This window comes from Paenibacillus sp. P5_B5 (assembly GCF_056400365.1).
Window position 1 is genome coordinate 1 of sequence record NZ_JBFULK010000023.1, and the last position, 57,671, is coordinate 57,671.

At 40.8% G+C, this 57,671-nt stretch carries 58 protein-coding genes, 1 rRNA gene and 1 riboswitch (1 of these 60 running past the window's edge); of the genes, 53 read left to right on the forward strand and 6 right to left on the reverse strand.

Annotation, left to right across the window (positions count from 1 at the left end):
- Positions 1-142, forward strand: a 23S ribosomal RNA gene (locus tag AC1DOK_RS22205); the annotation flags it as partial.
- Between the two features lie 435 nt (positions 143-577).
- Here the strand turns inward: AC1DOK_RS22205 and AC1DOK_RS22210 are convergent.
- Entirely contained in the window at positions 578-1,102 is a 525-nt protein-coding gene (locus AC1DOK_RS22210) for a hypothetical protein (RefSeq protein ID WP_477556489.1), read from the reverse strand.
- Between the two features lie 142 nt (positions 1,103-1,244).
- Between AC1DOK_RS22210 and AC1DOK_RS22215 the strand changes: the two genes are divergently transcribed.
- The 10 genes from AC1DOK_RS22215 to rsmI all read left to right on the forward strand — a co-directional run bounded on the left by AC1DOK_RS22215 (position 1,245) and on the right by rsmI (position 8,546).
- Complete coding sequence (locus AC1DOK_RS22215; protein ID WP_477556490.1) at positions 1,245-1,430, forward strand: sigma factor G inhibitor Gin; 186 nt, start codon at positions 1,245-1,247, stop codon at positions 1,428-1,430.
- A gap of 226 nt (positions 1,431-1,656) precedes the next feature.
- A complete protein-coding gene (locus AC1DOK_RS22220; protein ID WP_477556491.1) occupies positions 1,657-3,162 on the forward strand; it encodes an aminotransferase class I/II-fold pyridoxal phosphate-dependent enzyme in 1,506 nt (501 codons plus the stop codon).
- Positions 3,159-3,809, forward strand: coding sequence for a dTMP kinase (gene tmk / locus AC1DOK_RS22225; protein ID WP_477556492.1), 651 nt, complete (start codon positions 3,159-3,161; stop codon positions 3,807-3,809). Before AC1DOK_RS22220 ends, tmk begins: the two co-directional genes overlap by 4 nt.
- A gap of 26 nt (positions 3,810-3,835) precedes the next feature.
- A complete protein-coding gene (locus AC1DOK_RS22230) occupies positions 3,836-4,165 on the forward strand; it encodes a cyclic-di-AMP receptor (RefSeq protein ID WP_477556493.1) in 330 nt (109 codons plus the stop codon).
- 29 nt (positions 4,166-4,194) lie between these two features.
- Positions 4,195-4,641 (forward strand): YaaR family protein, encoded by a 447-nt coding sequence (locus AC1DOK_RS22235; RefSeq protein ID WP_477556494.1) that lies wholly within the window; start codon positions 4,195-4,197, stop codon positions 4,639-4,641.
- A 24-nt stretch (positions 4,642-4,665) separates the two neighbouring features.
- Positions 4,666-5,649 (forward strand): DNA polymerase III subunit delta', encoded by a 984-nt coding sequence (holB, locus tag AC1DOK_RS22240; RefSeq protein ID WP_477556495.1) that lies wholly within the window; start codon positions 4,666-4,668, stop codon positions 5,647-5,649.
- A gap of 1 nt (position 5,650) precedes the next feature.
- Positions 5,651-6,454 carry a PSP1 domain-containing protein gene (locus AC1DOK_RS22245; RefSeq protein ID WP_477556496.1) on the forward strand — a complete coding sequence of 268 codons (804 nt, stop codon included), beginning with the start codon at positions 5,651-5,653 and terminating at the stop codon, positions 6,452-6,454.
- Between the two features lie 28 nt (positions 6,455-6,482).
- Positions 6,483-6,821 (forward strand): DNA replication initiation control protein YabA, encoded by a 339-nt coding sequence (gene yabA / locus AC1DOK_RS22250; protein WP_477556497.1) that lies wholly within the window; start codon positions 6,483-6,485, stop codon positions 6,819-6,821.
- Positions 6,822-6,909: 88 nt separating this feature from the next.
- Positions 6,910-7,653 (forward strand): tRNA1(Val) (adenine(37)-N6)-methyltransferase, encoded by a 744-nt coding sequence (locus AC1DOK_RS22255; protein WP_477556498.1) that lies wholly within the window; start codon positions 6,910-6,912, stop codon positions 7,651-7,653.
- A complete protein-coding gene (rsmI, locus tag AC1DOK_RS22260) occupies positions 7,650-8,546 on the forward strand; it encodes a 16S rRNA (cytidine(1402)-2'-O)-methyltransferase (RefSeq protein WP_477556499.1) in 897 nt (298 codons plus the stop codon). The genes AC1DOK_RS22255 and rsmI overlap by 4 nt, the downstream gene beginning before the upstream one ends.
- Positions 8,547-8,656: 110 nt before the next feature.
- On the opposite strand, the gene AC1DOK_RS22265 is transcribed toward rsmI, so the two are convergent.
- Entirely contained in the window at positions 8,657-8,911 is a 255-nt protein-coding gene (locus AC1DOK_RS22265; protein WP_477556500.1) for an AbrB/MazE/SpoVT family DNA-binding domain-containing protein, read from the reverse strand.
- Between the two features lie 253 nt (positions 8,912-9,164).
- Here AC1DOK_RS22265 and AC1DOK_RS22270 point away from each other — a divergent pair, with 253 nt between their 5' ends.
- Complete coding sequence (locus AC1DOK_RS22270; protein ID WP_477556501.1) at positions 9,165-10,406, forward strand: HD domain-containing protein; 1,242 nt, start codon at positions 9,165-9,167, stop codon at positions 10,404-10,406.
- Between the two features lie 70 nt (positions 10,407-10,476).
- Entirely contained in the window at positions 10,477-11,244 is a 768-nt protein-coding gene (locus AC1DOK_RS22275) for a TatD family hydrolase (RefSeq protein ID WP_477556502.1), read from the forward strand.
- A gap of 63 nt (positions 11,245-11,307) precedes the next feature.
- On the opposite strand, the gene AC1DOK_RS22280 is transcribed toward AC1DOK_RS22275, so the two are convergent.
- Together AC1DOK_RS22280 and AC1DOK_RS22285 are read right to left on the reverse strand one after the other, a co-directional pair.
- A complete protein-coding gene (locus AC1DOK_RS22280; protein ID WP_477556503.1) occupies positions 11,308-12,564 on the reverse strand; it encodes an ABC transporter permease in 1,257 nt (418 codons plus the stop codon).
- A 17-nt stretch (positions 12,565-12,581) separates the two neighbouring features.
- Positions 12,582-13,343, reverse strand: a complete 762-nt coding sequence (locus AC1DOK_RS22285; RefSeq protein WP_477556504.1) for an ABC transporter ATP-binding protein — start codon at positions 13,341-13,343, stop codon at positions 12,582-12,584.
- Between the two features lie 280 nt (positions 13,344-13,623).
- Positions 13,624-13,849: riboswitch (cyclic di-AMP (ydaO/yuaA leader) on the forward strand.
- Positions 13,850-14,043: 194 nt separating this feature from the next.
- Between AC1DOK_RS22285 and AC1DOK_RS22290 the strand changes: the two genes are divergently transcribed.
- From AC1DOK_RS22290 to AC1DOK_RS22400, 23 genes are all read left to right on the forward strand, one after another.
- Entirely contained in the window at positions 14,044-15,177 is a 1,134-nt protein-coding gene (locus AC1DOK_RS22290) for a G5 domain-containing protein (protein ID WP_477556505.1), read from the forward strand.
- A 152-nt stretch (positions 15,178-15,329) separates the two neighbouring features.
- A complete protein-coding gene (rnmV, locus tag AC1DOK_RS22295; RefSeq protein ID WP_477556506.1) occupies positions 15,330-15,872 on the forward strand; it encodes a ribonuclease M5 in 543 nt (180 codons plus the stop codon).
- Between the two features lie 3 nt (positions 15,873-15,875).
- Positions 15,876-16,796 carry a 16S rRNA (adenine(1518)-N(6)/adenine(1519)-N(6))-dimethyltransferase RsmA gene (rsmA, locus tag AC1DOK_RS22300; RefSeq protein ID WP_477556507.1) on the forward strand — a complete coding sequence of 307 codons (921 nt, stop codon included), beginning with the start codon at positions 15,876-15,878 and terminating at the stop codon, positions 16,794-16,796.
- Between the two features lie 49 nt (positions 16,797-16,845).
- Positions 16,846-17,736 (forward strand): sporulation peptidase YabG, encoded by an 891-nt coding sequence (gene yabG, locus AC1DOK_RS22305; protein WP_477556508.1) that lies wholly within the window; start codon positions 16,846-16,848, stop codon positions 17,734-17,736.
- 287 nt (positions 17,737-18,023) lie between these two features.
- Positions 18,024-18,299, forward strand: coding sequence for a biofilm formation stimulator Veg (gene veg / locus AC1DOK_RS22310; protein ID WP_477556509.1), 276 nt, complete (start codon positions 18,024-18,026; stop codon positions 18,297-18,299).
- Positions 18,300-18,418: 119 nt separating this feature from the next.
- Positions 18,419-18,595, forward strand: coding sequence for a small, acid-soluble spore protein, alpha/beta type (locus AC1DOK_RS22315; protein WP_477556510.1), 177 nt, complete (start codon positions 18,419-18,421; stop codon positions 18,593-18,595).
- 108 nt (positions 18,596-18,703) lie between these two features.
- Positions 18,704-19,558, forward strand: coding sequence for a 4-(cytidine 5'-diphospho)-2-C-methyl-D-erythritol kinase (gene ispE, locus AC1DOK_RS22320; RefSeq protein ID WP_477556511.1), 855 nt, complete (start codon positions 18,704-18,706; stop codon positions 19,556-19,558).
- A gap of 143 nt (positions 19,559-19,701) precedes the next feature.
- On the forward strand, positions 19,702-20,523 hold the full coding sequence (gene purR / locus AC1DOK_RS22325) for a pur operon repressor (RefSeq protein ID WP_477556512.1): 822 nt from the start codon (positions 19,702-19,704) through the stop codon (positions 20,521-20,523).
- 272 nt (positions 20,524-20,795) lie between these two features.
- Positions 20,796-21,080: a septation regulator SpoVG gene (gene spoVG / locus AC1DOK_RS22330; RefSeq protein WP_036655543.1), complete on the forward strand. Its 285-nt coding sequence runs from the start codon at positions 20,796-20,798 to the stop codon at positions 21,078-21,080.
- A gap of 193 nt (positions 21,081-21,273) precedes the next feature.
- Positions 21,274-22,689: a bifunctional UDP-N-acetylglucosamine diphosphorylase/glucosamine-1-phosphate N-acetyltransferase GlmU gene (gene glmU / locus AC1DOK_RS22335; protein ID WP_477556550.1), complete on the forward strand. Its 1,416-nt coding sequence runs from the start codon at positions 21,274-21,276 to the stop codon at positions 22,687-22,689.
- A gap of 43 nt (positions 22,690-22,732) precedes the next feature.
- Positions 22,733-23,290, forward strand: coding sequence for an aminoacyl-tRNA hydrolase (gene pth, locus AC1DOK_RS22340; protein WP_477556513.1), 558 nt, complete (start codon positions 22,733-22,735; stop codon positions 23,288-23,290).
- A 101-nt stretch (positions 23,291-23,391) separates the two neighbouring features.
- Entirely contained in the window at positions 23,392-23,622 is a 231-nt protein-coding gene (locus tag AC1DOK_RS22345) for an anti-sigma-F factor Fin (protein WP_477556514.1), read from the forward strand.
- Positions 23,623-23,643: 21 nt separating this feature from the next.
- Positions 23,644-27,165, forward strand: a complete 3,522-nt coding sequence (gene mfd / locus AC1DOK_RS22350) for a transcription-repair coupling factor (RefSeq protein ID WP_477556515.1) — start codon at positions 23,644-23,646, stop codon at positions 27,163-27,165.
- Positions 27,152-28,222, forward strand: a complete 1,071-nt coding sequence (locus AC1DOK_RS22355; RefSeq protein WP_477556516.1) for a peptidylprolyl isomerase — start codon at positions 27,152-27,154, stop codon at positions 28,220-28,222. The genes mfd and AC1DOK_RS22355 overlap by 14 nt, the downstream gene beginning before the upstream one ends.
- Positions 28,223-28,578: 356 nt before the next feature.
- Positions 28,579-29,121: a stage V sporulation protein T gene (spoVT, locus tag AC1DOK_RS22360; RefSeq protein WP_477556517.1), complete on the forward strand. Its 543-nt coding sequence runs from the start codon at positions 28,579-28,581 to the stop codon at positions 29,119-29,121.
- A 158-nt stretch (positions 29,122-29,279) separates the two neighbouring features.
- Positions 29,280-30,986: a putative polysaccharide biosynthesis protein gene (locus AC1DOK_RS22365; protein ID WP_477556518.1), complete on the forward strand. Its 1,707-nt coding sequence runs from the start codon at positions 29,280-29,282 to the stop codon at positions 30,984-30,986.
- Positions 30,987-31,035: 49 nt separating this feature from the next.
- Positions 31,036-32,523 (forward strand): bifunctional methyltransferase/pyrophosphohydrolase YabN, encoded by a 1,488-nt coding sequence (yabN, locus tag AC1DOK_RS22370; protein WP_477556519.1) that lies wholly within the window; start codon positions 31,036-31,038, stop codon positions 32,521-32,523.
- Positions 32,524-32,632: 109 nt separating this feature from the next.
- Complete coding sequence (locus AC1DOK_RS22375) at positions 32,633-32,911, forward strand: HU family DNA-binding protein (RefSeq protein ID WP_477556520.1); 279 nt, start codon at positions 32,633-32,635, stop codon at positions 32,909-32,911.
- Complete coding sequence (locus tag AC1DOK_RS22380) at positions 32,911-33,186, forward strand: RNA-binding S4 domain-containing protein (protein ID WP_477556521.1); 276 nt, start codon at positions 32,911-32,913, stop codon at positions 33,184-33,186. Before AC1DOK_RS22375 ends, AC1DOK_RS22380 begins: the two co-directional genes overlap by 1 nt.
- Positions 33,187-33,449: 263 nt before the next feature.
- Entirely contained in the window at positions 33,450-33,731 is a 282-nt protein-coding gene (gene yabP, locus AC1DOK_RS22385) for a sporulation protein YabP (RefSeq protein ID WP_477556522.1), read from the forward strand.
- Complete coding sequence (gene yabQ, locus AC1DOK_RS22390) at positions 33,728-34,231, forward strand: spore cortex biosynthesis protein YabQ (protein ID WP_477556523.1); 504 nt, start codon at positions 33,728-33,730, stop codon at positions 34,229-34,231. The genes yabP and yabQ overlap by 4 nt, the downstream gene beginning before the upstream one ends.
- Before the next feature lie 56 nt (positions 34,232-34,287).
- The gene (locus AC1DOK_RS22395) at positions 34,288-34,608 is read left to right on the forward strand and encodes an FtsB family cell division protein (RefSeq protein ID WP_477556524.1); all 321 of its coding nucleotides are present in this window, start codon (positions 34,288-34,290) and stop codon (positions 34,606-34,608) included.
- Between the two features lie 116 nt (positions 34,609-34,724).
- Positions 34,725-35,285, forward strand: a complete 561-nt coding sequence (locus AC1DOK_RS22400; protein ID WP_477556525.1) for a S1 domain-containing RNA-binding protein — start codon at positions 34,725-34,727, stop codon at positions 35,283-35,285.
- A 100-nt stretch (positions 35,286-35,385) separates the two neighbouring features.
- Here AC1DOK_RS22400 and map read toward each other — a convergent pair whose 3' ends face one another.
- On the reverse strand, positions 35,386-36,138 hold the full coding sequence (gene map, locus AC1DOK_RS22405; protein WP_477556526.1) for a type I methionyl aminopeptidase: 753 nt from the start codon (positions 36,136-36,138) through the stop codon (positions 35,386-35,388).
- Between the two features lie 316 nt (positions 36,139-36,454).
- Here map and spoIIE point away from each other — a divergent pair, with 316 nt between their 5' ends.
- From spoIIE to cysK, 14 genes are all read left to right on the forward strand, one after another.
- Entirely contained in the window at positions 36,455-38,929 is a 2,475-nt protein-coding gene (spoIIE, locus tag AC1DOK_RS22410) for a stage II sporulation protein E (RefSeq protein WP_477556527.1), read from the forward strand.
- 118 nt (positions 38,930-39,047) lie between these two features.
- Positions 39,048-40,226, forward strand: a complete 1,179-nt coding sequence (locus AC1DOK_RS22415; RefSeq protein ID WP_477556528.1) for a DUF418 domain-containing protein — start codon at positions 39,048-39,050, stop codon at positions 40,224-40,226.
- A gap of 213 nt (positions 40,227-40,439) precedes the next feature.
- Positions 40,440-41,195: a vWA domain-containing protein gene (locus AC1DOK_RS22420; protein WP_477556551.1), complete on the forward strand. Its 756-nt coding sequence runs from the start codon at positions 40,440-40,442 to the stop codon at positions 41,193-41,195.
- A complete protein-coding gene (locus AC1DOK_RS22425) occupies positions 41,179-42,093 on the forward strand; it encodes a protein kinase domain-containing protein (RefSeq protein ID WP_477556529.1) in 915 nt (304 codons plus the stop codon). The genes AC1DOK_RS22420 and AC1DOK_RS22425 overlap by 17 nt, the downstream gene beginning before the upstream one ends.
- Before the next feature lie 25 nt (positions 42,094-42,118).
- A complete protein-coding gene (gene tilS / locus AC1DOK_RS22430; RefSeq protein ID WP_477556530.1) occupies positions 42,119-43,555 on the forward strand; it encodes a tRNA lysidine(34) synthetase TilS in 1,437 nt (478 codons plus the stop codon).
- A 56-nt stretch (positions 43,556-43,611) separates the two neighbouring features.
- Entirely contained in the window at positions 43,612-44,151 is a 540-nt protein-coding gene (gene hpt / locus AC1DOK_RS22435; RefSeq protein WP_477556531.1) for a hypoxanthine phosphoribosyltransferase, read from the forward strand.
- 189 nt (positions 44,152-44,340) lie between these two features.
- Positions 44,341-46,344: an ATP-dependent zinc metalloprotease FtsH gene (gene ftsH, locus AC1DOK_RS22440; protein WP_477556532.1), complete on the forward strand. Its 2,004-nt coding sequence runs from the start codon at positions 44,341-44,343 to the stop codon at positions 46,342-46,344.
- Between the two features lie 367 nt (positions 46,345-46,711).
- Positions 46,712-47,650 (forward strand): quinolinate synthase NadA, encoded by a 939-nt coding sequence (gene nadA, locus AC1DOK_RS22445; RefSeq protein ID WP_477556552.1) that lies wholly within the window; start codon positions 46,712-46,714, stop codon positions 47,648-47,650.
- A 57-nt stretch (positions 47,651-47,707) separates the two neighbouring features.
- A complete protein-coding gene (gene nadB / locus AC1DOK_RS22450; protein ID WP_477556533.1) occupies positions 47,708-49,345 on the forward strand; it encodes an L-aspartate oxidase in 1,638 nt (545 codons plus the stop codon).
- A complete protein-coding gene (gene nadC, locus AC1DOK_RS22455; RefSeq protein WP_477556534.1) occupies positions 49,332-50,204 on the forward strand; it encodes a carboxylating nicotinate-nucleotide diphosphorylase in 873 nt (290 codons plus the stop codon). The genes nadB and nadC overlap by 14 nt, the downstream gene beginning before the upstream one ends.
- Entirely contained in the window at positions 50,201-50,965 is a 765-nt protein-coding gene (locus tag AC1DOK_RS22460; protein WP_477556535.1) for a type III pantothenate kinase, read from the forward strand. Before nadC ends, AC1DOK_RS22460 begins: the two co-directional genes overlap by 4 nt.
- 36 nt (positions 50,966-51,001) lie before the next feature.
- The gene (gene hslO, locus AC1DOK_RS22465) at positions 51,002-51,874 is read left to right on the forward strand and encodes an Hsp33 family molecular chaperone HslO (protein ID WP_477556536.1); all 873 of its coding nucleotides are present in this window, start codon (positions 51,002-51,004) and stop codon (positions 51,872-51,874) included.
- A gap of 24 nt (positions 51,875-51,898) precedes the next feature.
- Positions 51,899-52,855, forward strand: coding sequence for a peptidylprolyl isomerase (locus tag AC1DOK_RS22470; RefSeq protein ID WP_477556537.1), 957 nt, complete (start codon positions 51,899-51,901; stop codon positions 52,853-52,855).
- Between the two features lie 125 nt (positions 52,856-52,980).
- Positions 52,981-53,919: a cysteine synthase A gene (gene cysK / locus AC1DOK_RS22475; RefSeq protein ID WP_477556538.1), complete on the forward strand. Its 939-nt coding sequence runs from the start codon at positions 52,981-52,983 to the stop codon at positions 53,917-53,919.
- Positions 53,920-54,011: 92 nt separating this feature from the next.
- Here cysK and AC1DOK_RS22480 read toward each other — a convergent pair whose 3' ends face one another.
- Complete coding sequence (locus tag AC1DOK_RS22480; protein ID WP_477556539.1) at positions 54,012-54,722, reverse strand: hypothetical protein; 711 nt, start codon at positions 54,720-54,722, stop codon at positions 54,012-54,014.
- A 166-nt stretch (positions 54,723-54,888) separates the two neighbouring features.
- Here AC1DOK_RS22480 and AC1DOK_RS22485 point away from each other — a divergent pair, with 166 nt between their 5' ends.
- The 3 genes in view from AC1DOK_RS22485 to pabC are tightly spaced (at most 18 nt apart) and all read left to right on the forward strand, a layout consistent with a single transcriptional unit that may run on beyond the window.
- The gene (locus AC1DOK_RS22485) at positions 54,889-56,535 is read left to right on the forward strand and encodes an anthranilate synthase component I family protein (protein WP_477556540.1); all 1,647 of its coding nucleotides are present in this window, start codon (positions 54,889-54,891) and stop codon (positions 56,533-56,535) included.
- 18 nt (positions 56,536-56,553) lie between these two features.
- Positions 56,554-57,114: an aminodeoxychorismate/anthranilate synthase component II gene (pabA, locus tag AC1DOK_RS22490; protein ID WP_477556541.1), complete on the forward strand. Its 561-nt coding sequence runs from the start codon at positions 56,554-56,556 to the stop codon at positions 57,112-57,114.
- Positions 57,115-57,127: 13 nt separating this feature from the next.
- Positions 57,128-57,671, forward strand: the 5' portion of a protein-coding gene (gene pabC / locus AC1DOK_RS22495; RefSeq protein ID WP_477556542.1) for an aminodeoxychorismate lyase. 347 nt of this gene lie beyond the right edge of the window; 544 of the gene's 891 nt are visible here — the first part of the coding sequence; its start codon is at positions 57,128-57,130; its stop codon lies off the right edge, out of view.

The window sequence follows — 57,671 nt, forward strand, 5'->3', positions numbered from 1 at the left end:
AGCATCTAAGCGCGAAGCCCCCCTCAAGATGAGATTTCCCAATTAGTAAGACCCCTTGTAGACGACGAGGTTGATAGGCTTGAGGTGGAAGCGCAGCAATGTGTGTAGCTGACAAGTACTAATAGGTCGAGGGCTTAACCTACAAGTTTATCTGGCAGTACTTTTCGTAAGAAAAGTGCGAGAGGATAAACTGCTTCGAAAGCATTCTTACATCTTTCAATTCGCATCTAGTTTTCAAGTAACAAAATAGATGGCTGATCCATGAGTAGAACAATCTACTTATGGATCAGCCATTTTGCATTTCATTTTGCATTTCGTTTTGCATGTTGTTTTGTATTCTGCATTAGGTTTTGTGCTTTGTCTTTATTCTATTAATGAGTGTTATTTGGAGCCTGGTTGTTCATCATCACAATTAATGATATTGGGACTTCTAATTGGCTACTAATTGTGATGATTGAACGATATGAATGAACTTTAGCTTAACGGTATCTATATCTTGAAATGAAGATCTTGATTTGAAGATCTTGAAATGAAGAGTTTGTTTTTCAATCTAAGATAGTATGAAGAACTTTTTCAATTAAGGCAAGTAGCAGGATGTATCTTGATTATTGATTTTGATAAGTCCATTCTGTTGATATTTACGTAGTGAATAGAGCACCCATAAGCGCGGGATCATTAACAATAGATGAGTAAACAATAAATTAAATAAATTTTCTGTGCTGGTCCATGGATATAAAACTGCTATTACTAGTATTCCTCCAATAAAAACATGGTTCTGAACCTTCTGTACAAGCTGTAATGAAGTATGGTTAATTGGTACAAGTCCAATCCATAAGAGATGGTAATGGAATTTCCACTGATTTCGATGCCCGTATCTAACTGTTTGAAGATATAGCTTGGTTATTAGGAAATGAAGCACCAGAATGCAAGGATAGCATAGCATATAGAATAATGCCCGATTCTCCAAAAGATTTATAACAAGTGCAAGCATAAATAGTAAGACAAAAAACAGGACATATAAGTAACTGTGGTGTATTCGTTTAACGAGCTTATAGTTGTATATGGTTGAATCGCTTGCCAATGTATTATCATTACCGTTCATTTCTATTCTCCCATAATGTCGAATTCTCTGTTACAGAGGTTACTATTAAGTTATATCGGTTTTAGACGTAGTAAATGTAAGTTTAGAAGATTTCTAAAAGGGCATACTAATATTTACTATAAGAATAGAGGTGAATACTCATATGGAAGATCAACAAATGCCAATTTGCATTATATGTAACGATGAGAAACCTGATGGCATATTTATCTTATCTGAATTTATATGCGAAACCTGTGAAGAGGAAATGGTACACACAGATGTGATGGATGAGAAATATTCATTTTTTATTCATCAGCTTAAAACAAATCTTATCCTCAAAAATGCTTAATCTAAATTTTATACTAGTATATTAACTTTATGTCCACACAAGTAAATGTAATCATGACATTGATCCAAAGGCTCATTAGAGCTAAGTTTCTTTGATATTCAAGAAGCTTAGTACGACTATGATCCTTTTTTGTTTGCTCATTTTCTCATATAATAGAAGAGTATGATATATACACGCTAACCTGATTTCACGAGGGTTTGTTCTTGATCATATAGGAGGTTACGTTGTGAGGGATAGAGCTCCACTATTTGAAAAACTAACTGCACATCATCACAACCAAGCTACGAGTTTTCATGTACCTGGTCATAAGTTTGGCAGGGGGTTGAAACAAGGAGAAGACGTCCATACTTATTATCATAATATTATGGCGATAGATGGAACTGAAATAGCGGGGTTTGATGATTTGCATCAACCTGAAGGGGTAATTCATGAAGCACAGATGCTTGCAGCTGAGTGCTTTGGTGCTGAGGAAACATTCTTTCTAATTGGTGGTAGTACAGTTGGTAACTTAGCGATGATTGCCTCGGTTTGTGGCCGAGGTGAAATACTTATTGTTCAGCGCAATGTTCATAAGTCGGTTATCCATGGTCTTATGATGGTAGGTGCACGGGCTGTATTCTTATCGCCCTTAGTGGATGAAGAGAGTGGTATTGCTGCTGGTGTTCGAGCTGAAGATGTAGAGGATGCACTCCGACAGTACCCCGAAGCCAAAGGTGTTCTGTTAACGAATCCTAATTATTACGGAATGGGTATTGATTTGCAACAAATTGCGAAGATCACACATTACTATAACAAGCCCTTGCTAGTTGATGAAGCTCATGGAGCTCATTATGGATTCCATGCTAGTTTACCGCCTTCAGCATTGTCATGTGGAGCCGATGTTGTCGTTCAATCGACACATAAGATGTTATCTGCTATGACAATGAGTGCTATGCTTCATGTACAAGGAACACGAATAGAGCGTTCAATTTTCAAAAAATGGTTAAGTATTTTACAAAGCTCAAGTCCATCTTATCCACTTATGGCTTCGCTTGATCTAGCTAGACGTGAGATTGATGTTGATGGAAAGAGACTCATCGGACATGGTCTTGATGCAGTGCAACATTTTCATGAGTTAATGGAACATCTTCCGGAATATCGCATACTGATACACCAAGAGCATCAAAACGCCTATACGAGTCTAGATCCATTTAAGATTACAATTTGTGATCGCACAGACATTTTGTCTGGACCAAGGCTAGCTCAAGAATTGGAATGTAGAGGATGCTATCCTGAAATGACTGATGCAAAGCATGTCTTGCTTCTATTTACGCTTCACTCAACTAGAAAGGATGCTGAGCAAGTTTTCCAAGCATTGATGGAGATATCGAGTTATTATGAACTAAAAAAGCAGGAAACAAGCTATGCAATCTCGAATATGAATGAAATACCTCCATTTTTGCCTTTGTCGTTCCCAGTTTTATTTTCCATGAATATGTCACTTTTTCACTCTGAATCACTCGCGCGGGACCCATTAGTTCGTTCATTAACGATTTTAGATGCGGTTGGACAACAATCTGCAGAAATGGTAATTCCATATCCTCCGGGTGTACCCATTCTGTATCCAGGGGAAGAAATAACGATATATACAGCTAATCTGATTACACAATTGATCGAAACTGGGGTTAAATTTCAAGGTACAGACATCGGGGCTCGTGGCACAATTTATGTTTATACAGGAGGAAACAAGTGACAGGTTTATTTATTACTTTCGAAGGACCAGATGGAGCAGGTAAAACAACGCAGATTAATCGTTTGGCTAATGAAATTTCCAAGCTTAATAAGAAAATTGTTTTTACCCGTGAACCTGGTGGCACACGCATTGGCGATAAAATCCGGAGTATCATTTTGGATCCAGAGCATGCTGAAATGGTTAATCAAGCAGAGGTTCTGTTATATGCAGCTTCCAGAGCACAGCATGTTCACGAGAAGATTATCCCGGCATTAAATGAAGGATGTATTGTTCTATGCGATCGATTCATTGATGCAAGTGTTGCTTATCAAGGCTATGGTCTTGGTGTTACCGTCGATATGGTACTTAAGATCAATCATTTTGCTAGTTCTGGATTGATGCCAACTCGCACTTATATGCTGGACATTCCGGCAGAAGAGTCATTGAAACGATTGCACAAGCGAGCAAGTGGTGATGAGGATGCAGGTCTCGATCGAATCGAGCAACGTAAGCTTGACTATCATCAAACTGTGCGTGAAGCATTCAGGAGAATTGCACAAGAACAGAATGAGCGAGTTTTACTTGTTCAAGCTGACCGCACAGAACAGGAAATTGCTACTGATATTGCTGCTGATTTCTATCTTCTTTTGGATCACCATAATAAATGATTTTTATGAAAGGAAGGGATGTACCCGTGAAACTCATTATGGCTGTAGTGCAAGACAAGGACAGTAACCGTTTATCAAGTGCTTTAATTAATGCAGGTGTACGAGCAACTAAACTTGCTTCAACTGGAGGTTTCTTGCGTGCGGGGAACACTACATTTATGGTTGGTATTGAGAATGAGCGTGTACAAGAGGTACTTAGCATTATTCAAACAAACTGTAAGGTACGCGATCAGTTAGTAACACCAGTTTCTCCAATGGGAGGAACAGCAGATTCTTATGTACCATTCCCAGTAGAAGTGCCAGTAGGTGGAGCGGCTGTATTCGTTATGCCAGTTGAACGCTTCGAGCATTTTTAGACATATAGCAATAGAAGGGGGAAACCTTCTTGAAAATTAATCCTGGTAGAAACCCCATCGGTAACAATGTTAGGGTTCCGGATAATTCCTTACATCCACAAGCGCCTGCACGTAATTTTGCAGATGTGATGCAGCATCAGGATCAGGTAACAACCAAAGATCAATTAAGTCAATTAGCAGGACAGATTAGTCAACAAGGTGATCTACTATCTAAGTCGATGACTGTACGTGAGTTACGTCGATATAAATTGCTTGTTAAGAAGTTTTTAGAAGAAACAGCACGTAGAGGTATTGTTATTAAAGATACAAGAGGCTGGGATCGTAGAGGTCGAAGTAAAAGGTACAAAATTCTAGACGAGATCAATGAGGAACTTATTGCACTCGCTGAGGGTTTGCTTGAATCCGAGCAAGGTCGGATTGATATTTTACATCGTATTGGTGAAATTCGAGGAATGCTTATTAATTATTTGTATTAATGATTCGTGGAAGTGGAGAACATTATGTCTTTTGCTAGTATAAGAGGCCAAGAGGTAGCGAAGCGTCTATTGCAGAGCAGCCTTAAGGCCGATAAACTTTCTCATGCCTATATATTCCATGGCCCTGTAGGGACAAGCCGCAAACAAATGGCTCTAGAGCTTGCTAAAGCGATATATTGCCTGAACGGTGTTGATGATGCTTGTGGAGAATGTATAGAATGTCGTAAGGTTGAACATGGAAATCATCCTGATTTGTATATTGTGCAACCGGATGGTGCAACTATTAAGATTGATCAAATTCGAGAATTACAGAAAGAGTTTGCTTATCGTGCGTCTGCATCCGTTGACGGAACTAAAATTTATATTATCGAGCAAGCGGATAAAATGACGATTCAAGCAGCTAATTCTTTACTTAAATTTCTAGAAGAACCGATATCCAAGGTTGTGGCTATTCTAATTACTGAGAATGGACATGCCTTATTATCTACAATTCAATCACGTTCACAATGGATCACATTCGTACCGATGCCAAGGGAAATGATGATAGAACAGCTTCTATTAGAAGGACATCCAACTCATTTGATATACCCCGCAGTGCATTTAACTGCAGGTCCTGAAGCAGCTCGTGAGTTGATTACTACAAATTGGTTTGCAGAAATAAGAAACGTAGTGATACAATTAACAAAGGAAACACTGACGAGGTTTCCATCTTCCTTTGTAACAATAGGACAAAAGTGGTCAAAATCGGATCTGTCCGATCATCCGGATACGGTTTTTGATTTGCTAATTCTATGGCTCAAAGATATCGTGCAGCTTAGTACAGGACACAAAGAGAAGCTTGTTTATATAGATCAAACAGATTGGATGACTTCAATCTCTTATAGCCGCGATTCAGCAACATGGGTTCGGATATTAGAGCAGGCAGTAGAACTTAGGAAAAGGCTTCGTTCGAATGCCAATCCACAGCTATTGCTCGAAAAAATGCTCGTCGTCATTCAGGGGGGGTAAAATGTATTCGGTTGTGGGTGTCCGCTTTAAAAAAGCGGGTAAAGTTTATTATTTCGATCCACTAGATTTTGATATACAGCAGGACAATGCTGTGATTGTTGAAACAGCACGCGGTATTGAGTATGGTAAGATCGTCATCGGTAAGAAGGTAGTTCAGGAGAATGATGTGGTATTACCACTTAAGAAAGTGATTCGAATTGCTGACGAAACTGATGCAAAGCTTGTAGAAGATAACAAAAAAGCGGCTAAAGACGCGTTCTCTACATGTATGGATAAAATTAGAGAACATGAACTACGCATGAAGCTAGTTGATGTGGAGTATACTTTTGACCGTAATAAAGTCATATTTTACTTTACAGCTGAGGGTAGGGTTGATTTCCGGGAACTAGTGAAAGATCTAGCATCTATTTTTAGAACACGGATTGAACTCAGACAAATTGGCGTTCGCGATGAAGCTAAAATACTCGGAGGAATCGGTCCTTGTGGACGTATTCTTTGCTGCTCTACATTTCTAGGCGATTTTGAACCTGTATCCATTAAAATGGCGAAGGATCAGAACTTATCGCTTAATCCCACTAAAATATCAGGTTTATGTGGAAGACTTATGTGTTGTCTCAAATATGAGCATGACAATTATGAGAGTGCCAAGGATAGTATGCCAACAGTTGGTAAGCTGGTTATTACCTCATATGGTAGTGGTAAGGTATTAGCTTTGAATATGGGCAACCGTACAGCTAAGGTTCAATTATTTGATCTTGGTAAAGTGCAGGACTTGCCTTTTGATGATGTAGTGGAGCAAGAATAGCGATTTCGAGATACGTTGAGGTGATATAGTGGAGAAACAAGATGTTTTTGCGCAGATCCATCAACTTGAAGAGCAGATGGGTACAGCATATGCAGATTTGGGTGCTTTGAAGCAGCGAATCGTCCTGTTGCTTGAAGAAAATCAGCGACTCATGATAGAAAATCGCCAATTGCGTAAGCTTCTCAAGAAGGGTGAAAACGTTCCAATCGAGGATGAAACCAAAGAGTCGGTTAACACGGTGATCGGTGAAGGACATGATAATTTGGCCAGGTTGTATCAAGAAGGTTTTCATATCTGCAATGTTTATTACGGACACCTTCGAACTGAAGGGGATTGCTTATTTTGTTTATCATTTTTGAAAAAGTAAACCGTAGACTATGCTCTACGGTTTTTCTTCCGTATGAAAGGATTTATTTCAAATTAGAAAATGCAGGATGTTGGGATGTGACATAAAGATGTTAGTGCATGAAACTGAGCGAGTGGATGATTTACTTACACATGGTCTATCCATCATACAAAGCGATGAGGTATTCTCCTTCTCCCTTGATGCTGTGTTACTTGGCAGATTTGCGCCAGCACCACCTAAGGGAGAAATTATTGATCTGTGTTCAGGTAATGGCGTTATTCCACTCTTGCTTTCGACGAGATCGAAAGCTCATATCGACGGGATCGAGATTCAAGAGCGTCTTTACGATATGGCAAATCGAAGTGTTCGAATGAACGGGTTAGAGAATCAAATTCGGATGATTCATGGAGATTTACGTGATATCCATCTGACACTAGGTCATGGACAGTATGATGTGGTTACAGTGAATCCACCGTATATGCCGGTACCAGATGGCGTGCAGAATATAAATCCGCATTTTGCAGCAGCGAGACATGAAATTCATAGCACACTAGAGGATGTCCTCATCTCATCTTCACGTTTGCTTCGCAATCGGGGTAAGCTTGCTATGGTGCACCGAGCGGCTAGATTTATAGAGATATGTTACCTCATGCGTCAACATCGACTAGAGCCCAAACGTGTTCGATTTGTTCATACTCGTAAGCACTTTGATGCTACTATGGTACTCATCGAAGCCATGAAAGATGGTAAACCTGGTGTTCGCATTGAAGAACCACTCATTGTTTATAATAAAACGGGTGAATACTGTACTGAATTAAGGGATGTGTTTTATGGGAAGAAGGAGTCTATATGATCTCACAAAAAAGTTATGAAACGCGAAGTCACACAGGTACGTTATATTTAGTAGGAACTCCAATCGGTAATTTAGAGGATATGACCTATCGTGCAGTGAGATTACTGCAAGAAGCGGACATCATTGCAGCCGAGGATACTAGGCAAACAAGAAAGCTGCTCACACACTTTCAGATTTCAACAAGACTTGTGTCTTATCATGAGCATAACAAAACCAATTCAGGTCCTGAGCTTATCCGGTTGATGCGTGATGAAGGGCTTGTTATAGCTCTTGTTAGTGATGCGGGGCTGCCAGCTATTTCGGACCCAGGCTATGACCTTGTATGTCTAGCTGCTGAAGAAGGCATTCCTGTTATACCTGTTCCAGGAGCTAATGCTGCGTTAAGTGCGTTAATCGTTTCTGGTTTGCCAACACAGCAGTTTACCTTTATCGGGTTTCTACCGCGTGAACGCAAATCAATTGTTAATGAGCTAGAGAAGCTCAAAACTAAACGTGAGACTTTAATATTCTATGAATCACCACACCGGATCATCAAGACATTAACGTATATGCAAGAAGTGTGGGGAGAACGAAATATATGTTTAGCTCGTGAGATAACCAAGAAGCATGAAGAGATTACACGTGGATCTATTGAAGAGTGTCTGCTATATGTGCAAGAGAATCCACCTTTAGGTGAATATTGCCTTGTGGTTAAAGCAGCTGATGAAGTGACGATTAATCAGGATGGACAAGCGAGCGATGGATCGCAGATATGGTGGGGATCTTTATCACTCGAGGAACATGTTGCTCACTATGTAGATCAGTCAATGAATAAGAAGGAAGCAATTAAGCAGGTTGCAACAGATCGTTCTCTTCCCAAAAGAGAAGTATATAACACGTTAATTAAACAATAGAAAAAAAGATCCCATGTACCTTGGAAATCCAAGGTCATGGGATAAAGGAGTATGAAAAAGGTTAGAATTACCTAATGGAATATTGCTAATTTCATTATAACCTATTTTTCTTAATTTGTCACAGGTGTTGGCATCTCAGATAAACAAATATGACAAACAATTTTTCCTTTGAAATAGCTAACATTCTCTGCATTACCACAGAAAATACAAGCAGGCTCATATTTCTTCAACATAATGCGTTCACCATCAACATAAATCTCTAAAGCATCTTTCTCGCCAATACCAAGTGTCCGGCGTAATTCAATCGGAATAACAACACGACCAAGTTCATCTACTTTTCTAACGATACCAGTAGATTTCATCATATGTAGGACTCCCTCCAAGTTTGAATATGTAATCGTCAACTTTCGACATTCTTTTCATAAATATGATACCAACGATTCCCAAAATAGTCAACCATTTTTTAATAGAAAAGGGACCAAATACTAGAAATACAAAATAAGAATCAGCACTTTTTTTACCAGTGAAAATGGGAAGTTTTCAGATAATTTGTCGACAACTTTCTATGTTTGATTTATCATTTTGTCGAATGATATTGATGTAGGAGAGATAATAAAAATGGAAGAAGAGAAGGTTTTTAAAGACCCTGTGCATCAATATATTTATGTTCAGGATAAGGTGATTTGGGAGTTAATTAACTCGAAGGAATTTCAAAGATTACGTCGAATTAGACAGCTTGGAACTTCCTTTTTAACCTTTCATGGCGCTGAACACAGCCGTTTCTCTCATTCTTTAGGAGTATACGAAATCACACGTAATATTATATCTCAATTTAATCGGAATAAGCATGTGGATTTTCCGCAGGAAGAAAGATTGCTCTGTTTATGTGCAGCTTTGCTCCATGATATTGGACACGGACCCTTCTCTCATTCTATAGAACAAGTATTTGGTCTAAGTCACGAGGACTGGACATGTCGAATGCTGGTTGGAAATACAGAGGTGAATGCAATACTCTCCAAAGTAAATCCTAATTTTCCAAATGATGTAGCGAGTGTAATTTCCAAAACATATCCCAAAGAAATCGTCATTTCACTTGTATCTAGTCAACTAGATGCTGATCGGATGGACTATTTATTACGAGATGCTTATTTTACGGGTGTTAATTATGGTAAGTTTGATTTGGAGCGAATTCTAAGGGTGCTCAGACCATATAAAGGTCACATGGTTGTAAAAGAAAGTGGGATGCATGCAGTCGAAGATTATTTGATGTCTCGGTATCAGATGTACTGGCAGGTGTATTTTCATCCAGTTACTCGAAGTGCAGAGCTTCTGCTCAGTAAAATTCTAAGTCGTGCTCGGCTGTTATATACGGAGCAATATAATTTTGGTTTTATGCTAGAGCCATTAGAGAAGTTATTCTCACATAACTTGACGATTGAAGATTATTTTCAATTAGATGAATCGCTTATGCAGACAGTTATGATGTGCTGGACGAAGGAGAAGGATGCGATTCTTGCAGACTTATGTAATCGATTCCTGAATCGCCGTTTGTTCAAATTTGTGACACTCCATTCCGAGTCTTCACAGCTTGAAACTTATCATGCCATAGAGCAGAGTGCTTTAGCATATGGATTTGATCCACAGTATTATTTAGGTATGGATTTCCCTTCGAATCTTTCTTACGATATATACCGTCCCGGAGAAACGAATAACTTGCCTATATTACTTCTAAATGGAAACGACGAGCTTAGTGAAATCTCTGAGCAGTCTGATATTGTTAGATCGATTGCAACTATGCGCCAAGGGAAGCATCGTATTTATTTTCCTGAAGAAATGAAATCTGTTAGGGGTGATACATAGTAAGTTTCGGTTTGGTAAAGAATTTGGTATGCTACTAATAAATTTATTGATATAGATGAAGGAGAACATCATGTTAACAGATACCCATACACATTTAAACGCAGAGCAGTTTGATGAGGATCGAGACCAGGTAATTGAACGTGCATTAGAAGCGGGTGTAACTCGAATGGTCAATATCGGTTTTAATCGAGAAACGATTCCGTCATCTATTGCCCTTGCAGAACAGTATGATTTTATTTATTCAGCAGTTGGCTGGCACCCAGTCGATGCGATTGATATGCAACCAGAGGATCTGGAGTGGATTGAATCCCTATGCAAGCATGATAAGGTTGTAGCTATTGGAGAAATCGGACTTGATTATCATTGGGATAAGTCCCCTAAAGATGTACAAAATCGTGTTTTCAGGGAACAAATTCGCTTAGCGCGAAAGCTAGGTATGCCCATCATTATTCATAATCGTGATGCGCATCATGACATTCTTCAAGTATTACGCGAAGAGAAAGCGTCAGAGGTGGGCGGAATTATGCACTGTTTCTCAGGCTCTTGGGAAACCGCTAAGCAATGTCTAGATATGAATTTTCATATTTCCTTCGGTGGTCCTGTGACATTCAAGAATGCTAAGCAGCCCAAAGAGGTGCTTGCACAGGTACCGTTAGATCGTCTATTAATTGAAACGGATTCGCCGTACCTAACACCTCATCCTTATCGAGGTAAACGAAATGAATCGGCCTATGTTCGTCTAGTGGCTGAAACTGCGGCAGAAATTCGTGGACTCAGTTTAGAAGAACTTGCGCAAATCACGACAGCAAATGCTGTTCGACTTCTTGGATTAAAATAAAGAAATCTATAATTGATTGAACAAGCAAAGAGGCCCCCATAATGTTACTTATGGGAAAGCCTCTTATAATGATGTCAGATCACGTATCCATTTACGTTTTAGGATGTAGCGGCAATACAGGATGTAGATTCCCATAATTACTAAAGGTACTGTAGCGTAGAGTAGATTTGAAGCAGTAAGTAGCAATGTAAGCCCGAATAGTAGTGATTGCGCAGCGATTGCAGATTTCATGATTTGCAATATACCACCGACTTGCTGTACAGGATCGATCGGATACATCTGAAGCCAAAAGGTATATTTATGTGCATCACGCAAAGTAGATAGTTGTAAGGCAGAAATGATAATCCCTATTAATACAATGATCACACGTGCGCTGTCACTTGACACGAAAAAAGTAATGAATAGTGTAACGAGTGTCGTACGTGCAAACATGCTGAACAAATCAGTGCGAAACCATGTTTTCGTAAAGAGATATAAGTGTGTATTGGAAGCATTAAATTTGTAGAGTCTCGTTACAAGTGATGCTAGACCTCTCCTTCGAACGGTTACAGGTAACGGAGTTACATCTACGAACATTGCAAAAAAGCGATAGTATCGTCTGCGAGTGGCTTGTTCGCGTTCAATGAGTATTTCCCAGCCAGTAGTATGTTTAGGAACCATTCGTATGATAATGATCCATAATATAATTGCTAATAAGAGGAGCAAAGCGGCCCACATTACACCGTTGATCAATGCGAGAGGGACAATAGCAAGGGCAATGCTCCAGCGAAAAAGAACAGAGATCATACGGGACTGTTTGCTGACCATTCTACTTTCTTGCCAATTAGCTAGTAGTGCAGCCCATTTGGTGAGCCAAATTAAGCCGAGAACAAGCCATAGGGGTTGTGCTTCTGTTCCTTCACAGTGAAGATATAATGGCCAAATTACGAGTAGGCCGAAAGTTGTGATACAAGCATGCACCAGCATGGTATGTTTAATAGCAGCTTGGAAATAACCATTCAAGTGACCTTCAAGTGGCAGGAGAAACATGCGGTCTGGCTGAACCAAAAAAGTGCGAATCGAACCCATAGCTAACAGGGGGACAAGCACGAGCATTGCAACCCACCAATAAGGGTAGTCACGAGGCAATTCGTCCAGCACTTTTACATAATAATAAATACCACCTATTAATAGAAGAAACACATATCCAACAAAATTACTTCTCAGCACATAAAGCCAGTAACCAAGCGCTTCTTTATTAAAAGATTGCCTTCTTTTCTTCCAAATTTGTGTGACCTCAGAATTTGCTATATTTTGATTTCTTGGTTGGTCATTATTCATTGTTTCACCCTCTTACCTTAGCGGTCCCGTTTGTCTTCTCTTGTCACATACATATAGAATAAATCGTCGAGCGATGTCTCTGATTGTGGTTCAATGCCGAGTCCTATTTTGAGTTCGTTCAGCGTTCCTTGTGCGATAACTTGTCCGTAATGAAGAATGACGAATCGGTCACAATATTTCTCAATTGTTGCAAGAATATGAGAGGATATAAGAAAAGACGCACCATTCTGTTTGAAGTTCGACATTGTTTCGAGCAAGGAGCGCATAGCTAGTGGATCAAGCCCGAGAAATGGCTCATCAATAATATAAAGCGGTGGTTCTACAAGAAATGCATTCATGATCATTACTTTTTGCTTCATACCTTTAGAAAGCTGTGATGGGAAATGGTCTGCCTTCTCCTGCATTCTAAATTCAGTCAATAATTGCTCTGAACGCCTTGCATAATCCTCTTTGGAAATCCCATAAGCCATAGCTGTTAACTCTAGATGTTCGCGAACTGTCAATTCATTATAAAGCTCGGGATTTTCAGGGACATAAGCATAAGATGACCGGTAAGATTGCAGATCGTCGCTGAGCTGTAAATTATTAATGGTTATTTTTCCTTGTTTGGGCAGCATGAGCCCAAGAATATGCTTAATTGTGGTACTTTTCCCAGCTCCATTGAGTCCAATTAGTCCTACCATTTCTCCTTTACCTAGCGAAATATTAACGTTCTTAAGTACCGGCTTTTTTGGTAAGTATCCGCCGAACAATTGTTCGATTTGTAGGATGTGATTCAAATTCTCCACCTGCTTTAATTTTGTGATATTTTGATAAATTTAGGATGCATTATCCATTAATTTTATCTAAAAAAACATCTCTATTCTCATAAAATAGTAACATTATCCATTAAAAATGGCAAAAAATTGAGTTATAATAAGAAAAACATGGAAGACAACTGAAAAATCACCGCTAATGTGAAAAAAATTCCTGAATTTAAGCTTATTTGCGATTGAATCACCCTTTACAGCTAGTCGAGTATCATCGTACTATTTCAACATACAAGTAAATAGGATCACCAATTTCAATTCGCTGAGTCTTCATTTTTGGGGAACGGGGGAACCGCTGTAAAGAACAGAGGCCGAGATATACAAGTAGTAATTTCGGCGTTGATTGATGCAGGAGTAATTGGGGTGAGTCTTTGGAATGTAAGCATGATCATCGTCATTATGATTTACATCCAAAGTAGGGCAATTCTCATGCCCGAACCCGTCAGCTAACCTCGTAAGCGTAAGAGATAGGGAATTGTCGTCAGGTCTTTTATTATTTAGCTATGCTAAAGACCACGAGAAGCATTCTCTCTTCTCCAGGTCTTTTTTTGTTGCATTAAATTTAATACTGGTTATTGGTGACCGAACGACTGTATAAATTACTAAGTCGCGTCAAACACATTTATGTATAACATTAAGGCGGCGAGGCTTTGACAGGAGGACCGAAGAAATGGGATTGATCTCAGAAGAAGAGACCCATGTAGAGCGATCATCCAGCACAACCTTCGCAATGCGATGGAAGCATGAAAATTTGCGATATGTCATCATACCTGCAATTTTTACATGCGTAATTATTATGATGTTTATGGTGCTGATGTACGGAACCGCTTCTAAGCGTGTATTCGTAGTAGTAAATGGTCAAGAAACTGTTGTTGAAACAAAACAATGGGAACTAAATCGCCTGCTGGATGAACAAGCTATAACGATGGGTACGTATGATGAAATTAATGTGCCGCTAGATTCCAAAATTAAACACGGGGATCGAATCGTAGTCAATCATGCAATACCTATTCAATTAACGGCTGACGGTAAGACAGAGGTTAAATATACAACTGCCAAAACAGTAGCTGCAGCGCTACAGCAATATCAAATTAAGATAGATCACAATGATAAAGTGATTCCACAATTAAGTACAGAGCTTACACCTAACGACCAAATAAAACTTGTTCGTGTTGAGAAAGTCGCACAGGATGTAACGGAAGAAATACCATTCCAAACGGTTAAACAAGACGATGCTAAGCTCGCTAAAGGCAAGCAGGAAATTGTGCAAGCTGGTAAAGAAGGCTTACTTGTTAAACAAATCGAGAAGGTATTTGAAGATGGGGTACTCGTTGAAGAGAACTTGCTTGAAGCGACGGTCAAAGCGCCAAGTGTGAATAAAGTTGTTGCGATCGGCACCAAGAAGGACGTCGTTACGCTATCGGTTCAGGATAAAGTGGATAAACACTTGTCCAAAGACGATCTTTCATTCTCGTACAAGGAAATACTCAATAATGTACAATTGACCGCCTATACAGCTGCTGGTGGAGGTAAGGCTAAGGATGATCCTCAGTATGGTATTACAGCCTCTGGTGCTAAAGTAACTGAAGGTCGTACAATCGCTGTGGACCCTAAAGTGATCCCGCTTGGCTGGTGGGTATATATTGATGGTATCGGATTCCGTCGTGCAGAAGATACTGGCGGCGCAATCAAAGGTAAAATTATTGATATTTACTATGAAGATGAGAATCATGTGAATCGTTTTGGTCGCAAACGTGGTTATACCGTTTATGTGATTGGACCTAAGAAACCAATTGTAGATTAATGCGGATGCTTATGGGCAAACTGTTGAACAATATGATAAAATAGATTTAACTTACGGAGAAGGGGATAACCCCTTCTCTTTTCAATGTTGGTCAGAAATAAATGGAGCTTTGTATTTCCGTTACCGGAAATTTGGGAGGCGGATGGGTGTAAATGATCAAAGAAATTATTGTGGTAGAAGGTAAGGATGATACGACAGCCATTAAACGAGCCGTAGAGGCAGAGACAATCGAAACCGGAGGTTCTGCTATCAATCGCAAAGTGCTGCAGAGAATTGCCCTTGCACAGGAGCGACGAGGGGTTATTGTATTTACAGATCCCGATCATGCAGGTGAACGTATTCGCAAAATAATCTCGGCTAAAGTGCCTGGCTGTAAACATGCTTTCTTAACGCAAGAACAAGCATTACGTAAAGATGACATAGGTGTAGAGAACGCTTCTCCTGAAGCAATCCGAAATGCTTTAGCGAATGTGAAGACGGAATTCGATGGAGCGGTTGCAGAGTTAAGAATAGAGGATCTCATACAGACGGGAATGCTCAATCATCCACAGGCTGCAGCTAGAAGGCTTGAAGTGGGTAATATACTCGGTATTGGCTATTGTAATGGTAAACAATTTTATAAGCGTTGTACGGCCTTTCAGATATCCCGTGAGGAATTTGAAGCAGCCGTTGAACAGCTGGATCGAAGAGGGTAGTAAATGGATAAAGAACTTATCGGAGAAGAATTTCAGGTCGAACAGGATATTGGAAGTCCTAAACATACCAATAGTGTGCTAAAGAAGCATAGACTTGTACTTAAGAAGAGCTTGGGACAGAACTTTTTAACGGACGTTAACATCTTACGTAAAATTGTGTCAGCAGCAGAGTTAACTAAGGAGAAGGCCGTACTTGAGATTGGCCCAGGAATTGGTGCACTTACACAGCCTTTGGCTAAGGTTGCTGGCAAAGTTGTTGCACTTGAAATTGATCAGAGGCTATTACCTATTCTTGCTGAGACACTAGCACCTTACCCACATGCAAGTGTGGTACATGGGGATGTACTGAAGCAAGATCTGCAAGCATTGTTCAAAGAGCAGTTTAGTGAAGCATCTGAAGTTAGTGTGGTTGCTAATCTGCCGTATTACATTACAACACCGATTATTATGCGTCTGCTCGAAGAGAAGCTTCCACTGGAGCATATCGTTGTTATGACACAGAAGGAAGTTGCAGAGCGCATGTCTGCGCCTCCAGGCGGCAAAGATTATGGTTCGTTATCCATTGCTGTACAATACTATTGTGATACAGAGATCGTTACAATTGTGCCACGATCTGTATTTGTACCTCCACCGAACGTTGACTCAGCTGTAATCAAGCTGTCGCTTAGAGGTGCACCTCCAGTCGCTGTGGATGATGAAGATTTCTTCTTCCAGGTTGTACAAGCTTCATTCGCACAGCGTAGGAAAACCATATATAACAATTTAGGTGCTCAATTCTTTTCCAAAGAGAATAAGAAGCAGGCAGAAATTATACTGCTTGAGAGCGGCATCGAGCCATCCAGACGTGCAGAAACAGTTTCGATTGCGGAATATGCTGTACTCAGTAGAAACTTGAAGATTTGTTTGAATGAATTAAAAGGATAGGCACTTACCATCCCTCCTTGCCATACGATAGACGAGGAGGGATGCTGCAATGTACCAAGGTGATTTAGTTACTCGCAAATCATACGGTGGAGATATCGTATTTCGCATTCAACGCATAGAACAGGACAGAGCTATTTTGTGGGGAGTAGAGTATCGGTTGTTAGCGGATGCGCCTGTATCCGATCTTGTCCCTCTCAAAGGAACGCAAGATATCGATTCACCCCGTTACCATACGCATCAAGCGATGCATTCCATACGAAGATTAGTGGAAGATCGTATTCGCCTACATGAACGAAGTCCTTATACAAGTATTAATAAAGGTCAGGTTGGCAGCTATTATTTTGAAGTACCGGGTACAGTTCTACACTTAGATGGTGATCCTCTATACTTAAAAAAATGCATGACGATGTATGAAGAATTGCATATACCTGCTCATGGTTTCTATATGCAGGAAACTCAAATGGCAGATTCACTCAGACGATTGCTTCCGCAAATTAAGCCTAATATTGTCGTTATAACAGGTCATGATGGCTTTGTTAAGAATCGCAAAGATTTAGATATTATGTCGCTGGATGCCTATAAGAACTCGGCACATTTTGTTAAAGCGGTAGAGGTAACTAGACAATATGATTGTAATTTAGATTCTTTAACGGTGATTGCTGGTGCATGTCAATCCCACTTTGAAGCGCTCTTGCATGCCGGTTCGAATTTTGCTTCATCACCAGCACGTGTCTTGATTCATGCACTTGATCCGCTATTTATTGCGTCTAAGATGTCCTTTACATCCGTTAAAGATACGGTGTCAATGATCGATTTAATGGAGTCGACTATTACGGGGCTAGAGGGTATGGGAGGCGTCGAGACAAGAGGTAGCCATCGTATGGGCCTTCCGCGGCTAGATAAAATTGAGATTCCTGATATACCAACCATACAGATCTAGCTTAAGTATAAATAAATGATCATTTGATAAATCGTCCAATTTCTAATTTTGGATGGTTTTTTTATTGGAAAAATCTAAAGCGAGATTAGTTTTCAATACTGAAAATTATCAATTCAAAAAATAAATGTATAAAATTTGCGATTTAGACAAATTCTAACCCTTATAAATTTGAAAAATAGTAAAACACCCGTTGACAACTGGATTGTTGTATTGATATAATTGTTTATTTTGATTGACATCCATGGGGGAGTCGGTTATAATTTACATGGAAAGAGGTGGTAGTCCCAATGGCAAAAAATGCACTTTTGGAGATTAAACGTAGTTTAGAGCCTCATGTTGGTCAGAAAATTATGCTCCGCGCGAACGGAGGACGTCGTAAGACAATTGAGCGATCTGGGGTGTTAGAAGAGACGTACCCTTCTGTTTTCATCGTGAAACTCGATCAAGAACAGCAGTCATTTAAACGGGTATCCTACAGTTATGCGGATATTTTAACCGATTCAGTTCAAGTGACGGTATGTAATAACGATGGAGAAGTAAGAATCACGTATATTCAAACATAACCCCATTTATACAGCAGCCCGCATATGGGCTGCTTTTTACCTTTTTATAGACGATATAGGGTACTGCGAATAGATGTTTCTCATAAGGACACACTATTTTTTAAAGGAGGCGAGGAGATATGAGCCGTAGACGTAGTGTAATGTCGGAGAAATTTAAATATGAACTTGCAAAAGATCTTGGTTTTTATGACACCGTTCAGCAAGAGGGATGGGGCGGTATTCGCACGAAGGATGCTGGAAACATGGTTAAACGAGCCATTCAAATTGCTGAGAATGCTTCCTCTAAACAAACATAGTATCTAAAATGCCCTTATTTTGTTAATTGGCTAAAGCTCATTCGAGCTTTAGCTTTTTTTTTTTGCTTTTGGTATAATGAGACGGTAAATACATAAGTAGGTGATTTCGTGAAAGTGTTTGAAAAGGCGCCAGCCAAAATCAACCTGTCGCTTGATGTATTATATAAGCGCAATGATGGTTATCATGAAGTTGAAATGATTATGACAATGGTAGATCTAGCAGATCGAATTGAAATGCAAGAGCTTCCGCGTGATACGATAATGATCTCTTCACAGGCTGGATATATTCCACTTGATGAGAAGAACTTAGCATTCCAGGCTGCTAGGCTCATTAAAGATCGATACGGTGTTAAACAAGGCGTATATATACACTTGGATAAGAATATTCCGGTTGCTGCTGGACTTGCAGGTGGTAGTAGTGATGCTGCTGCTACTCTTCGTGGACTCAATCGCTTGTGGCAGCTCAATATTTCGATCCCAGAATTACAGAAGCTAGGAGCAGAGCTTGGCTCTGATGTTCCGTTCTGTATTACTGGTGGAACGGCAATTGCCAGAGGCAGAGGCGAGAAGCTTGAACCAATTAAGAATGCTTTTCAGTCTTGGGTGATTCTCGCTAAGCCTCCAATTAATGTATCGACTTCGCAAGTGTATGGTAAATTGAACGCGAATGGCATTAAACATCATCCTGATACAAGGCAAATGGTAGATGCAATCCAAGGGAAGCAGTTTGATAAGCTATGCAGTGGTCTATGTAATGTGCTTGAAGAAGTAACGCTTGATTTATATCCAGAAGTAAGACATATCAAGGAATGTATGCAAAAGCTTGGTGCTGAAGGCGTGCTAATGTCAGGCTCTGGGCCAACCGTATTTGGTCTTGTATCTAAAGAATCTAAGGTTGCTCGGATTTATAATGGGCTTAGAGGGTTTTGTAAAGATGTATATGTAGTGAGGATGTTGACTTAGGAATTTTCGAGGTCAACATTTTTTTTAGTGATCTTCTGATATCAACTATGGTTGTCTTAATATAGACAATGATATCAACTTGTGTAAAACCGTACAAAAGTGTTATATTTTTTATATAATATTCGGAATTAGGTGGTCTGTTCATGAGAAAATTGAAGAGAAGTTCGAGATTGGTGGAAATGACCCAATATTTATTGTCTCGTCCTCATTCATTGATCCCACTCACTACGTTTGCTGAACGTTATAACTCTGCTAAATCGTCCATTAGTGAAGATCTTGTGATCATTAAGGAAGTTGTAGAGATGGAAGGGATCGGAGAATTAAACACAGTTGCAGGAGCAGCTGGTGGTGTTAAATTCATTCCCAAGATGAATACAACGACTGCATTATCCTTTATTGAATCGATCTGTGAAGAATTACGACAGCCTGATCGGATTTTACCAGGCGGTTACTTGTATATGTCTGATATATTAGGGCAGCCTTCAGTGCTCAATGAGATCGGCAAGATGTTTGCAACTAAATTCGCTAATAGCGGAGCTGATTGCATCATGACGGTTGAGACCAAAGGTATTCCTCTTGCACATGCAACTGCATCTTTCTTGAATCTTCCGGTTATTATTGTACGTAGAGATAATAAAGTAACAGAGGGATCGGCAGTTTCGATTAATTATGTATCAGGCTCTAATAAGCGTATACAGACGATGTCATTATCAAGACGTGCCTTGAAGGAAGAGGCGAATGTGCTGATAATTGATGATTTTATGCGTGCTGGTGGTACGATTCAAGGCATGAAGGACTTACTAAAGGAGTTCAAGGCTTCTGTTAGTGGTGTTGGTGTATTCGTAGAGTCGGGAGAAGTCGATGATATGTTAGTGGAGGACTACGTATCTCTCGCTAAACTATCAGGAGTTGACTCCAAAACGAAGCAGGTTATTGTAGGGCCAGGTAGCTATTTCAATGATTAAGAATAATTGAAGAGCAGATAGTTCTCTTTTTGTAATTCAACTAATGGCCAAATGTGACATTAAACAGTGAACAAAAATTGAATGGAACAAATGAACAAAGTGTGACGACTCTTGTCACATTTTGTTGTATTATAAGTTATATATTGTAAAATGTGATCTAATTAATTGTTTTTTTAAACTTTTAAAAAAATTAATTCTGATAAAGAAGGAATTTGCATTGTAATGTTGAATTATACTTCCAAGTCCTGCGATGGAAAAAGGTGGTGAGCACAATGCAAATTACAGACGTTAGACTTCGCCGAGTAAATTCAGAAGGCAGAATGAAAGCGATTGCTTCCATTACGATTGACAATGAATTCGTTGTTCACGATATTCGTGTAATCGACGGTAACAATGGTATGTTCGTTGCTATGCCGAGCAAGCGCACTCCCGACGGTGAATTCAGAGACATTGCCCATCCGATTTCTTCCACAACTCGTGAGAAGATTCAAGCGGCGGTGCTGGCTGAGTACGACCGTGCGGCTGCAGAAGAAGAAGTAATCGAAGAAGGCGCGTAATTCTGATTCAACTGATTTGAGAAGAAACGACCTTCTTGGTTCTCATGTAGGACAGATACGTTTCTTGAGTTTATACCGAATTTTATGAAGAAACTTATAAATTTGGTATAACTTAAAGAGAGGGCCCCGTTATGGGGCTCTCTTTTCTTTTAAGCAGAATTAAGATATATTGGTTGAGAATAAACATAATGATATGTTTGTGATTAGTGAAGGAGTGATTAGTTTGAACTTATATGCCGTCGTACTTGCAGCGGGACAAGGCAAACGTATGAATTCCAAGCTGTTTAAGGTGCTTCATCCTGTTTGCGGGAAACCGATGGTGGGGCATGTGATTGACACGCTTGAAGAGATAAATGTAAGTCGGACCGTTGTGGTAGTTGGACATGGTGTAGAGACCGTTAAAGCCTACTTGGGATCCAAAGTAGAGTATGCACTGCAAGAGACTCAGCTTGGTACTGGACATGCGGTATTGCAAGCTAAACCAGCGCTTAGCCAGGAACAAGGCTTAACAATTGTAATTTATGGAGATACACCACTTGTTAAGGCGGAAACCTTGAATAGAATGATAGAGCAGCATCGAGCTTCTGGTGCGACAATAACGATGTTGACAGCGAAGCTAGATAATCCATTTGGTTATGGGCGTATTATTCGTAACAACGAAGGATATGTAGCCAAAATTGTCGAGCAGAAGGATTGTTCACAGGCAGAGGCAGCTGTTAATGAGATTAATGCAGGTACTTATATTTTTGACAATGCCAAACTATTTGCCGCTTTAGATCTTGTTGGAAATGACAATTCTCAGGGTGAATATTATTTAACTGATGTGATCGATATTATTAAAGGCGAGGGACATATCGTTGAAGCTTATTGTACAGATGATGAGAATGAATCTTTAGGTGTTAATGATCGCATTCAATTAGCTGAAGCTGAGCGCTGTATGCAAACTCGAATCAATCGCGCTCATATGGTGAATGGTGTAACGATGATAGACCCACTGCAGACTTACATTGAGAAGGGTGTACAAATTGGATCAGATTCTGTATTGTTCCCCGGAACAATTCTTCGTGGGAACACAATTATCGGAGATGGTTGTGAGATTGGCCCAAGCACAGAAATTACTAATTCACAACTTGGTGATGAGGTAATCGTTAAGAATGCAGTTGTACAAGAGTCGTTCATAGACAATGGAACAAGTGTAGGACCATTCGCTTATATACGACCAGGCTCCAAGATTGGCAAAGGTGTAAAAATCGGTGATTTCGTAGAGATTAAGAATGCATCGATAGGGGATGGCTCTAAGGTATCTCATCTCAGTTATGTTGGTGATGCAGTAGTTGGCACCGGCGTTAACTTTGGCTGTGGTGCGATTACAGTGAACTATGATGGCTTCAATAAAAGCTTGACTGAAATTGAAGACGATGCATTTGTAGGTTCAAATGTGAACCTGATTGCACCTGTTAAAATAGGCAAAGGGGCTTATGTCGTTGCAGGCTCAACGGTTACACATAATGTAAGTGATGGGGATTTGGCGATTGCAAGGCAACGTCAAACAAACAAAGAAGGCTATGCTGACATTATCCGTAGGAAAATGAAAGCAAAGAAAAAATAGCAGAAGCTTGGGTTAAACAGAAGGGTCAGGGGAGGATCAGCAGTTGAAACTGTTTGTTGGACTGGGTAATCCCGGAAAAGAGTATGAGAGAACCCGGCATAATATTGGTTTTATGGCAATTGATCAGTTTGCGCAGAAACACGATTTTCGTAGCTTTCAGAATAAATGCAAGGGGCTTATGACTGAAGGAAACGTAAATGGAACCAAAATATATTTACTAAAACCGATGACCTATATGAACTTATCGGGTGAGTCTGTACGGGCATTGTTAGATTTCTATAAACTAGATGTCAAACAAATGATCATACTTTACGATGATCTCGATACAGACTATGGGAAGATTCGACTACGCTATCAAGGTAGCGCAGGTGGGCATAATGGGATTAAGTCGATTATTCAGCATACAGGGACACAAACTTTTGATCGCATTCGAATCGGAATTTCACGTCCTTTGCCTGGTAAGGATATCGCAGATTATGTCCTATCTCCTTTTAGTAAACAGGAAGCAGCAGATATGCCTCCTATTCTGGACCAAGTTGTTGATGCAATGGAAGATGCAACTCAGAACACTTTTGAGAAAACAATGGCTAAATTTAATTAAAATAAGAGGTTCGTCCCGGAAACATGTAAGATGGATGCCTATTTTTTCGTAATAAGGGTCATACTAGAGTGTAATATGACTTGTGAAGGGGGCATACATTGATGTCAGTTGTTTATACATGTAGACACTGTCAAATGACGATGGGTCGAATCGAAAGTTCTTATGTGACGGAGGATCAATTGGGTTTTCATTCCTTGACCCCCGAGGAGCGTAGAGATATAATATCGTATGACTTAGAAGGTAATACAATTGTAAAGGTTGTTTGTGATTTTTGTAAGGAGGCTTTGGACATTCATCCGGAGCTTTCTTTGCTTACTAATCCTTTGCAATAATATGGGCGGAGAGTGAAGTATTTGCAAGCGTTGATACAAGCTTTTTCAGCGGACAGGGACTTTCAATCCGTTGTAGCAGGCGTCCAATCAGATATGAAGGAACAGTTAATCGCAGGGTTAGCTGGTTCTTCGCGTCAAGTGATGATGGCATCCCTGTTTCTCGAATCAAAGCGTCCTTTGTTTGTTATTACGCATAATATGTTCGCGGCACAGAAAATCGCCGAAGATCTAGCTGAATGCGTGTCGGATGATCAGGTTTTATTGTATCCAGCTCAAGAGTTAATGGCTGCTGAAGCAGCGATTGCATCGCCAGAAATATTAGCAAGACGTATTGAGGTTCTAACAAAGCTTGCTGCAGGTTATCGCGGCATTGTTGTTGCACCTTATGCTGGTGTACGTCGTTTGCTCCCTATTAAAGAGATATTTGCTACTTCTAACATTCAAATGAGTGTGGGAGATACATTACATTTAGAAGCTTTTCTAGCCCGAATGACGGAGCTTGGGTATGAACGAGTCGAACGAGTTGAGTCAAAAGGAGAAATGAGTGTACGTGGAGGAATCGTTGATTTCTATCCGATAACATCTTCGACTGCAATTCGAATCGAGCTGTTTGATGATGAGGTTGATTCCATTCGTTCCTTTGATGTAAGCGATCAACGCTCTACCATTAAATTCAACTCTATTACGATCTCACCCTGTCGTGAAGTATTAGCAGAAAAGAGAAGACTTGAGTCGGCAGCTGTAGGTGCCTATGAGCTACTCCAAGCCCAGCTTGAGAAGATGACCGATAGCAAGGCAAAAGATAAGTTACTAGAAGGCATTGGACATGATATAGAGTTGCTTCGGGAAGGGATATCCTTTCCGGGAATCTATCAATACATTTCATTGCTATATCCAGAAAGACATACATTATTCGATTACATACCTAAAGACAGTGTCCTACTTGTTGATGAACCAGGGCGATTGATTGAAACGGCAAAGCAATTAGAACGTGATGAAGCGGAATGGATAACACATTCATTACAAGAAGGCAAAAGTTTGCCTACTTTTGTGCTGTCCAAAAGTTATGAGACCCTGCTGCACAGGAAAGCATTTCCGACCATTTATTCGTCGCTCTTCTTACGTCAGGTTCCACAAACAGTACCACAGAATATCGTAAGCTTTACTTGTCGTGCGATGCAGAATTTCCATGGGCAAATGAATTTGCTCAAAACAGAAATGGAACGCTGGAAGAAGACGGGTAGTAAGGTCATGTTAATCGCTTCCGGCGAGGAACGAATGAACCGGGTACGCCGAGTATTAGATGATTACGGGATTGAAACACCACAGATCATTGATGGTAACTTGCAGGCTGGCTTTGAAATTCCATCTCTCCACTTAGTTGTTATCACGGAAGGCGAGATGTTCACACAGAAGCAGCGAAAGGCTCGCAAGGTTGATAAGAAAATAGAGAATGCAGAACGTATCAAAAACTATCAAGAACTCAAAATCGGTGATTATGTCGTCCATGTTAATCATGGAATTGGTAAGTTCGTTGGTATTGGTACGCTGGTAGTCGGTGGAATTCACAAGGATTATTTGCATATTCTTTATGCTGGCGGTGACAAGCTCTCAGTTCCGATTGAGCAAATTGATCTCGTTCAGAAATATGTGGGATCTGAAGAAAAAGAGCCTAAAGTATATAAACTTGGTGGTGCTGACTGGAATAGGGTCAAAAGCAAAGCACAATCTTCTGTTAAAGATATTGCGGATGAACTCATCAAACTCTATGCACAGCGCCAATCAACAATCGGCTATTCATTCTCGAAGGATTCAGCCTACCAAAATGAATTTGAGAGTTTATTTCCTTATGATGAAACGCATGACCAACTAAGAGCTATTGAAGAAATTAAAGCCGATATGGAAGTGCCAAGTCCGATGGATCGCTTGCTTTGCGGTGATGTGGGCTATGGTAAAACAGAAGTTGCTATTCGTGCAGCGTTTAAAGCAGCAATTGAGGGCAAACAGGTAGCCGTGCTTGTTCCGACAACGATACTAGCTCAGCAGCATTATGAAACATTCAAGGAACGTTTCTCTAGTTTCCCGTTTCATATTGAAGTGCTTAGTCGCTTCCGCTCGAAGAAAGAACAGACAGAGACGATCAAGGGAGTCAAGAAAGGCACTGTCGATGTCGTAATTGGAACGCATCGTCTTCTATCCCAGGATATCGTTTTTAAAGATTTGGGACTGCTTATCGTGGATGAGGAGCAGCGTTTTGGTGTTTCGCATAAAGAGAAGCTAAAACGTCTCAAGGCAAATGTGGATGTACTTACACTTACGGCGACACCGATTCCGCGGACCCTCCATATGTCCATGCTGGGAGTACGTGATTTATCTGTAATTGAAACGCCGCCAGAGAATAGATTTCCTGTACAGACCTATGTGGTGGAACATAGCTTTGCACTTACGCGTGAAGCCATTGAGCGTGAGCTTGCAAGAGAAGGACAGGTGTATTATCTGTATAATCGCGTACAAGGGATTACACAAATGGCGGATCAAATATCCGCTCTAGTTCCTGATGCCAGAGTTGCTGTTGCCCACGGTCAAATGGGTGAACAAGAGCTTGAGAAGACAATTCTAGATTTCCTTGATGGCGAATTTGATGTGCTTGTATCCACAAGTATTATTGAGACTGGTGTCGATATTCCCAATGTAAATACGTTAATCGTACATGATGCGGACAAAATGGGACTATCACAGCTTTATCAGTTACGTGGCCGTGTTGGTCGTTCGAATCGAATTGCATATGCGTACTTTACTTTCCAAAGAGACAAGGTGTTAACGGAAGTAGCTGAAAAGCGTTTGCAATCTATTAAGGAGTTTACGGAGTTAGGCTCAGGATTCAAAATTGCAATGCGTGATCTAGCGATTCGTGGAGCGGGTAATTTACTTGGAGCAGAGCAGCATGGGTTTATTGCTTCTGTAGGTTTTGATTTGTACTCTCAAATGCTAGCTGATGAGATTGCGAAGCAGAAACTTGCAATTAATGGAACGGCTCCAGCTGAGATTCAAGAGTTCAATATGAACATCGAAATTAGCCTTGACGCATATTTGCCTTCTGACTATATCTATGATAGCATGCAGAAGATAGAGATTTACAAGAAGGTAGCGGCTATACGCTCGCATGAAGAAGCCTCAGATTTATACGACGAGCTTCTTGATCGATTCGGTAATCCGCCACAGGCTGTAATGAATTTATTGACAATTGCACGACTGAAAATATATGGCGCGGAATACCAGATTGAGTCGATGTCACAGAAGGGCGATGACTTCATTCTGAAGGTGCATTCTGATCAGAACAGCAGAATAGATGGTCAGAAATTGTTTGATATTGCAGGTATATATGGAAACCGGATCCGTCTTACAGCAGGTACGCAGCTTGTTATGACATTCCGTTGTAAAGGTCTTGAATCCGAACAATCATTAGACCTCATTGAACAATTTTTAAAAAAATATAAGGATGCCCTAAAAATGAAAGGAGATTTACACAATGTTTCAACGTAAGAAGAGCAGATGGATCATTACCTTAATTGCTGTCATCATGGCAGTATCTATTCTAGGTGGCTGTGGTAAGTCCAATAAGGTACTAGCGACTTACAAAGATAATGGTGAAGTGACGCAAGCTGAATTCGATGCATTTTTGAACGTAAATGGTATGTTGAATCCGATGTACAAACAATTCCTGAATGATCCTTCCCTGCATAAATTTATGTTGGACCAGATAATTGGCTATAAGATTCTAGCTGCACGTGCTGATGATGCAACCAAGGCAGAAGCGGACAAGCTGATTACTTCCCAAATGGAACAATTCAAATCAGTTCTTGGCGCTCAAGAGGGCGGTCTAGATAAGCAACTTAAGGATAACAATGTTAAGTTAGAGGATCTTGAGAATCTAATGAGATTAACTTTCTATTCCGTTGCTGCTGAAGAGAAAAATATTACAGATGAACAAGTTAAAGCAGAGTATGATAAGATGCTCACTGAGGACAAGCACTACTTTGACGTAGTATCTGTTCGTCATATTCTCATAGGCATTAAAGATAGTGCAACTAATAAAGAGCTTCGTACAATGGATGAAGCTTTGGCAAGAGCTAAAGAAGTTCAAGCAAAACTTAAAGCTGGCGGCGATTTTGATGCGTTAGCTAAAGAATTTTCCGATGACCCAGGTTCAAAAGATAAAGGCGGTAAATACGAAAATCTGAACTATGGCGCCCTAAGTCAAATGGTGCCAGAATGGAAAGACGCTGCTTTGAGTCTTCCAGTGGGTCAATTAAGTGAGCCAGTGAAAACAGAACATGGTTATCATCTCATGCTTGTAGATAGTCGCAAGGTAAGTACATTAGATGAAATGAAAGCTTCCATTCGCTCTAGCTTAGCGCAGCAAAAGGTACAAGATTTTGTTGAGAAGGAAGTGCCTGGTTTGATTCTGACTAACAATCTGCCTTCTCCAACACCTGCACCGAGTGCGACGCCAACATCAAGTGGAACACCAGCACCACCAAGTACTGAAACACCAGCACCGACTGCAACTCCAACACAGACTGCAACTCCAAACCCATAAGGGATATAATTGTGTTGATGCAGGACGCTAGCAAGATAGCGTCCTGCTTTATTGAGTGAAGGAGGAGAAGTTGTTTCACATACTTCTTCTGATAGGTCAGTCTCCTTAGGATACATATTGATCGTAAGTTCCGTGAGTGTATTTCCTAAGGTTATGTACATTGCATAAGAACTTGGGAACTGATGAATACTATGGTTAAATTTGATTGATCACTAATTATGTGTTATTAGTTAATCAGAACTTATAAGTTTACATTATAATTTCTCTGATTACCTAAGGAAACGCTCTCGTCCATTAGGACGGCGCTGTTTCCTCTTGAGTCCAGTCAACATCTTTGGAAAGTGAGGCAACTTGTTATGAAAGCTACTGGAATTGTTCGTCGTATCGACGATTTGGGAAGAGTGGTAATACCAAAAGAAATTAGACGTACATTGAGGATTCGTGAGGGTGATCCACTCGAGATTTTCGTAGATCGAGATGGGGAAGTTATCCTTAAGAAATATTCGCCGATCGGTGAGCTAGGCGATTTTGCGAAGGAATATGCAGAGTCATTGTATGAAGGTACGGGACATATAACGATGATTTCCGACCGTGATGCGATTATTGCAATCGCTGGTGGATCCAAGAAGGATTATTTGGAAAAGCAAATTGGTGCGATTATTGAGTCGAGTATGGAAAATCGCAAATCACAATTAGAAATAAATAGTGGGCAGTATGAGATTTGTAAGGATTTTAGTGATACTTATAGCTCATTTGTAGTAGCTCCGATTGTTGCTGGTGGAGACCCGATTGGTACGGTTATCCTTGTTACTAAAGAAGAAGGCACAAAAATGGGTATTATGGAAACCAAAATGTCTGAAACAGCTGCTGCATTCTTGGCTAAACAGATGGAGCAATAACATATTAGAATGAAAACAAGAGCTTCTTTACTAAAGTCCGAATAGGCCTTAGTAACAGAAGCTTTTTTTGTTGGTGCATATATCAAGCTTTCGCTATAATGAATGCATGTGTTCGCGAATACTGTTTCTTCTTGAGAAGCTAGGGAAGAGGGCAAGTAATGAAAAGTTCAAGCCATAAACACCGGAATCAACATATAGAGAGCATAGAGACAAATCATACAAAGAATGAGCCTTCAAGCTCTTCGCTTGGTAAATCTAAGCTGTTAAAGGGAGCGGCGATACTTAGCTTGGCTGCTATTATTTCAAAGCTGCTAGGTACGTTGCAAAAAATCCCTTTACAAAACATTGCTGGTGATGAAGTGTTTGGCTTATATAACACCGCTTATCCCTTTTACTTATTCCTGATCTTCCTCGCTACAGCTGGTATTCCAACAACGGTTGCTATACTTGTATCAGAACGTGTGGTTGTAGGTGATCATACAGGTGCTCGGAGGATAACGAAAGCTTCAATTGTTGTGATGATTGGATCCGGGTTATTATTTTTTGCTATTACTTACTGGGGGGCAGAGTGGTTAGCTCGGCTTATTGGTGTTAGCTCGGCAGCTCCCTCTTTGCGAAGCATAGCCTGGGCCATGCTGATCATTCCTGTTATGTCGGCTATGCGGGGATATTTTCAAGGTTATCAGGAAATGATTCCACCTGCCGTCTCGCAAGTTTCTGAGCAAGTGATTCGAGTGGCTGTGATGATTATGAGCTTGTTATGGCTCATGCATATACAGGAAGATGCAGCAACAATAGCTGCTGGAGCCATGTTCGGTTCTGTTGCAGGAGCATTCGCAGGATTACTTATTATGGTGTATGCTTGGTGGAAATGGCCTAAACGTATAGCTAGAAGTAGATTAGACCATACAAAGAATAGTGTGCAGACAGAGAGCACAAGACAATTAATGTTACGCATTGTGAAAATAGCTGTTCCCATTTGTCTTGGTACGGTTACAGTGCCCTTAATGAATATTGTTGACACGTTTACCATGCCACGTCTTCTGCAGACGCTGCATGTAAGTACAGAAGAGGCAATGCGTCAGTTTGGTTTGTTCAATCATGGTTTACCTCTTGTGCAACTCGTGTCTATGCTTGCTGCCGCAGTAGGAGCAGCGATTGTTCCCGCGTTATCTGAAGCGAGCGGGAATAGGGCGCTCGCTAGGTCAAGAGCACAGGCTGCGCTGCATGCAGCCTGGCTCATTGGTCTACCTTCCGCTGTAGGGCTCGTATTGACGGCGAAGTCCGTCAATGTGATGCTCTACACATCAGCGGAAGGCACATTGCCTATGGCGGTGCTTGGCATCACCGCCTTATTCAGCACGCTGGCTGTCGTATCGACCAGCGTACTGAACGGGCTCGGCGAGCTGCGCGCACCCGCCGTAGCCATGCTGATTGCCGTAGCCGTTAAGGTCATCGGCAATCTCGTGCTAGTCCCCCGTTATGGCATAACGGGGGGAGCTGTTGCCGCCGTCCTCGCATTTGCGGTGGCGACGGCAATCAACCTGGTGTGCCTGCAGCGGCACACCGCGATCTTTACGCGCGGCGAGCTGCGCAGCCGCGTCATTATGCCCATCATGGCCAGCGGCATGATGGGGTTGCTCGTGCTCGCCCTCACCTATGGGGGTGAGGCAGTCTTTGGGGCAGCTGGGCACCCGCTGCCCCCAAGACTTGAGGCGACGGTTCTAACACTCGTCGCGGTCGTAGGTGGCGTTGTCAGCTACACAGCTGGACTACTCTGGTTCAACTTGCTTGATCCTGAGCTTGCACGGTTCATTCCTGGAGTGAGTAAGCTGATGCAGAAGCGTGGTAAGCAGGGCAATTAGTTATTAAAAGTAAATCACGTATTAAGGCGATATGAAGGAGGTACATCAAGTGGCAGCACAAATAACTATAATTGGACTCGGCTCGGGTGATCCTGATCAGCTTACCTTAGGAAGCTTTCGCAAGCTTCAACAAGCAACCAAGCTCTATTTGCGAACAGATCAGCATCCCATGATCACACTGCTGAAGGAAAATCAGATTACATATGAATCGTTTGATCAGCTCTATGAGCAGAAAGCGACCTTTGAAGAGGTATATGAGGAAATTGCCCAGACCTTAATTCGTTATGCATTAGCAGATAACGGGGAGATCGTGTATGCAGTTCCCGGTCACCCGATGGTAGCTGAGTTTACCGTAATTCGCCTGAAGGAGTTATGTAAAGAAACGAATATTGAGCTGCACATAGCTGGTGGCGAAAGCTTCTTAGATCAAGCATTCACACGATTCGGCTTTGATCCGATTGATGGGTTTCAGCTGCTTGATGCAACGGATTTAAGACTTAATCAACTGAATCCGCATATGCATACGATTATTGGACAAGTATATGATACGTTTACAGCATCTGATGTGAAGCTTTCGTTAATGGAGGTTTATCCAGATGATTATCCGATTACGGTAGGACATGCTCTTGGCGTAACGGGTGCTGAACAGATCGTGGAAGTACCACTATATGAACTGGATCAGATTGAGGGCTACGGCAATTTGTCGCTTATTTGGGTACGTCGTGGTGAATCAGAGGAGCTATTCAATCGCACATTTGATCGCTTGCACGAAATTGTTGCAATTCTTCGTAGTCCTGAAGGTTGTCCGTGGGATCGTGAGCAAACGCATGCTTCACTACGTAAGAATTTAATCGAAGAGACCTACGAAGTATTAGAGACCATTGATGATGATGACCCAGATGCCATGCGTGAGGAGCTTGGAGACCTGTTGCTTCAAATCATGCTGCATTCGCAAATGGAAGAGGAAACAGGGGTCTTTAACGTATACGATGTCATTCAAGCAATTAATGAGAAGCTCATTCGACGTCATCCTCATGTGTTTGGTGAGCGTGAAGCTGGTAATGCGGAAGAAGCACTTGCGAACTGGCAGGATATGAAAGACGAAGAGAAACGCATGAAAGGTATTGAACCGAAGGAGCAATCTGTTTTAGATGGCGTGCCTCGTGATCTCCCAGGACTAATGAAAGCTCTTAAACTGCAAAAAAAGGCGGCTGTTGTCGGATTTGATTGGCCAAATTCAATTGAAGTTGTGGATAAAATTGTCGAAGAACTGAATGAAGTTCGGGAAGCAATTGAGCTTAAATCGGAAGAAAATCAGCATGAAGAGCTAGGGGATTTATTATTTGCAGTCGTGAATCTTGCTAGAAAATTGCGTATCGATCCAGAGGCAGCCCTTGCTGCGGCTAATCGGAAGTTCTTAGAGCGATTCCAATATATCGAACAAGGGTTGCGGATGCGAGAGAAGGATTTCGCGCAAAGCAATTTGGACGAGATGGAAAGTTTATGGATAGAAGCAAAAAAAAATCTAAAAAAATAAGTCGAAAAGCAGGAATTCACGTTAGAACAAAGAATATTTAGTTCGTACTAAAGAATAGCGTAGGCTAATTAGTTCCTATCATATGATGAAATTTAGGAGGAAATTTATTATGAACAAAACAGACTTGATTAACAACATCTCATCCAAGAGTGGATTAACTAAGAAAGATGTAGAAACAGTTCTTAATGGCGTATTGGGAGAAATCACTGATGCTCTTTCAACTGGTGACAAGGTTCAATTGATTGGATTCGGTACTTTTGAAACTCGTAAGCGTTCTGGCCGTGTAGGTCGTAACCCACAAACAGGTAAAGAAATCGAAATTCCAGAATCCAACGTACCGGCTTTCAAAGCAGGTAACAAGCTTAAAGAAGCAGTAGCTGTAAAATAATGAGACTGGATAAATTCTTAAAGGTGTCTCGAATGATCAAACGTCGTACTGTGGCGAAAGATGTATCAGATCAAGGCCGAGTATGGATTAATGGTCGAGATGCTAAAGCGAGTTCTGCGGTCAAGGTTGGCGATGAAATTGCGATTCAATTTGGTCAGAAGAAAGTAACCATCAGGGTTGAACTTCTTGCTGAATCCACTCGTAAGGAAGACGCTGCTAAGATGTTCACAGTACTCAAAGAAGAACCTTACACCAGTGAAGATAAGTACGAATAATGAGAAAAGCCGACCTTAACAGGTCGGCTTTTTTTATATGATATAGAGCTTATAACTTTTAGATCATAAATTCTAAGTATCACCTTAAGAAACGCATCCACCTTGTAAAGACGGTCAAACCGTTACTTCTTGGTAATATAGGAATTTATCAGCTTGTTCTAAACTGCCTATCTCGTCCATATGCTAGCAATAGAAGCTAGTAGGAAGGCATTAGGAGAGTAAATCTTAGGTGGACTTTCCAAATAGGGGGGGACAGGCAGGCTATGGTCGATCCGATTAAATCCAAGCGACAGGAAATTAAGATGCTTAATCGTAAGCTCATGGAAATATCCGGTGTGCTTAATGTTGAAAGCTTTGACAGCGAGGAATTTCTATTAGAAACAGAATGCGGCTTCTTAATGATCAGAGGTCAAAATTTACACATCAAGAATTTGAATCTAGAGCAAGGGCTCGTCGCCATTGAAGGACTTGTGCATGAGACAGCTTATATTGACGGTAATGCTCAAAGTAAAGCGAAGGGTATTTTCGGTAAACTGTTCAAATGACGCTAGGCATGCAGTTTTGGACTATGTTCATGATGATGTGTGGCGGGATTATAATGGGAGCTATCTATGATTTTTTTCGATTACTACATGAGCAGTTAAAGCTCCCGCGCTGGACAATCATTCCGCTTGACATTATTTACTGGATCGTGGCGACGATTCTTATTTTCCAACTGTTATACAATAGTAATCAAGGGCAACTCCGTATGTTTGTCTATGTAGGTATGGTTGTTGGCGTGTTGTTATATTATTTTCTATTTAGCAAAACGACGACTCAAGTGTTATTGTTCATATTTAAAATGATAAAAGAGATTTATCGTGTAATTGTTAGAATTATTCATATTTTGATTGTTAAGCCAGCCATTATACTTTATAAAGCATTCCTGTTGATTCTCAGGTTTTTACAGTTATTTGCTATATTCTTGTATAAAATTATGTTACAATTATTATATCCTCTATGGAAAATCATTCTATGGGTTAAGCGGCGAATCATTCGTGGCTAAGAAGGTATGTATGTCAGGCTATTATGACAGATTTAGTACGAGGAGGCTATCACAACATGGCGTCAGAATCATCGACTCAATCGAATAAAAGACGCGCTAAGCGTGTGCGTAGCAAATCCCGACTAATAATGGTCATGATGCTTTGTTTACTTAGCTGGGCTGGGGTCATATACTGGGATCAGCACGTTAAATTGACGGATAAGAAAGCAGAACTGAATGAATTAAATATGCAGCTCTCAGAGGTGCATAAGTCGAATGTGAAGGCCAAGAAAGAAGTGGAGCGTTTAAACGATCCGGAATATATTGAACAGAAAATTCGCAAAGAATTAAACTACGTCAAGGAAGGCGAAAGAATTTTTTCGGTGACTAAGCCTTGATTTAAGAATTTGTCAGTAAGTTAAGGCAAATGACGAGTTGACCGTCTTTGTATTATTGGGTATAATCTGCGTAGCATTCTTTTTTTGAGAATTTTAAGGGAGGAACATTTTACTTTATGGCAATTGAAGTGGGCAGCAAGTTGGAAGGAAAAGTGACAGGTATTACTCACTTTGGAGCATTCGTCGAGCTTGCCGAGGGAGTTACCGGGCTTGTTCACATTTCGGAAATCGCGGATAATTATGTCAAGGACGTTAATGATCATTTGAAGCTGGAAGATAAAGTTACAGTTAAAGTGATCAATGTGGACAAAGACGGAAAAATAGGCCTATCGATTAAGCAGACGATTGAGAAGCCAGCAGATGCCCCTCGTCCGGAGCGTTTTAACAGATTTGAAGGAAACCGTCCTAGCGGCGGCGGTGGCGGTGGAGATCGTCCTAGTCGTCCTGGAGGATACAGCGGTGGACCTAGTGGTGATCGTGGAGGTCGTCCTAGTGGCGGCGGCGGTAGACCTGGTGGAGATCGTGGATCACGCGGAGGCGGATTTAAGAACGCACCTGGTAAGTTGACATTCGATGATAAATTGTCTCGTTTCCTTAAAGATAGTGAAGAGCGAATTTCATCACTTAAGAAGAGTACAGAATCCAAACGCGGTGGACGCGGCGGACGACGTGACTAGAATAGTTTTAGCTTATCAAACCACACGATGCATGAAGATGCACCGTGTGGTTTTTTTTGATGATAATTCCTATATTTCTTCTGACTCATAATTTCTCGCATTATTGGTCCTGATCTGTCAAAATTACAGTCCCGTTCGCTGTTATTGCAATTGTATGTTCATATTGTGCTGACAGCTTTCCATCAAAGGTTCTAGCTGTCCAATTATCATCATCAATCGTCATCAGATAAGTACCGACATTGATCATCGGTTCAATCGTAAGCACCATACCCTCTTTAAGTCTTATCCCCTTGCCAGCTTTTCCTACATGTGGATAGCTAGGCTCTTCATGCAAGGAACGACCAATTCCATGTGCGTTTAATTCACGAACGACGGAATAGCCATTACTTTCCGCATAGCTTTGTATGGCATGTGTTACATCCCCAAGTCGATTACCTGCTACAGCTTGCGCAATCCCTCTATATAAGCACTCTTTGGTGATTTTCATTAGCCGGTCAGCTTCATCAGATATAGTACCCACCGCATAAGTCCAGCCAGAATCTCCATGCCATCCGTCAAGTTCTACAACGATGTCGATCGTAACAATATCTCCATTCTGTAGCGGTGTTTTACTCGGAAACCCATGTGCAATTACATCGTTAACGGATGCACATGTTTCTGCAGGGAAGTTGTTGTAGCCTTTGGTTACTTGATTCGCTCCCAATTTCTTGATTAATATGGCCACAGCGTCATTAATCTCCAGTGTTGTTATTCCTGGTTGAATCATTCTTGCTACCTCTTTATGACAAGCTGCAACAATGGCTCCTGCCTGCTTCATTTTGGATATTTCATCATCAGTTTTTAGAATAATCATAGGCACATCTCCCTATTCTTTTTTATTCATGTATTGTTTTGTCATTTCTTTAACACACTTACAATGTTGCTGTTCTGTATCGACATATCCTTACGGCATCCCTTGCCAAATGCTGGTTATATCATACACTAAATTCATAATATAATTTCAATTTTATGCTCTAGTGGTATGTGGCATCAGTGTTTTTGACGATTTGACAAGCTGTTTGAATGTGTCGGAAATTTCTTTTATACGACTAACTCATTCTGACAAACTTCCTAATAGACTCACCCATATAATAGAGAACACTAATAGATTTGGGTGGTGAAGCTAATTTATGGACAAACAAAATATGGATGACCATACGAATGTGACGAAGCTACATATGTGGGGCAAACTGAAATCAGGCTTGAGTTCTAAAGCACAAGCAATTTCAGCAAAAAAATGGTCATTTTTATTAATCTGTATGGCGTTCCTGCTAGGGCGGGCTACTATATTGGAAGAGTTATCACCGTTTGCACTTGGTTTCTTTGCTGTCATGTATTTTCAGCGGCAAGAACTTTCCCCTTGGATTGGAGTCGCCTTATTCGCAGGCTCGTTGTTAACTCCTACGCCTCATACAGGTTATTTAGTTACGCAAATATTGGTGTTTCTTTTATTTCAGAAAGCGATCGAAAAGTACGAGCGATCCGATCTGTCGTCTGCGCCCATCCTAGTTTTTGCTTCATCTTTCTTGGTGAAATTATTTATATTACTAATCATGATGGATTTATCATGGTACAACCTCATGATGACGGCAGTAGAAGCGGTACTCAGTATGGTGCTGACGATTATTTTTGTACAAGCTATCCCTGTTATAACCCTATCTCGCAAAAACTATCAGTTGAAGAATGAAGAAATTGTATGTTTGATAATTTTATTAGCATCTGTGATGACAGGTACGGTTGGCTGGATGCCTGGTGGTGTGAACGTTGAATATGTATTATCTCGTTATTTAATTCTCCTATTTGCATTTGTAGGAGGTGCTCCGATTGGTGCATCAGTTGGAGTCATTACGGGTATTATTCTTAGCTTAGCCGATCCAAAAGCGTTATTTCAGATGAGTCTACTAGCTTTCTCTGGAATGCTTGCTGGCATGCTGAGAGAAGGTAAACGAATCTCAGTCGCATTAGGAATGTTTATTGGCTCGTCGATTCTATCTATATATATGGGGGATAACACACAAATCATGAATTCTGTATGGGAGTCGCTAATCGCAATTAGTTTATTTTTAATGACCCCGAGTAGCATGCTTAAGCTTCTAGCCAAGTATGTTCCTGGAACTCAAGAGCATCTGAAGGGACAACATGACTACGCAAGGCGAATAAGAGATGCTACAGCTGGACGGGTAGAACAGTTTTCACAAGTGTTCAGGCAGTTAGCAAGGTCGTTCAAACAACTATCATCCGATAATTTATCGCTGCAGAAGGAAGATGATGTAGGGCATTTCATGAATGAAGTATCAGGGCGTTCCTGCTCGAATTGTCATCGTAGAACAAAATGTTGGGATGAATCATTCTATCAAACCTATAAATATATGACGGATATGATGACTCAGATTGAGGTCAGGGATCAATTTGAGAAGAAAGACATTCCATTTGCTTGGCGCAAAATTTGTGTCAAACCAGAAACTGTGCTGAGCATTATGAAGGAACAATACACTTTATATCAGAACAATATGCATTGGCGTAGGCAAATATCAGATTCTAAACAGCTTGTAGCAGAGCAGCTAACAGGTGTTTCGCAAGTGATGGATGATCTAGCAAAGGAAATTAAACGTGAAGGACAGGAGTTATTTCTTCAAGAAGAACAAATACGTTCTGCACTTGAGGAAATGGGCTTATCTTTACAAAGTATCGATATTATTAGTTTGGATGAAGGTAAAGTAGAGATTGAAATGATTCATCAATATGCGAAGGGCTATGATGAGTGTAGGAAAATAATCGCACCACTATTGAGCGAAATTCTAGGTGAGAATATCACGGTTCAGAATGAGGAGCGACTGACCTATTGGGAGGGGTACTCTTCCGTCACATTTGGGTCGGCAAGTGAATACACGGTGGATACAGGTATTGCAACCGTTGCACACGGGGATGTCGGTTGGTCAGGCGATTCCTATAGTACAGTACCTCTAGGTAATGGTAAATTCGCTGTTGCACTTAGCGATGGGATGGGGAATGGTGAGAGAGCTCGTGCTGAGAGTCAGGCAGCTCTAGGAATTCTACAGCAGCTGTTGCAGTCTGGAATGGATGAACGTCTCGCTGTAAAATCCGTTAACTCAGTGCTGCTACTTCGGTCTCCAGATGAAATGTATGCTACGGTTGATATGGCGCTTATCGACTTATTTAGTGCTCAGACAACGTTCTTAAAAATTGGCTCTACTCCAAGCTTTATTAAACGTGGTTCTGAAGTCATTGTCATCACTGCAAGTAATTTACCCGTGGGCATTATTAAAGATATCGATGTTGATCTGGTCTCGATGCCCCTTAAAGATGGTGATTTATTGATTATGATGACAGACGGAATCTATGATGCACCTGGTCATGCAATTAATAAGGAGCTATGGATGAAGCGCGTAATAGGTGAAATTAATGAGGAAGCTACACAGGAATTCGCCAATTGCCTACTTGAACGAGTTCTACTCTTCAGCCAAGGGGCGGTTCACGATGATATGACGATTGTTGTTGCTAGAATTGATAAACGGATCCCTGAATGGGCAACCTTCCGCTTACCTGGTTTTACCCCAATTGAGCGTGCTAGAACAGTAAGTTGATTGACTAACCTAAGAAATATTTGGAATTGTTTACAAGTAGAGCGTAATGTGGTTTTATATTAGAAGCTATTAACGTGTAAACAATTCATATTTCACAATTAGGTCAGGTGGTGTGCAAATGAGTCAGTCGGTAACCGGCAATGAACGGATCGTTTCCCTTGATGTGATTCGAGGCTTTGCGATCCTGGGTATTTTTCTTGTGAATATACCTACGATGATTGGAATTGAGCATCCTCTTAATAGTAGGGCTTACGATGGCCTAGATGCAATCGTGAGACTACTTTATGATTTGTTCATTCAAACGAAATTCTACAGCATATTTGCGTTCTTATTTGGTCTTGGATTTTATATATTTATGAGTCGTGCGGAGGCACGGGGGAATTCAATTAATCGATTATTTACAAGGAGATTAGTGTTCCTATTCATAATGGGAGTAGCGCATGCTATTTTGCTTTGGACAGGTGACATTTTAAATTTATATGCGATACAAGGATTTTGGCTGCTTTTGTTTTATGGCCATAAGCCTAAAGTAATTCTGATCTGGTCTTTATCTTTAATTGCATGCTTTACTGCTATTATGTATCTAAGCTTTACTCCATCCATGAGTGGGACGACGGCTATTGTCCCCATAGGAATGACACATAATACCTTCGTAAACTATGGGGAGGGCGTTTCATCACGGATTTTCTTCTTTTTGGTTTATGGGATATCGAACTTAATTGTGTATCTTCCAGAAGTGTTAGGTTTATTCTTACTAGGGTTGTATTGTGGCAAAATTAACTTGTTCAATCGCGTAAGTGAACTGTATAGTCGAATTAAACGGATCCAACTACTTGCGTTCCTTCTTACACTTCTTTGTTCAATTCCAATTTTTCTTTATTTTGTAAAGTTCAACTTATATGATCCGAAAAAAGTATACTTTTATATCTATTTAGGTGGCAAAACACTAGCTGTGTTATATGTAACCTCATTTCTACTCCTACTGCGCAAGGAAAAGTGGCAAAAGCTACTTCGTCCATTCAGTTATGTTGGGCGTATGGCACTATCAAATTATTTATTTCAGACGGTAAGTACAGTACTCGTTTTACCACTCATGATTCGGAATACAGCTGCTTATCCGCTTTGGATTAGTACCCTCTATTGTTTAATTGTATTTGTTATTCAAGTAATCCTAAGTAAATGGTGGTTAAGTAAATTCTCTTTTGGGCCGATGGAATGGTTGTGGCGAATTGCAACCTATGGGAAGGTTCAGTCCATGAAGCGTAAATCATTTAGTGAAACGACACTTCGTTCATGAGGTGACCCAAGTTAAAGTACATATGTTAAGTTGTTAAGTGATATAGAATTTATAACTTTCAGATCATAAATTCTAGGTATCACCTTAAGAAAGGGCTTCGCCGTCTTGTAAAGACGGCGAAGCTCCTTCTTCTTGTTCTCAAAGTGTTTATACCGATTCTTTTTTGGCGAAACTAGTAGAAAGTGCTGAAAGAGATGGAGCTGATAGAGTATGATGAAACAAATCCTATTAATTACGGACGGTTGTTCGAATGTAGGGACTAGTCCTGTTATTGCAGCAGCATTCGCTAGAGAAGAAGGCATTACGGTTAATGTGATCGGAGTGGTAGATTACGGGGAGTTAGGTGAGCTAGGTTCGCAAGAAATACAGGAAATTGCACATGCGGGGGGCGGAATGAGCCGAATTGTATCCTCTAAGCAGTTGTCACAAACGGTGCAGATGATGACACGCAAAACAGTGATGGGAACAATCGAGCAAGCAGTAGGTAAAGAGCTAAGGCAAATACTTGGTGACGGCAGTATGTCACAATTACCACCTGATCAGCGTGCTCAAGTAGTGAATGTGATGGAGGAGATGACGGAAAGTGCTGACCTACGTATAGCTCTGCTTGTTGATGCGAGTGCTTCTATGAAGCCTAAGCTTGCAGCAGTGCGTGAAGCTCTTCGTGATTTAGTGTTATCTCTTCGTTCTAGAATGGGCAAGAGTGAAATGGCGGTATTCCATTTCCCTAGTTCGTCAGGGGCTGAATCTGAGATTTCGATGGACTCCGATTGGACGAGTGACCTTGCAAAAATAGACAAGATGTTCTATAAAATAAACATGAAGGGTACAACTCCAACGGGTCCAGCATTATCGAAACTCGTGCAATATGTGACGAGAACGTCAATGGACGCGCAGCAGCAGAGCAGGTATGAGCAGCCGTTTGCGGATGAGAGCAAAGGTGGGATATTAGGTGATTACGTCGTGTGAAGAGCTCGGCATTAAGGTAGGCATGACAGTCCGAGGTAAATGGAAGAATCGTGCTTACACAATTGTGAGAACACTTGGATCTGGAGCGAATGGTACAGTGTTCTTGGTGAATCGAGCGGGTTCACAATATGCGCTTAAGGTTGGTTATGATCCTATAGATTTGCTATCTGAGGTGAATGCATTACGGACCCTATCCCAAGCTGCAAACTCCTTTTGTGGTATGCTGATTGATGTCGATGACTTCGTCATACAAGGAAAGGAATATCCTTACTTTGTAATGAAGTTTATTGAAGGTACGATCATAACGCATTATCTTCACAAGAATAGTGTGGATTGGTATTACTTAATTGGTATGAATCTCCTTAAGAAGTTAAACGAGCTTCATCAACAAGGCTTCATATTCGGCGATCTAAAAATGGAGAACGTGCTTGTATCAGCTTATGGGCATGTCGAGCTAATTGATTTTGGCGGAATGACAGCAAAGGGAAGGTCGGTTAAACAGTTTACAGAGTTGTATGATCGTGGATTTTGGGGAACTGGAACCCGCGTTGCAGATGAAAGTTATGATTTATTCGCATTTGCCATCTTAATGATGAAGGCTGTTGATCGGCATGATAGTTTGTCTAAAGCGGCTAAAGGACTTCCTCAAAATAGGAATTTAGCTGATATAATTGAATATGCCGATCAAAATGAGAAGCTGAATATAGTTATGCCTTTTCTACGCAAGGCACTAAAAGGGGAATTCAGCTCCACACGAGAAGCTTGTGAAGCATGGCGTAAGCTATTGCCAAGAACGGCTGTTCTACCTAGCAAACCGGTTAGAGGCACATGGCTTTCTGTGTGTTTTGCGTTATCGGTTGTGCTATTTGGAGTAACAGTTTACCTATATTGGCCATGATGGAATAGGAGAGGATGGTGCCTAGGTGAATCTCGTGTCTGAAGTTGAAGCAACGATCATCGAGGATAAACTAATTGAACAAGGAGACTTTGTAGTCGTCGCTGTTTCGGGGGGAGCCGATTCGGTGGCGCTTTTGCATATTCTTCATTCTTTGAAAGAACAGCGTGGATGGAATTTAGTAGTTGCTCATGTGAATCATGAATTTCGCGGTAAGGAGTCAGACCAAGAAGCTAGCTTTGTCAAGGAATTAGCAGCTTCTCTAGATCTTCCTTGTGAAATAGGTGTCATAGATGTACCAGCCTATATTGAACAATCGTTATTAAATACGCAAGTTGCGGCTAGAGAAAAACGGTATGAATTTCTTCATCAAGTGGCGGGTAAGTACAATGCAAAACGGATTGCCCTTGCGCATCATGCTAATGATCAAGCTGAAACGGTGCTCATGCGGCTACTACGTGGAACAGGTCCATCTGGACTAGCGGGGATTTTGCCAAAGCGAAATGAAAAAAATGTGGAACTGATTCGTCCGCTTCTGCGTATTAAAAAGGAAATGCTTATCACTTATTGTCATGAACAGCATATTGATTATTGCAATGATTCATCTAATTTGCTTCGCAAATACTTTCGCAATGAGATAAGACTCGATATTATTCCTTATTTACAACAATTTAATGAACAATTCCCTGAGGCGCTTACTCGTCTTGCCGAATTAATGCGCGCAGAAGATGAATACATGGAGCAAGAGACAGTAAAGGTCATGGATGAGCTTGTTACAAAACACGATGATGAATATCGTTTAACGAGAAGCTTGTTCATTCAATATCCAATTGCTTTACAACGGCGTGTGATTAAATTAATATTAAACTATCTTGTTTCACCAGATAAACCCCTTGACTTTACAAAGTTGGAAAATATTCGCGAATTGATCGTGCGAGAGTTTCCAACGACGCAGATTCTACCTATTATTGGGGGCGTACATATCGTTCGTGAATATGATCAAATCAACTTCGTTAAGATACTTGTGGGAACAGAATCGTTTTGTTATTTAATCAATGATCCTGAGGATATGGTAAACATTAAGATTGGAAATGGTTTACTCACATTTCGAGTGCTAGATGTTCAAGACAATCAAGTTAAAGAAGGGATGCCTATAGATTCGCCTAGACGAACTGATTGCACTGAAGCTTGGTTCGATTTGGACGACGTTCAATTCCCTTTAATCGTTCGCAACAGAATAAATGGGGATCGAATAGAGCCGTTTGGTTTAAATGGTTCTAAAAAAGTAAAAAATATGCTCATTGACGCGAAGGTACCGCCAAGACAAAGAGCTCACATCGCTTTGCTGGTCGACAGTGGTCACAAGGTATTGTGGATACCTGGCTTTCGGCAATCCAGACACGCTCTTGTGCAAAAAGGCACTACCAAGCGTATTTTACATGTAAAACTTGAAACCACTGAGTAGAGAGCAGTAGAATGTAAACATGCGTGTACTCATATTATGATTTAGGGGGACCATCCTTGCTTAACGACATTCAAGAAGTACTTTATAGTGAAGAGCAGATTCAATCAAAGGTAGCAGAACTTGGCGCGACTTTATCCAGTGAATATGCAGACAAAAATCCGCTTGTAATCTGTATATTGAAAGGCGCATTTATTTTCATGTCCGACTTAGTTAAGAAAATTACGGTACCACTTGAGCTCGACTTTATGGCGGTATCTAGTTATGGTAGCTCCACAAAATCTTCGGGAGTTGTCAAAATTCTGAAAGACCTCGATGTACCTGTAGAAGGTCGTCACGTCATAATTGTTGAAGATATTATCGACAGTGGTCTAACACTCAGTTATTTAATTGATGTATTAGAGCGTAGAAATGCTTTATCGATAGCTGTTGTTGCGTTATTCGATAAACCAAAGCGCAGAACGGTAGAACTTGAACCTGATTATAAGGGTTTTTCAATTCCAGACGAATTCGTAGTCGGATATGGATTGGATTATGCAGAAAAATACCGCAATCTACCTTTTGTTGGCATTTTAAAGCCTGAGATTTATTCAAACTGAGCATCCTTCCCGCGGTATTCTTGTGATATAGAATTTATAACCTTCGTTTTATAAATTCTAAGTATCACCTTAAGAAACGCATCCGTCGTCTTAAAAGACGGTGAAATCGTTTCTTCTTGCCTGCTTTGTTGTGATGCATTTAACAGCTGTGGTAAAATAATATGAGTGCCGTTTGAGAGGTGGTAGAGGATGAATCGGTTTATAAGGACTAGTGGTTTTTATTTAATAGTCGTTCTGGTCGTTGTTGGTATCGTTACTTTCGTAACGAATCGAAATGAACAAACGGATAAAATCCCGTATAATGAGTTCCGTATGGAACTTAAGGATAATAAGGTGGAATCCGTCAAGGTTCAATTCGATAACTATACGTATACCATTAGTGGAACGTTAAAGGACAGTAAGACGTTTGTAACAAGCGCTCCTGCAAGTGATTTTGTTGTCAAAGAAATCTCAGACAGCAATGTTGTTAACGAGTATTTACCAATGCGCCGGGAAAGCTTATGGTTTAGCTTCCTTACAACCATTATTCCGTTCGTAATTATGTTTGTACTCTTCTTCTTCTTGCTCAACCAGTCGCAAGGCGGCGGTGGCAAGGTGATGAACTTTGGTAAGAGTAAAGCGCGTCTCTATAATGATGAGAAGAAGCGCGTTACGTTCGAGGATGTTGCCGGAGCAGATGAAGAGAAGCAAGAACTTGTTGAGATTGTTGAGTTCTTGAAGGATCCGCGGAAATTCTCCGCAGTGGGTGCACGTATTCCTAAAGGGGTACTACTCGTTGGTCCTCCAGGTACTGGTAAGACACTCCTTGCTAGAGCTGTTGCAGGTGAAGCGGGAGTTCCATTCTTCTCGATCTCTGGTTCCGATTTCGTAGAAATGTTCGTCGGTGTCGGTGCATCACGTGTTCGTGACTTGTTCGAGAATGCTAAGAAGAATGCACCATGTATTATTTTCATCGATGAAATTGATGCTGTTGGTCGTCAACGTGGCGCAGGTCTTGGCGGTGGTCATGATGAGCGTGAACAGACCCTCAATCAGTTACTAGTTGAAATGGATGGCTTCGGTGCGAACGAAGGGATTATTATCGTTGCTGCAACTAACCGTCCAGATATTCTTGACCCAGCGTTACTTCGTCCGGGACGTTTTGACCGTCAAATTACGGTAGATCGCCCTGACATTAAAGGACGCGAAGCAGTACTTAAAGTACATGCTCGTAATAAGCCACTTACAGATAATGTGAGATTGGATGATCTTGCGAAATATACAACTGGTTTCTCAGGTGCAGACCTGGAGAACCTGCTAAACGAAGCAGCCCTCATCGCAGCTCGCCGTAATCGTAGAGATATCTCGATGGATGAGATTGAAGAAGCTTTCGACCGTGTTATTGTAGGTACGCAGAAGAAGAGCCGTGTGGTCTCCGATAAAGAGAAGAAGACGGTTGCCTATCACGAAGCAGGTCACGCAGTTATTGGTTACTATGCTGAGAATGCTGATATGGTGCATAAAGTTACAATCGTTCCACGTGGACGCGCTGGCGGATATGTGATGATGCTGCCTAAGAGCGGCGAAGATCAAATGAACCAAACCAAAACAGAGCTGCTTGATAAAATAACAGGTCTTCTTGGTGGACGTGTAGCAGAAGAATTGTTTATTGGAGAAATTAGTACTGGCGCATACAGTGACTTCCAGAAAACAACGAATATTATTCGTCGTATGATTATGGAATTCGGTATGAGTGAGAAGCTAGGTCCATTACAGTTCGGTTCAACACAAGGCACCGTATTCTTGGGTCGCGATATCGGTCACGAACAGAACTATAGTGATGCGATTGCATATGAAATTGATCAAGAAATGCAGAGCATGGTTAACGCTTGCTATGATCGTGCGAAGCAACTTCTTACGCAATATACAGATCAAGTACACTTGGTAGCTCAAGCGCTACTTACTCGTGAAACGCTTGATAAAGATCAAATCGTTCAGTTGCTTGAAAAAGGTGAAATTACGGACCCGCCTAAATCTTCTTCAAGCGTTAATGCTGACGATGTGAAAATTAATATTGTTGTTGGTGACGAAGCTAGATCTGATAACAAAATCGACTTCGAACAAACGACTACTTTGGAAGCTAAGAAAGATGAAGTAGGCGACAATAGCAATACGGACAAGAAAGATAAGAAAGATGATAACGAACAAGTATAGTGCGTTCATAACAAACTAACTCCTATTCGTATCTCTAAATGAATGGCACTTCAACAGTCTGGTGTAACCAGCTTTGAAGTGCCATTTTTTATAAGAAAGTATAAGTTTCACACTTATCTTGACTCTTATATACATTAAGATACGCGAACCGTCTTATAAAGATGGTGCAACCGTTTCTTCTTGTCTCCTCATTTCCATACAACTATAGATAAATTGTGTCTCTTCAAGGATGTTAAGCAGTTTCTTCAGGTTGACAGTACACAAGGATTTTGTGTAAATTTAGTTGTGAACTTATCATCGTAAGACTTAGCAGTTTAATATAATATTTATATAGATTTGTTTTACTGACTGGAGGGATTGTTAAATGATGGATGCACTCGCGTTAGAACGTAAGGCGCAGCAGAACCGGGAGCTTAAGGAACGTTTAATACAGCTCAAGAAGGAACGTAATGCAATCATATTGGCTCACTACTATCAACGGGATGAAATTCAAGAGGTTGCTGATTTTAGAGGGGACTCATTCTTACTTGCTCAGAAAGCAGCACAAACAGATGCTGATGTAATCGTGTTTTGTGGAGTCCATTTTATGGGTGAAAGTGCTAAGATTCTAGCACCCAATAAGACTGTGATTATTCCTGATGAACGTGCAGGATGTCCAATGGCGGATATGGTGAATGTGGATGGTTTACGAGCTCTAAAGAAACAGCATCCAAATGCCAAAGTCGTTGCATACATTAATACTTCTGCAGAAGTCAAAGCCGAAACAGATATTTGCTGCACATCAGCTAATGCACTGAATGTAGTAAATTCGGCTGATGCAGAGGAGATTATCTGGGTACCCGATAAAAATTTGGGTGACTACGTATCTAAATTCACAAATAAGAAGATGATCATTTGGGAAGGGTACTGCAACACCCATGATATGTTGACTGTCAAAGATGTAGAGGAAATGAAGCTGAAGTATCCAAATGCACAGTTTGTCGTTCATCCGGAATGTCGACCTGAGGTTGTAGCGCTGGGTGATTTTGTTGGTTCAACTACAGCTATTATTAAATATTGCAGAGAGTCAGAATGTCAAGAATTTATTGTTGGGACAGAAGACGGCACTGGCTATCAGCTGCGTTTAGATAGTCCGAATAAACAGTTTTATTTTGCCACTAAATATTTGGTTTGTCCGAATATGAAAGTGAATAACCTGAAGAAGGTTGTTCGTTGTTTAGAAACTATGCAACCAGAAATTCATGTGCAACAACATGTTGCAGATCAAGCAAGACTATCGCTAGAACGTATGTTACTAGTTAAGTAGAGTTAATCTGCTCTCATAAATAAATAATCGAATTCGCAAGCTTTGGAGATGAGAAGAGTGATTCCAAGATATTTAGTTGATGTTGAATTGGGCTCTTTACCAGTAGTTAATACCGATGTCATTGTGATAGGTTCAGGAATAGCAGGATTATTTACAGCAATTAAGGCGAGTAAAGAACATCGCGTACTGATGATTACAAAGAAATCGTTGCTTGATTCGAATACGCAGCACGCCCAAGGAGGGATAGCTGCGGTTATTTCGGACGATGATTCACCTGAATATCATTTACAGGATACACTAATGGCTGGCGCGGGCTTATGCTCACGTGAAGCAGTAGATGTACTTGTACATGAAGGCCCTAGTGGTGTAAAGGATTTAATTCGTTTTGGTACGGAGTTCGATATTGAGGATGGCGAGCTTGCTCTAACTAGAGAAGGTGCACACAGTCAGCGTAGAATCCTACACGCGCATGGTGATGCTACTGGCGCAGAAATTGTACGTGCTTTATCGGAGAAAGTGAAGAGTCACTCCAACATTGAACTGTGGGATGATCACTTTGTGATCGATCTACTAACGGAACCGAATGGCGTATGCATTGGGGCACTTGTACAGAAGCAAGATGGTAGCAAAGTTATTGTGCTTGGTAATGCTACAATTCTATGTACAGGTGGGGCAGGGCAGTTGTACCGTTACACGACAAACCCTGACGTTGCAACTGGGGATGGCATTGGACTTGCTTATCGTGCAGGTGCAATTATTCAGGATATGGAATTCATCCAATTCCATCCGACTTCACTCTGTTACCCTGGCGCACCGAGATTTTTGATCTCCGAGGCTGTACGAGGCGAAGGAGCTTATCTACGCAATATACGTGGAGAACGATTCATGGAACGCTATCATCCGCTCCTTGAGCTTGCGCCACGTGACATTGTGGCACGAGCAATCGTATCCGAGATGGAGGCAACCCGCTCAACCTATGTGTATATTGATGTAACACATGAATCTGAGGAAATGGTGAAACACCGGTTTCCGACCATTTACGAATTCTGCATGACATTTGGGTTAGACTTATCAAGTGACTGGATTCCTGTTGCTCCAGCTGCTCACTATATGATGGGTGGTATTCAAACCGATCTTCATGGTGAAACAAATGTGAAGCGGCTGTTTGCTTGTGGTGAGGTGTCTTCAACAGGGGTACATGGGGCGAATAGGCTTGCATCGAATTCCTTGTCAGAAGCAATTGTTTTCGGTCGACGTATTATCGAGCGAATTCAATCTTTAGCTCCGCTTACTGAGCGAGACAGTATGATTGCATCACTTGTGACTGATGTTAATAAGCGTACAGATATACCGACACAGCCTATCGTTGAACGCAAGCTTAAGCTACAGAAGGTCATGCTAAGACAAGCTGGACTTAAGCGGTCGGCTCAAACATTATATAAAGGCTTGGATGAGTTATCGAGACAGCTAGCTATTTTCAATAATTACTTAACCAGACGAGAAGAATATGAATTTGCCAATTTGTTGACATGCGCGTTGTTAACAACGCAAGGAGCATTGAAACGTGAAGAAAGCCGTGGCGGTCATTATCGCGAAGATTTCCCGGATCGTGATGATGCACAATGGCTTAAACATATTCAATTTGTTAGAGAGCAAGAAATTTTAGAGGAGTCGATTGTGGATGCGCAACCTTAAGCTTGATTTAGTCGTTAATAATATAAGAGCCTGGCTGGCAGAAGATGTTGGTACAGGAGATGTATCTGCATTGGCAACTATTCCAGCGGATCATACATCCAAAGGGATTATTCATGTCAAAGAAGACGGTATCGTATGTGGCTTACAGATCGCAGCGCTTGTGTTTGCTGAGATAGATTCCGCATTACATTTCGAGCCTCAGAAGCAAGATGGTGATACGGTTGTCAAAGGTGATGTATTAGCCGTTGTTTCGGGAAGTACACGAAGTATTCTCATAGGTGAGCGTTTAGCACTTAATCTTCTTCAACGTTTGTCTGGTATTTCGACTAAGACACGTGAATACGTTAATGCACTTGAAGGATTATCGACAAGACTTGTCGATACCCGCAAGACAACACCAGGTCTTCGTCTACTTGAGAAATATGCTGTTCGCGTCGGTGGTGGCTATAACCACAGATTCGGGCTTTATGATGCCGTGATGATTAAAGATAATCATATCAAGGGTGCAGGCGGAATTACGAAGGCTATTACTGCTGCGAGAGAAGAAATTCCACATACGATGAAAATTGAAGTTGAAGTGGAAAGCTTTGACCAATTAGATAAAGCGATTACCGCCGGAGCAGATATTATTATGCTTGATAACATGTCAATTAGTGATATGAAAGAAGCAGTTCTAATCATTCGTACAAGAGCTCCACATGTTATTATCGAGGGCTCAGGTTCAGTGACGCTTCAGACAATTAAGAACTTAGCAGAGACAGGTGTCGATGTTATTTCTGTAGGAAGATTAACTTATTCTGTGACTGCACTTGATATTTCACTTGATCTCAATGAGCGCAAAGGCGGTGCGCTTAAATGATTTTGGTGGTGGATGTAGGGAATACTAACATTGTGCTTGGTCTATATAAGCAGAGGGAACTGATACATCACTGGAGATTAAGTACGAATCGATCTGCTACATCTGATGAATATGGAATAATGGTATATAATCTTTTTGGTTATGCCGATATTAAATTAGAAGAGATTGAAGGCATCATTATTTCTTCAGTTGTTCCACCATTGATTTATGCGCTCGAGAATATGTGTAAGGATTATTTTCACAAAACGCCATATATCGTTGGCCCAGGTATCAAAACAGGATTAAACATTCGCACAGATAATCCTAAGGAAGTCGGTGCTGATCGAATCGTGAACGCAGTTGCTGCCTTAGAATTATATGGTGCACCTTGTATAATCGTAGATTTTGGTACAGCGACTACTTATGATTATATTGATGATAAGCATCAACTGATTGGTTCAGCTATTGCTCCAGGCATAGGCATTTCGACTGAGGCACTTTATCAACGAGCAGCTAAGCTTCCAAGGATAGAACTCGTCAAGCCCAAAAGTGTGATCGGAAGAAATACGGTTACAGCAATGCAAGCAGGAATTATTTATGGATACGTATCTCAGGTAGACGGAATTGTGACACGAATACAGGAAGAATTTGATGTTAAAACTAAAGTAGTTGCAACAGGAGGATTAGCGGAATTAATCGCGTCCGAATCGCGTACAATTGATGTTGTGAACCCACTACTGACTTTGCAAGGATTGCAAATGATTTACGAAAAGAATGTATAGAAATTGTAACTACTAGCTAGGAGTGACATCGATTTCATGAATGATTATATGGTTAGGGGTACAGCGCTCGAAGGAAAAGTTCGAGCGTTTGCCGTACAAACGAAGCAGATGACGCAGGAATTACATCAAAGACATGGCACAACACCTACAGCAGCGGCGGCACTTGGGCGTACCGTTGCTGCGGCACTTATGATGGGTGCAATGCTTAAAGGTGAAGAGAAACTAACGATTCAGATTAAAGGTGGCGGACCAATAGGGCAGATCGTTGTTGATGCCAATGCCAGAGGTGAAGCAAGAGGATATGTATCAAATCCTGAGGTTGATTTGCCGCTGAATTCCGTAGGCAAGCTCGATGTAGCTGGAGCTGTTGGTACAGATGGTACTTTATATGTAATTAAAGATCTTGGTCTGAAGGAACCTTACCGCGGTTCTATTCCTATCGTATCAGGAGAACTCGCTGAAGATTTTACGTACTATTTTGCTAAGTCAGAACAAACTCCCTCTGCTGTCGCATTAGGTGTTCTTGTGAATGTCGATTATACCATTAAAGCAGCTGGAGGCTTTATTATCCAGTTGATGCCCGGTCTTACCGATCGAGAAATAACCGACATTGAGCAGCAACTTTCATCTATACCTTCTATGACAACAATGCTTGATCGGGGATTATCGCTTGAACAGATTCTTCATGAAGTATTACCCTCCATACAAATATTAGAGACTTCAGAAGTTCACTTTAATTGTAGTTGCTCTAATGAGAGAATTGAACAAACCTTGATGACCTTAGGTAAGGCTGAACTTCAAAGACTATTAGATGAAGGTGAAGAAACAGAAGTGGTTTGTCATTTTTGTAATGAGAAATACGTTTATTCAGAACAGCAATTGCAGGTATTAATTGATAAATTAGATTGACTAAGGCGGCGGCATTTAAAGGATATGAACAAGGCGAACAAAGTATTATGGAGTGTTATCGGGGGGTTAAGCTTAAGTACAATCGTTCTTCTGTTCCTGCTACTGATGAATTTGAGTTCTAGTGAGCCAAGTCATTCCAAGTTAGGTGATGCAGAAGGACGTTTGGAATCGAATAAAGTAATTGCACAAATCGGAGATGTCCAAATCACATTAAGTGATTTACATGACGATTTAGTTCGCAGCTATGGAGCTGAATTACTTAACCAACTATTAAATAACCACGCTATCCGTATTGAAGCTGAGTCTTTAGGGATTTCTGTATCCAAGCTTGAGATTGAAACAGAGCTGCAAGCGATGAGTGTTGGTTATGATAGTATGGATGAGTATTATCTTGCTATGAAAAAACAACTTGGATTATCCCAAGCAGACTTGTACAAAGATGCTGAATACAAGCTTTTGCTTGATAAAATCGCCACACGCAATATTACGATCACTGATCGTCAAGTCGATGATTACATAAAGACTCATAAGGATGAATTTAAAGTCCGCAAAGAATTTCATATTCAGCAAATGATTCTAGCGAGTCAAGAGCATGCTGATAAGGCCCTAAAGGAACTTAACAAAGGGGAAACATTCGCTATACTCGTACGTGATCGATCAATAGATGATACTACAGCTTCTAATGGTGGTGATCTAGGCTGGGTCATGGATGACGATCCATTCATTCACCCTGAAGTACTAGAAGCAGCATCCAAACTGCGCTCAGGTAAATTAAGCGGGATTATTGAATTAAACAATGGGAATTACGCGATAATTAAATTACTCGACCAAAGAACAGTAGCACAAGAGGATGAAGCTGTAACCAAGGAAAAAGTTCGTAAACAATTGGCGCTGCAAAATGCACTTCCTATTAAAGAAGTTGTTCAAGAACTTAGGAAGAAGCATGGTTCGGTTATCTTAGATAATCGTTTCCTGCCTTAATAATAAGAATATTCTAACGTCACCTATTGACACTTTCAGATGGCCTTAATATAATAATAATCAAATACCAACTAAATTAATCGGAAATATAGTTATTTAATGTTTATATGAGGAGGAATTGGGTTATGGCAAAGCTTGTACAAAGTGTTACGGAGTTAATTGGAGATACACCGATTGTTCGCTTAAACCGTGTAGTACCTGAAGGAAGTGCTGAGGTTTATGTGAAGCTAGAGTATCAGAATCCTGGTTCTAGTGTGAAGGATCGAATTGCTATCGCAATGGTAGAAGCTGCTGAACGTGATGGTCTTCTTAAAGCTGGTGATACAATTATCGAACCAACTAGTGGAAACACGGGTATTGGTCTTGCGATGGTAGCAGCAGCAAAGGGTTACAAAGCAATCCTTGTTATGCCAGAAACAATGAGCTTGGAGCGCCGCAACTTACTTCGTGCGTATGGTGCTCAGATCGTTCTTACACCAGGCGCTGAGGGTATGAAGGGTGCAATTGCTCGTGCTGAAGCGATCCTTTCAGAGAATGATAACTACTTTATGCCACAGCAATTCAAGAATATTGCTAATGTCAAGGTTCATCAAAATACGACAGGTCCGGAAATTGTGGAAGCAATTAATGGTTATGATGGTAAGCTTGATGCATTTATTTCGGGTATCGGTACTGGCGGAACAATTACAGGTACGGGTGCTGTATTGAAAGAGAACTTCCCTGACATTCGAATTTACGCAGTAGAGCCTGCAGCATCACCTATTCTATCTGGCGGTAAACCTGGTCCTCATAAAATTCAAGGTATTGGTGCAGGGTTTATACCTGATATCTTAGATACACAAATTTATGATGAAATTATTCAAGTAGAGAATGAGGCTGCATTCGAAACTTCACGAATTGTTGCACGAGAAGAAGGTATACTAGGTGGGATTTCCTCTGGTGCAGCTATTTATGCCGCTTTAAAAGTAGCTAAGGAGCTTGGAGCAGGCAAGCGAGTACTTGCCATCCTACCAAGTAATGGCGAACGTTATTTGTCCACTCCGTTATATCAGTTTGAAGATTAAGATAGATACAACATAAATGTTAATAACAAGGGCTACCCCGATGCGCTTCGACGCGAAGGTAGCTCTTTTTTGTTTCCGCGAGCCTTATTTATTCATTTAATAAGTAGTTGTTTAGCCAGTTGTACCATCTTATCATGTACCTCTTTATTGTTCTTGCTTGCATCGACTTGATACCCAATTTGATAAAATAGTCCGTGATGATAATATACAATCTCATTTGCTGCTGTGCCGGTAATGCCTATGGAATTATCCTTTGCATCATAATTATAGTAATGATAAGTATAGGCTCCATTTGTTGTAATGATCGTGTGATAAAGTGATGTGTTATCGTCGATGGATTCTACTTTAACCTGATTACCCAATAAGTCTTTTGTAATTGTCTTTTCGACAATATTAGAGAAGGGATCCTTACTAAGTTGTGCAATATTTACGATGAAGAATGATTCTCCTGTTAAGTCGTATTCATTCTTAGTTAAATAAGTAAGCTGGAGCTGATATAGCTCCTCATTCGTTTGGTTGTCTTTCGTTGTAACAATGAAAGCTTGTTCGAGATCCACCTTAAAGGGTAGATCAGATGAGTTGACTGCATGAATATTGTGAGCCATCGCTTCGGGCAATTGCTGTAAGCCTTCTTTAATTGAAACGGGCTTGTAGTAGGTATTATTTTTGAAAATTTCTCTGATCGGTTGATAACTTTCACTATCTGCAACTCCCGAACCCTGTACTTTGACAAACTCTTGCGACTCGCAACCACATAATGCGATTAAGGTTATGAATATAAGGATTCTTATGGGATAAGACATATTTATCCTCCATTTCATTTAGAATGATCTATTACTTCATAACACAACTAATGAAAATTAACAATTGGTACTATTTCATTTATATGAGCAAATGAAGTATACTTAATAACAATTTTAAATAAGAGAATGTGGAACTATTTGTACCTGAATTGGGGGAAGTTTAGCGGTGAATGTAACAAGGCTTGCAGATTGGTATATGTGGATGGATACTGGGGATTATACCGTACTTCCGTTTGTTAAACGTGTCGACTGGGAAGGAAGTAAAGAGATGCTTTCTCTTGCTTCATGGGAGGAGGCATGGCGTCAAGCAACACCTGAATCATTCGTGCTTGAGAGTGGTAAAGGTGGGCGTTATACATTCCTTGGTATTAAACCACAGTCAATCATCCGTGGAACAATAGAGGAAGCAGAGATTTGGGGTGTTAATCAAGCTATAAATAATCGAACGAATGATGACAATCAGATGTTATTGCATGATAGGGTTCAGATGAAGCCACTTCAGGCTGTTAAGCAATGGATGAAACCATACATTTCACCCAAAGTCACTGGAGCACCTAAATTTATTGGGGGATGTGTTGGCTTCTGGGGTTATGATGTCGTTCGCTCACTTGAACGGTTGCCGCTCAAGGCTAATCGCGATGTTGAAGTGCCCGATTATGCATTTGGACTTTATAATCAGGTTTGGGTGATCGATCATGAGCAGTCTGCCTTATATATCGCAGTCCATACGAATGTTACGTCAGATCTGCAAGGTAGTCGTGAAGCGATAAGCCACGCTTATGATCAAGCAGAGCAAGCTTCGTTCGACATGTTAGCTCAGTGGGAACAATTCGTTCAATCTACTTTTTCTAAGGAGTTAAGGCAGGCTCGTGAAGAACTGTTCCAGAACGAGAAACTGGCACGGGATGAGCAGCTTGATATTGATATGGAGACGCTCCCCAATCTGACAAGAGCATTTCCGAGAGAAGAGTTTGAACAAGCAGTAGAGAAAATTCAAGCCTATATTGCTCAAGGGGATGTATTTCAAGTTAATTTGTCCGTGCGTCAAAGCAGTGAACTACAATCATCTGCAGAACATATATACGAGTGGTTGCGCATCATAAATCCTTCACCATACATGGGGCTTATGCGCTTTCGTGATTTTACGCTTGTGAGTGCTTCTCCTGAACTACTTGTGCAGCTAGAGGATTCTAAGCTGAGGACAAGACCCATTGCGGGCACAAGGCCGCGCGGAAACACACCTCAAGAGGATCAGAAGCTTGCTGACGAACTTATATCGAATGATAAAGAACGTGCTGAGCATGTGATGCTTGTTGATCTCGAACGAAATGATCTCGGACGCATTTCGAAGTTTGGTAGCGTCAAAGTAGATGAATTCATGGTGATTGAATACTATTCGCATGTTATGCATATTGTTACGGAAGTTCAAGGTGAATTAGCGGAGAATAAAGATGCGTTTGATGTTATAGCTGCGACATTCCCTGGTGGTACGATAACAGGTGCACCTAAAGTGCGGACGATGGAGATCATTGAAGAGTTAGAGCCAGTTGGTCGCGGTCCTTATACAGGTTCAATGGGATGGATTGACTATAATGGAGATATGGAATTTAATATTATTATACGAACACTCTTAGCTAAACAGGGAATCGGTTATGTTCAAGCAGGAGCTGGTATAGTTATTGATTCTGTTCCAGCCAAGGAATACACAGAATCGCTTAACAAAGCTAAGGCAATTTGGAAGGCAATTAAATACAGTGAATATATGACAAGCAGAGTAAAGAATGAGACTCAGGTAACAATGGGAGAGTCATGAGCGGAGGATGAGCTAGGGATGATTTTAGTAATTGATAATTATGATTCATTCACTTACAACTTAGTACAATATTTAGGTGAGCTTGGTGAGCAGCCAGTTGTTTACCGCAATGATGAAATCGATATTCAGGGGATTGAAGCACTTAACCCTGATCGTATACTCATATCACCAGGACCATGTACACCTAATGAAGCGGGTATATCACTCGCAGTTATTGATCATTTTAAGGGTACAACACCGATATTTGGAGTCTGTCTAGGGCATCAGTCCATTGGACAAGCATTTGGTGGAGAAGTAGTACGTGCAGCAAACCTGATGCATGGCAAAACTTCTGAAATTCATCATGATGGTAAAACGATATTCGAGGGAATTCCGTCACCATTTACAGCAACACGCTATCATTCCTTGATTGTCCGTAAAGAGACTTTACCGGAGTGTCTGGAAGTTAGCGCGTGGACAGAGGATGGAGAGATTATGGGACTTCGACATAAAGAGTATAAGATTGAGGGTGTTCAATTTCACCCAGAGTCTATCTTAACGAATTCAGGCTTGCAGTTGCTTCGCAATTTCATTGGTTAAGGGAGCAATCGCAATGATAATTAGCTTAAATGGGCTTTGTATAGAAGAAAGAGAAGCTGTGGTCTCTGTTTATGATCACGGTTTTCTTTATGGAATGGGCTTGTTTGAAACTTTTCGCACCTATAACGGGCAGGCTTTCTTACTCGAGAAGCATATGGAACGGCTTGATCGGGGTTGTAAAGAGCTTGGTATTCGGTTTATGCCTGATCTGGAACGAATTCGCCAGCAAGTGAATGAATTGTTAGAGGCTAATGACCTATCAGATGGTTATTTTCGTTATACAATTACTGCGGGTACTTCCATACTGGGTCTACCTGGAGATGAAGCATATGAACAACCAACGGAGATTTTATATGTGAAGGGATTACCTCCTAGAGATGAGAAGTTATATCTAAATGGGAAGCCGTTGCAGCTGCTTAAATTGAATCGCAACACACCTGAAGGATTATATCGATTAAAATCATTGCATTATATGAATAATATTCTCGCCAAGCGTGAACTTTCCAGATATCCATGGGCTGTAGGTGCTGAAGGATTGATGCTTACTGAAGATGGTT

What these genes read in the sequence shown, in the direction of transcription:
- AC1DOK_RS22210 (WP_477556489.1), bottom strand. Translation starts at nt 1,102, where the DNA reads ATGAACGGTAATGATAATACATTGGCAAGCGATTCAACCATATACAAC.
- AC1DOK_RS22215 (WP_477556490.1), top strand. Translation starts at nt 1,245, where the DNA reads ATGGAAGATCAACAAATGCCAATTTGCATTATATGTAACGATGAGAAA.
- holB (WP_477556495.1), top strand. Translation starts at nt 4,666, where the DNA reads ATGTCTTTTGCTAGTATAAGAGGCCAAGAGGTAGCGAAGCGTCTATTG.
- AC1DOK_RS22245 (WP_477556496.1), top strand. Translation starts at nt 5,651, where the DNA reads ATGTATTCGGTTGTGGGTGTCCGCTTTAAAAAAGCGGGTAAAGTTTAT.
- AC1DOK_RS22255 (WP_477556498.1), top strand. Translation starts at nt 6,910, where the DNA reads ATGTTAGTGCATGAAACTGAGCGAGTGGATGATTTACTTACACATGGT.
- rsmI (WP_477556499.1), top strand. Translation starts at nt 7,650, where the DNA reads ATGATCTCACAAAAAAGTTATGAAACGCGAAGTCACACAGGTACGTTA.
- AC1DOK_RS22265 (WP_477556500.1), bottom strand. Translation starts at nt 8,911, where the DNA reads ATGATGAAATCTACTGGTATCGTTAGAAAAGTAGATGAACTTGGTCGT.
- AC1DOK_RS22270 (WP_477556501.1), top strand. Translation starts at nt 9,165, where the DNA reads ATGGAAGAAGAGAAGGTTTTTAAAGACCCTGTGCATCAATATATTTAT.
- AC1DOK_RS22275 (WP_477556502.1), top strand. Translation starts at nt 10,477, where the DNA reads ATGTTAACAGATACCCATACACATTTAAACGCAGAGCAGTTTGATGAG.
- AC1DOK_RS22280 (WP_477556503.1), bottom strand. Translation starts at nt 12,564, where the DNA reads ATGAATAATGACCAACCAAGAAATCAAAATATAGCAAATTCTGAGGTC.
- AC1DOK_RS22290 (WP_477556505.1), top strand. Translation starts at nt 14,044, where the DNA reads ATGGGATTGATCTCAGAAGAAGAGACCCATGTAGAGCGATCATCCAGC.
- rnmV (WP_477556506.1), top strand. Translation starts at nt 15,330, where the DNA reads ATGATCAAAGAAATTATTGTGGTAGAAGGTAAGGATGATACGACAGCC.
- rsmA (WP_477556507.1), top strand. Translation starts at nt 15,876, where the DNA reads ATGGATAAAGAACTTATCGGAGAAGAATTTCAGGTCGAACAGGATATT.
- yabG (WP_477556508.1), top strand. Translation starts at nt 16,846, where the DNA reads ATGTACCAAGGTGATTTAGTTACTCGCAAATCATACGGTGGAGATATC.
- veg (WP_477556509.1), top strand. Translation starts at nt 18,024, where the DNA reads ATGGCAAAAAATGCACTTTTGGAGATTAAACGTAGTTTAGAGCCTCAT.
- AC1DOK_RS22315 (WP_477556510.1), top strand. Translation starts at nt 18,419, where the DNA reads ATGAGCCGTAGACGTAGTGTAATGTCGGAGAAATTTAAATATGAACTT.
- purR (WP_477556512.1), top strand. Translation starts at nt 19,702, where the DNA reads ATGAGAAAATTGAAGAGAAGTTCGAGATTGGTGGAAATGACCCAATAT.
- spoVG (WP_036655543.1), top strand. Translation starts at nt 20,796, where the DNA reads ATGCAAATTACAGACGTTAGACTTCGCCGAGTAAATTCAGAAGGCAGA.
- glmU (WP_477556550.1), top strand. Translation starts at nt 21,274, where the DNA reads ATGTTTGTGATTAGTGAAGGAGTGATTAGTTTGAACTTATATGCCGTC.
- AC1DOK_RS22345 (WP_477556514.1), top strand. Translation starts at nt 23,392, where the DNA reads ATGTCAGTTGTTTATACATGTAGACACTGTCAAATGACGATGGGTCGA.
- AC1DOK_RS22355 (WP_477556516.1), top strand. Translation starts at nt 27,152, where the DNA reads ATGTTTCAACGTAAGAAGAGCAGATGGATCATTACCTTAATTGCTGTC.
- spoVT (WP_477556517.1), top strand. Translation starts at nt 28,579, where the DNA reads ATGAAAGCTACTGGAATTGTTCGTCGTATCGACGATTTGGGAAGAGTG.
- AC1DOK_RS22365 (WP_477556518.1), top strand. Translation starts at nt 29,280, where the DNA reads ATGAAAAGTTCAAGCCATAAACACCGGAATCAACATATAGAGAGCATA.
- AC1DOK_RS22375 (WP_477556520.1), top strand. Translation starts at nt 32,633, where the DNA reads ATGAACAAAACAGACTTGATTAACAACATCTCATCCAAGAGTGGATTA.
- AC1DOK_RS22380 (WP_477556521.1), top strand. Translation starts at nt 32,911, where the DNA reads ATGAGACTGGATAAATTCTTAAAGGTGTCTCGAATGATCAAACGTCGT.
- yabP (WP_477556522.1), top strand. Translation starts at nt 33,450, where the DNA reads ATGGTCGATCCGATTAAATCCAAGCGACAGGAAATTAAGATGCTTAAT.
- yabQ (WP_477556523.1), top strand. Translation starts at nt 33,728, where the DNA reads ATGACGCTAGGCATGCAGTTTTGGACTATGTTCATGATGATGTGTGGC.
- AC1DOK_RS22395 (WP_477556524.1), top strand. Translation starts at nt 34,288, where the DNA reads ATGGCGTCAGAATCATCGACTCAATCGAATAAAAGACGCGCTAAGCGT.
- AC1DOK_RS22400 (WP_477556525.1), top strand. Translation starts at nt 34,725, where the DNA reads ATGGCAATTGAAGTGGGCAGCAAGTTGGAAGGAAAAGTGACAGGTATT.
- map (WP_477556526.1), bottom strand. Translation starts at nt 36,138, where the DNA reads ATGATTATTCTAAAAACTGATGATGAAATATCCAAAATGAAGCAGGCA.
- spoIIE (WP_477556527.1), top strand. Translation starts at nt 36,455, where the DNA reads ATGGACAAACAAAATATGGATGACCATACGAATGTGACGAAGCTACAT.
- AC1DOK_RS22415 (WP_477556528.1), top strand. Translation starts at nt 39,048, where the DNA reads ATGAGTCAGTCGGTAACCGGCAATGAACGGATCGTTTCCCTTGATGTG.
- AC1DOK_RS22420 (WP_477556551.1), top strand. Translation starts at nt 40,440, where the DNA reads ATGAAACAAATCCTATTAATTACGGACGGTTGTTCGAATGTAGGGACT.
- ftsH (WP_477556532.1), top strand. Translation starts at nt 44,341, where the DNA reads ATGAATCGGTTTATAAGGACTAGTGGTTTTTATTTAATAGTCGTTCTG.
- nadA (WP_477556552.1), top strand. Translation starts at nt 46,712, where the DNA reads ATGGATGCACTCGCGTTAGAACGTAAGGCGCAGCAGAACCGGGAGCTT.
- nadC (WP_477556534.1), top strand. Translation starts at nt 49,332, where the DNA reads ATGCGCAACCTTAAGCTTGATTTAGTCGTTAATAATATAAGAGCCTGG.
- AC1DOK_RS22460 (WP_477556535.1), top strand. Translation starts at nt 50,201, where the DNA reads ATGATTTTGGTGGTGGATGTAGGGAATACTAACATTGTGCTTGGTCTA.
- hslO (WP_477556536.1), top strand. Translation starts at nt 51,002, where the DNA reads ATGAATGATTATATGGTTAGGGGTACAGCGCTCGAAGGAAAAGTTCGA.
- AC1DOK_RS22470 (WP_477556537.1), top strand. Translation starts at nt 51,899, where the DNA reads ATGAACAAGGCGAACAAAGTATTATGGAGTGTTATCGGGGGGTTAAGC.
- cysK (WP_477556538.1), top strand. Translation starts at nt 52,981, where the DNA reads ATGGCAAAGCTTGTACAAAGTGTTACGGAGTTAATTGGAGATACACCG.
- AC1DOK_RS22480 (WP_477556539.1), bottom strand. Translation starts at nt 54,722, where the DNA reads ATGTCTTATCCCATAAGAATCCTTATATTCATAACCTTAATCGCATTA.
- pabA (WP_477556541.1), top strand. Translation starts at nt 56,554, where the DNA reads ATGATTTTAGTAATTGATAATTATGATTCATTCACTTACAACTTAGTA.